Source organism: Kitasatospora sp. NPDC018619 (assembly GCF_044391605.1).
Lineage (GTDB): Bacteria > Actinomycetota > Actinomycetes > Streptomycetales > Streptomycetaceae > Kitasatospora.
In genome coordinates this window covers 1-55,275 of the sequence record NZ_JBISAI010000016.1, presented here as the reverse complement: position 1 = coordinate 55,275, position 55,275 = coordinate 1, and the positions used below count along the sequence as shown (strand labels likewise).

Annotated in this window: 50 protein-coding genes (1 of these 50 only partly in view); 29 read left to right on the top strand and 21 right to left on the bottom strand. The window is 73.6% G+C overall.

Annotated features, from left to right (window positions below; translation table 11 throughout):
• From ilvA to ACH5AR_RS24660, 3 genes are all read left to right on the top strand, one after another.
• Window positions 1-557, top strand: the 3' end of a protein-coding gene (gene ilvA, locus ACH5AR_RS24670) for a threonine ammonia-lyase (protein WP_396303667.1). The gene continues 655 nt to the left of window position 1, outside the view; 557 of the gene's 1,212 nt are visible here — the last part of the coding sequence; the start codon falls outside the window, past its left edge; the stop codon is at window positions 555-557.
• Between the two features lie 151 nt (window positions 558-708).
• Window positions 709-1,803 carry an ATP-binding cassette domain-containing protein gene (locus tag ACH5AR_RS24665; RefSeq protein WP_396303666.1) on the top strand — a complete coding sequence of 365 codons (1,095 nt, stop codon included), beginning with the start codon at window positions 709-711 and terminating at the stop codon, window positions 1,801-1,803.
• Between the two features lies 1 nt (window position 1,804).
• Complete coding sequence (locus ACH5AR_RS24660; protein ID WP_396303665.1) at window positions 1,805-2,662, top strand: ABC transporter permease; 858 nt, start codon at window positions 1,805-1,807, stop codon at window positions 2,660-2,662.
• Between the two features lie 158 nt (window positions 2,663-2,820).
• Here the strand turns inward: ACH5AR_RS24660 and greA are convergent, their stop codons facing one another.
• A complete protein-coding gene (gene greA, locus ACH5AR_RS24655; RefSeq protein WP_030286600.1) occupies window positions 2,821-3,321 on the bottom strand; it encodes a transcription elongation factor GreA in 501 nt (166 codons plus the stop codon).
• Window positions 3,322-3,725: 404 nt separating this feature from the next.
• Window positions 3,726-4,139 (bottom strand): DUF4307 domain-containing protein, encoded by a 414-nt coding sequence (locus ACH5AR_RS24650; protein WP_396303664.1) that lies wholly within the window; start codon window positions 4,137-4,139, stop codon window positions 3,726-3,728.
• Between the two features lie 242 nt (window positions 4,140-4,381).
• On the opposite strand from ACH5AR_RS24650, the gene mca reads away from it, so the two are divergent.
• From mca to ACH5AR_RS24635, 3 genes are all read left to right on the top strand, one after another.
• On the top strand, window positions 4,382-5,287 hold the full coding sequence (gene mca, locus ACH5AR_RS24645) for a mycothiol conjugate amidase Mca (protein ID WP_396303663.1): 906 nt from the start codon (window positions 4,382-4,384) through the stop codon (window positions 5,285-5,287).
• 49 nt (window positions 5,288-5,336) lie between these two features.
• Window positions 5,337-5,528: a hypothetical protein gene (locus tag ACH5AR_RS24640; protein ID WP_188297641.1), complete on the top strand. Its 192-nt coding sequence runs from the start codon at window positions 5,337-5,339 to the stop codon at window positions 5,526-5,528.
• Window positions 5,529-5,856: 328 nt separating this feature from the next.
• Window positions 5,857-6,888, top strand: coding sequence for a hypothetical protein (locus ACH5AR_RS24635; RefSeq protein ID WP_396303662.1), 1,032 nt, complete (start codon window positions 5,857-5,859; stop codon window positions 6,886-6,888).
• Here the strand turns inward: ACH5AR_RS24635 and ACH5AR_RS24630 are convergent.
• Window positions 6,788-7,435, bottom strand: coding sequence for a response regulator (locus ACH5AR_RS24630; RefSeq protein ID WP_396303661.1), 648 nt, complete (start codon window positions 7,433-7,435; stop codon window positions 6,788-6,790). The genes ACH5AR_RS24635 and ACH5AR_RS24630 overlap by 101 nt on opposite strands.
• A gap of 269 nt (window positions 7,436-7,704) precedes the next feature.
• Between ACH5AR_RS24630 and ACH5AR_RS24625 the strand changes: the two genes are divergently transcribed.
• Both ACH5AR_RS24625 and ACH5AR_RS24620 read left to right on the top strand, forming a co-directional pair.
• On the top strand, window positions 7,705-9,771 hold the full coding sequence (locus tag ACH5AR_RS24625; RefSeq protein WP_396303660.1) for a thioredoxin domain-containing protein: 2,067 nt from the start codon (window positions 7,705-7,707) through the stop codon (window positions 9,769-9,771).
• 70 nt (window positions 9,772-9,841) lie between these two features.
• Window positions 9,842-10,708: a GNAT family N-acetyltransferase gene (locus tag ACH5AR_RS24620; RefSeq protein WP_396303659.1), complete on the top strand. Its 867-nt coding sequence runs from the start codon at window positions 9,842-9,844 to the stop codon at window positions 10,706-10,708.
• 105 nt (window positions 10,709-10,813) lie between these two features.
• Here ACH5AR_RS24620 and ACH5AR_RS24615 read toward each other — a convergent pair whose 3' ends face one another.
• A complete protein-coding gene (locus ACH5AR_RS24615) occupies window positions 10,814-11,746 on the bottom strand; it encodes a hypothetical protein (RefSeq protein WP_396303777.1) in 933 nt (310 codons plus the stop codon).
• A 284-nt stretch (window positions 11,747-12,030) separates the two neighbouring features.
• Here ACH5AR_RS24615 and ACH5AR_RS24610 point away from each other — a divergent pair, with 284 nt between their 5' ends.
• The 3 genes from ACH5AR_RS24610 (at window position 12,031) to ACH5AR_RS24600 (ending at window position 14,699) form a co-directional block, all read left to right on the top strand.
• The gene (locus tag ACH5AR_RS24610; protein ID WP_396303658.1) at window positions 12,031-12,774 is read left to right on the top strand and encodes a papain-like cysteine protease family protein; all 744 of its coding nucleotides are present in this window, start codon (window positions 12,031-12,033) and stop codon (window positions 12,772-12,774) included.
• Window positions 12,775-12,782: 8 nt separating this feature from the next.
• Window positions 12,783-13,742, top strand: a complete 960-nt coding sequence (locus tag ACH5AR_RS24605) for a hypothetical protein (protein ID WP_396303657.1) — start codon at window positions 12,783-12,785, stop codon at window positions 13,740-13,742.
• Window positions 13,743-14,024: 282 nt separating this feature from the next.
• On the top strand, window positions 14,025-14,699 hold the full coding sequence (locus tag ACH5AR_RS24600) for a hypothetical protein (protein ID WP_396303656.1): 675 nt from the start codon (window positions 14,025-14,027) through the stop codon (window positions 14,697-14,699).
• Here ACH5AR_RS24600 and ACH5AR_RS24595 read toward each other — a convergent pair.
• Window positions 14,670-15,344 carry a hemolysin III family protein gene (locus tag ACH5AR_RS24595; protein WP_396303655.1) on the bottom strand — a complete coding sequence of 225 codons (675 nt, stop codon included), beginning with the start codon at window positions 15,342-15,344 and terminating at the stop codon, window positions 14,670-14,672. The genes ACH5AR_RS24600 and ACH5AR_RS24595 overlap by 30 nt on opposite strands.
• A 284-nt stretch (window positions 15,345-15,628) precedes the next feature.
• On the opposite strand from ACH5AR_RS24595, the gene ACH5AR_RS24590 reads away from it, so the two are divergent.
• The gene (locus ACH5AR_RS24590; protein ID WP_396303654.1) at window positions 15,629-17,455 is read left to right on the top strand and encodes a phosphoenolpyruvate carboxykinase (GTP); all 1,827 of its coding nucleotides are present in this window, start codon (window positions 15,629-15,631) and stop codon (window positions 17,453-17,455) included.
• A 156-nt stretch (window positions 17,456-17,611) separates the two neighbouring features.
• Here ACH5AR_RS24590 and ACH5AR_RS24585 read toward each other — a convergent pair whose 3' ends face one another.
• Complete coding sequence (locus ACH5AR_RS24585; protein WP_396303653.1) at window positions 17,612-18,826, bottom strand: pyridoxal phosphate-dependent aminotransferase; 1,215 nt, start codon at window positions 18,824-18,826, stop codon at window positions 17,612-17,614.
• A gap of 269 nt (window positions 18,827-19,095) precedes the next feature.
• Here ACH5AR_RS24585 and ACH5AR_RS24580 point away from each other — a divergent pair, with 269 nt between their 5' ends.
• Window positions 19,096-19,815 (top strand): prepilin peptidase, encoded by a 720-nt coding sequence (locus tag ACH5AR_RS24580; protein ID WP_396303652.1) that lies wholly within the window; start codon window positions 19,096-19,098, stop codon window positions 19,813-19,815.
• Between the two features lie 249 nt (window positions 19,816-20,064).
• Here the strand turns inward: ACH5AR_RS24580 and ACH5AR_RS24575 are convergent, their stop codons facing one another.
• Window positions 20,065-21,672 carry a chitinase gene (locus ACH5AR_RS24575; protein WP_396303651.1) on the bottom strand — a complete coding sequence of 536 codons (1,608 nt, stop codon included), beginning with the start codon at window positions 21,670-21,672 and terminating at the stop codon, window positions 20,065-20,067.
• Between the two features lie 398 nt (window positions 21,673-22,070).
• On the opposite strand from ACH5AR_RS24575, the gene ACH5AR_RS24570 reads away from it, so the two are divergent.
• The 4 genes from ACH5AR_RS24570 to ACH5AR_RS24555 all read left to right on the top strand — a co-directional run bounded on the left by ACH5AR_RS24570 (window position 22,071) and on the right by ACH5AR_RS24555 (window position 27,618).
• A complete protein-coding gene (locus ACH5AR_RS24570; protein ID WP_396303650.1) occupies window positions 22,071-22,865 on the top strand; it encodes an isoprenyl transferase in 795 nt (264 codons plus the stop codon).
• Between the two features lie 249 nt (window positions 22,866-23,114).
• Window positions 23,115-24,449, top strand: coding sequence for a PhoH family protein (locus ACH5AR_RS24565; protein WP_396303649.1), 1,335 nt, complete (start codon window positions 23,115-23,117; stop codon window positions 24,447-24,449).
• A 431-nt stretch (window positions 24,450-24,880) separates the two neighbouring features.
• Complete coding sequence (locus ACH5AR_RS24560) at window positions 24,881-25,639, top strand: transglycosylase SLT domain-containing protein (protein ID WP_396303648.1); 759 nt, start codon at window positions 24,881-24,883, stop codon at window positions 25,637-25,639.
• Window positions 25,640-26,103: 464 nt separating this feature from the next.
• Complete coding sequence (locus tag ACH5AR_RS24555) at window positions 26,104-27,618, top strand: AI-2E family transporter (protein ID WP_396303647.1); 1,515 nt, start codon at window positions 26,104-26,106, stop codon at window positions 27,616-27,618.
• 113 nt (window positions 27,619-27,731) lie between these two features.
• Here the strand turns inward: ACH5AR_RS24555 and ACH5AR_RS24550 are convergent, their stop codons facing one another.
• Together ACH5AR_RS24550 and ACH5AR_RS24545 are read right to left on the bottom strand one after the other, a co-directional pair.
• Entirely contained in the window at window positions 27,732-28,274 is a 543-nt protein-coding gene (locus ACH5AR_RS24550) for an alkyl hydroperoxide reductase (RefSeq protein ID WP_396303646.1), read from the bottom strand.
• A gap of 3 nt (window positions 28,275-28,277) precedes the next feature.
• The gene (locus ACH5AR_RS24545; RefSeq protein WP_360354131.1) at window positions 28,278-28,829 is read right to left on the bottom strand and encodes a peroxiredoxin; all 552 of its coding nucleotides are present in this window, start codon (window positions 28,827-28,829) and stop codon (window positions 28,278-28,280) included.
• Window positions 28,830-29,020: 191 nt separating this feature from the next.
• Here ACH5AR_RS24545 and ACH5AR_RS24540 point away from each other — a divergent pair, with 191 nt between their 5' ends.
• Window positions 29,021-29,971, top strand: coding sequence for a LysR substrate-binding domain-containing protein (locus tag ACH5AR_RS24540; RefSeq protein ID WP_396303645.1), 951 nt, complete (start codon window positions 29,021-29,023; stop codon window positions 29,969-29,971).
• Between the two features lie 32 nt (window positions 29,972-30,003).
• Here the strand turns inward: ACH5AR_RS24540 and ACH5AR_RS24535 are convergent, their stop codons facing one another.
• Entirely contained in the window at window positions 30,004-30,642 is a 639-nt protein-coding gene (locus ACH5AR_RS24535) for a TetR/AcrR family transcriptional regulator (protein WP_396303644.1), read from the bottom strand.
• A 123-nt stretch (window positions 30,643-30,765) separates the two neighbouring features.
• Between ACH5AR_RS24535 and ACH5AR_RS24530 the strand changes: the two genes are divergently transcribed.
• The gene (locus ACH5AR_RS24530) at window positions 30,766-32,961 is read left to right on the top strand and encodes an MMPL family transporter (RefSeq protein ID WP_396303643.1); all 2,196 of its coding nucleotides are present in this window, start codon (window positions 30,766-30,768) and stop codon (window positions 32,959-32,961) included.
• Window positions 32,962-33,005: 44 nt separating this feature from the next.
• Here the strand turns inward: ACH5AR_RS24530 and ACH5AR_RS24525 are convergent, their stop codons facing one another.
• The 3 genes from ACH5AR_RS24525 to ACH5AR_RS24515 all read right to left on the bottom strand — a co-directional run bounded on the left by ACH5AR_RS24525 (window position 33,006) and on the right by ACH5AR_RS24515 (window position 39,163).
• Window positions 33,006-34,874: a SpoIIE family protein phosphatase gene (locus ACH5AR_RS24525; protein WP_396303642.1), complete on the bottom strand. Its 1,869-nt coding sequence runs from the start codon at window positions 34,872-34,874 to the stop codon at window positions 33,006-33,008.
• Between the two features lie 83 nt (window positions 34,875-34,957).
• Window positions 34,958-35,722, bottom strand: coding sequence for a class I SAM-dependent methyltransferase (locus tag ACH5AR_RS24520; protein WP_396303641.1), 765 nt, complete (start codon window positions 35,720-35,722; stop codon window positions 34,958-34,960).
• Window positions 35,723-36,202: 480 nt separating this feature from the next.
• Window positions 36,203-39,163 (bottom strand): BTAD domain-containing putative transcriptional regulator, encoded by a 2,961-nt coding sequence (locus ACH5AR_RS24515; protein ID WP_396303640.1) that lies wholly within the window; start codon window positions 39,161-39,163, stop codon window positions 36,203-36,205.
• A gap of 214 nt (window positions 39,164-39,377) precedes the next feature.
• On the opposite strand from ACH5AR_RS24515, the gene ACH5AR_RS24510 reads away from it, so the two are divergent.
• Entirely contained in the window at window positions 39,378-39,665 is a 288-nt protein-coding gene (locus ACH5AR_RS24510) for a hypothetical protein (protein WP_396303639.1), read from the top strand.
• Window positions 39,666-39,919: 254 nt separating this feature from the next.
• Here the strand turns inward: ACH5AR_RS24510 and ACH5AR_RS24505 are convergent, their stop codons facing one another.
• Complete coding sequence (locus tag ACH5AR_RS24505; RefSeq protein WP_396303638.1) at window positions 39,920-40,123, bottom strand: hypothetical protein; 204 nt, start codon at window positions 40,121-40,123, stop codon at window positions 39,920-39,922.
• Window positions 40,124-40,261: 138 nt separating this feature from the next.
• On the opposite strand from ACH5AR_RS24505, the gene ACH5AR_RS24500 reads away from it, so the two are divergent.
• A complete protein-coding gene (locus tag ACH5AR_RS24500) occupies window positions 40,262-41,020 on the top strand; it encodes a GntR family transcriptional regulator (RefSeq protein ID WP_396303637.1) in 759 nt (252 codons plus the stop codon).
• A gap of 86 nt (window positions 41,021-41,106) precedes the next feature.
• Here the strand turns inward: ACH5AR_RS24500 and ACH5AR_RS24495 are convergent, their stop codons facing one another.
• Entirely contained in the window at window positions 41,107-42,774 is a 1,668-nt protein-coding gene (locus ACH5AR_RS24495) for a fumarate hydratase (RefSeq protein ID WP_396303636.1), read from the bottom strand.
• A 147-nt stretch (window positions 42,775-42,921) separates the two neighbouring features.
• Here ACH5AR_RS24495 and ACH5AR_RS24490 point away from each other — a divergent pair, with 147 nt between their 5' ends.
• Window positions 42,922-43,677 (top strand): DUF1707 domain-containing protein, encoded by a 756-nt coding sequence (locus ACH5AR_RS24490; protein WP_396303635.1) that lies wholly within the window; start codon window positions 42,922-42,924, stop codon window positions 43,675-43,677.
• Window positions 43,678-43,938: 261 nt separating this feature from the next.
• Entirely contained in the window at window positions 43,939-44,370 is a 432-nt protein-coding gene (locus ACH5AR_RS24485) for a WhiB family transcriptional regulator (protein WP_396303634.1), read from the top strand.
• 88 nt (window positions 44,371-44,458) lie between these two features.
• Here the strand turns inward: ACH5AR_RS24485 and glpX are convergent, their stop codons facing one another.
• Window positions 44,459-45,499 carry a class II fructose-bisphosphatase gene (gene glpX, locus ACH5AR_RS24480; protein WP_396303633.1) on the bottom strand — a complete coding sequence of 347 codons (1,041 nt, stop codon included), beginning with the start codon at window positions 45,497-45,499 and terminating at the stop codon, window positions 44,459-44,461.
• 215 nt (window positions 45,500-45,714) lie between these two features.
• Between glpX and ACH5AR_RS24475 the strand changes: the two genes are divergently transcribed.
• On the top strand, window positions 45,715-46,251 hold the full coding sequence (locus tag ACH5AR_RS24475) for a DUF4245 domain-containing protein (RefSeq protein ID WP_396303632.1): 537 nt from the start codon (window positions 45,715-45,717) through the stop codon (window positions 46,249-46,251).
• 91 nt (window positions 46,252-46,342) lie between these two features.
• Here ACH5AR_RS24475 and ACH5AR_RS24470 read toward each other — a convergent pair whose 3' ends face one another.
• Window positions 46,343-46,945, bottom strand: a complete 603-nt coding sequence (locus ACH5AR_RS24470; protein ID WP_396303631.1) for a malonic semialdehyde reductase — start codon at window positions 46,943-46,945, stop codon at window positions 46,343-46,345.
• A gap of 110 nt (window positions 46,946-47,055) precedes the next feature.
• Window positions 47,056-47,319: an exodeoxyribonuclease VII small subunit gene (locus ACH5AR_RS24465; protein ID WP_396303630.1), complete on the bottom strand. Its 264-nt coding sequence runs from the start codon at window positions 47,317-47,319 to the stop codon at window positions 47,056-47,058.
• A 94-nt stretch (window positions 47,320-47,413) separates the two neighbouring features.
• Here ACH5AR_RS24465 and ACH5AR_RS24460 point away from each other — a divergent pair, with 94 nt between their 5' ends.
• Window positions 47,414-47,902: a GNAT family N-acetyltransferase gene (locus ACH5AR_RS24460; RefSeq protein WP_396303629.1), complete on the top strand. Its 489-nt coding sequence runs from the start codon at window positions 47,414-47,416 to the stop codon at window positions 47,900-47,902.
• Window positions 47,903-48,020: 118 nt separating this feature from the next.
• On the opposite strand, the gene xseA is transcribed toward ACH5AR_RS24460, so the two are convergent.
• Complete coding sequence (gene xseA / locus ACH5AR_RS24455) at window positions 48,021-49,232, bottom strand: exodeoxyribonuclease VII large subunit (protein ID WP_396303628.1); 1,212 nt, start codon at window positions 49,230-49,232, stop codon at window positions 48,021-48,023.
• A gap of 10 nt (window positions 49,233-49,242) precedes the next feature.
• Window positions 49,243-50,610, bottom strand: coding sequence for an APC family permease (locus ACH5AR_RS24450; protein ID WP_396303627.1), 1,368 nt, complete (start codon window positions 50,608-50,610; stop codon window positions 49,243-49,245).
• Between the two features lie 120 nt (window positions 50,611-50,730).
• Here ACH5AR_RS24450 and ACH5AR_RS24445 point away from each other — a divergent pair, with 120 nt between their 5' ends.
• Together ACH5AR_RS24445 and ppgK are read left to right on the top strand one after the other, a co-directional pair.
• Window positions 50,731-51,705 (top strand): 4-hydroxy-3-methylbut-2-enyl diphosphate reductase, encoded by a 975-nt coding sequence (locus ACH5AR_RS24445; RefSeq protein ID WP_396303626.1) that lies wholly within the window; start codon window positions 50,731-50,733, stop codon window positions 51,703-51,705.
• 182 nt (window positions 51,706-51,887) lie between these two features.
• The gene (ppgK, locus tag ACH5AR_RS24440) at window positions 51,888-52,637 is read left to right on the top strand and encodes a polyphosphate--glucose phosphotransferase (RefSeq protein WP_396303625.1); all 750 of its coding nucleotides are present in this window, start codon (window positions 51,888-51,890) and stop codon (window positions 52,635-52,637) included.
• A 74-nt stretch (window positions 52,638-52,711) separates the two neighbouring features.
• Here the strand turns inward: ppgK and ACH5AR_RS24435 are convergent, their stop codons facing one another.
• The gene (locus ACH5AR_RS24435; protein WP_396303624.1) at window positions 52,712-53,197 is read right to left on the bottom strand and encodes a DUF6542 domain-containing protein; all 486 of its coding nucleotides are present in this window, start codon (window positions 53,195-53,197) and stop codon (window positions 52,712-52,714) included.
• 317 nt (window positions 53,198-53,514) lie between these two features.
• On the opposite strand from ACH5AR_RS24435, the gene ACH5AR_RS24430 reads away from it, so the two are divergent.
• Both ACH5AR_RS24430 and ychF read left to right on the top strand, forming a co-directional pair.
• The gene (locus tag ACH5AR_RS24430) at window positions 53,515-53,904 is read left to right on the top strand and encodes a glyoxalase (RefSeq protein ID WP_396303623.1); all 390 of its coding nucleotides are present in this window, start codon (window positions 53,515-53,517) and stop codon (window positions 53,902-53,904) included.
• A gap of 84 nt (window positions 53,905-53,988) precedes the next feature.
• Complete coding sequence (gene ychF, locus ACH5AR_RS24425) at window positions 53,989-55,062, top strand: redox-regulated ATPase YchF (RefSeq protein WP_396303622.1); 1,074 nt, start codon at window positions 53,989-53,991, stop codon at window positions 55,060-55,062.
• Window positions 55,063-55,275 lie beyond the last annotated feature (213 nt).

Genomic DNA, 55,275 nt, shown 5'->3' with positions numbered 1-55,275 from the left:
CGGGGCGCCCGCTGTCGCTGGAGCACGTCGCCACCATGGCGGACGGGATCATGGTCGGGCGCCCCGGCGACATCCCGTTCGAGGTGGTCAGCACGCTGGCGGACGGCATCCGTACGGTCTCCGAGGACGCGCTGTCGCGGGCGCTGCTGCTCGGGCTGGAGCGGCTGAAGCTGGTCGTCGAGCCGGCCGGGGCGGCCCCGATCGCGGCCCTGCTGGAGCAGCCGGACTCCTTCGAGGGGCCGGTGGTGGCGGTGCTGTCCGGCGGCAACATCGACCCCCAGCTGATGCAGCGGGTGCTGCGGCACGGGCTGGCGGCGGCCGGGCGCTACCTGTCGCTGCGGGTGCGGCTGGCCGACAAGCCGGGCGCGCTGGCGGACCTGCTGGGGGTGCTGACCGGGGTGGACGCCAACGTGCTGGACGTGGCGCACGTGCGGACCGACCCGCGGCTGGGGCTGACCGAGGTCGAGGTGGACCTGCATCTGGAGACCAAGGGGCCGGAGCACTGCGCCCTGGTGGTCGGGGAGTTGAGGGACGCGGGGTACGTGGTCGCGAGCTGATCCCGCCCTTGACGCGATATATCGCGTACTGGGAGACTCGCGATACATCGCGTTCGAGTCCCGCGGGTCGAGAATCGAGTCGCCCGTGCGCCCGAAATCGGGGCAGAGTGGGACAGATCGCCCCATACGTCCGAGGAGATGAGGCAAGGCCATGGCGCCAGCCATCCAAGCCGAGAACCTGGTGAAGACCTTCGGCGACGTACGAGCCCTCGACGGCGTCAGCCTCGACGTCCCGGAGGGCACGGTGCTCGGGCTGCTCGGCCCGAACGGCGCCGGGAAGACCACCACCGTGCGGGTCCTCACCACCCTGCTCCGCCCCGACTCCGGCCGCGCGGTGGTCGCCGGGGTCGACGTGCTCAAGCACCCCAACCGGGTCCGCAGCCTGATCGGCCTGTCCGGCCAGTACGCGGCGGTCGACGAGTACCTGACCGGCTTCGAGAACCTCACCATGGTCGGCGAGCTCTACCAGATGAGCAACCGCGCCGCGAAGGCACGCGCGCTGGAGCTGCTGGAGTGGTTCAACCTCAGCGAGGCCAAGGACCGCACCGCCAAGACCTACTCCGGGGGCATGCGCCGCCGCCTGGACCTCGCCGCCGCGCTGGTCGTCCGCCCGCCGGTGATGTTCCTGGACGAGCCGACCACCGGCCTCGACCCGCGCAACCGGCTCGCGCTCTGGGAGGTCATCGAGACGCTGGTCGAGCAGGGCACCACGCTGCTGCTGACCACCCAGTACCTGGAGGAGGCCGACCGGCTCGCCCACGACATCGCGGTGGTCGACCACGGCCGGGTGATCGCACGCGGCACCGCCGACCAGCTCAAGGCGCAGATCGGCGGCGAGCGGATCGAGGTCGTGGTGCACGAGCCCGGCCTGGTCGGCGACGCGGTCGCCGCGCTCTCCGGCTACGCGCTGAACGAGCCGACGGTCGAGCGGAACACCCGCCGGATCACCGTGCCGGTCAGCGGCGGCGCCCGGGTGCTGGCCGACGCGATCCGCGAACTCGACTCCCGCGGGATCGAGATAGACGACATCGGGCTGCGCCGCCCGACCCTGGACGACGTCTTCCTCACCCTCACCGGCCACGTCGCCGAGGGCGGGCCCGAGGAGGAGGACGGCGCCGCCGCCTCGGCGCGCGGCCGGGGGAAGGGCAGGGGCGGCCAGGGCGGCCCCGACGGCCGAGGCGGCCAGGGCGGCTCCGACGGCCGAGGACCGGACGAGCGGGCCGTCGCGGCCGGGAAGGAGAACTGAGATGACGACCGCCACCGAGCACGCCATCGGCCCGGCGATGCCCCGGCAGCGCCGGGGGGCCGCCGCCGCCCTGCACGACTCCTGGGTGGTCGCCAAGCGCAACCTGCGCCGGATGACCCGCATCCCGGAGATCGTGGTCTTCGGGCTGATGCAGCCGGTCATGTTCGTGCTGCTGTTCTCGTACGTGATGGGCGGGGCGATCAAGATCCCCGGCACGAACTCCAGCTCGGACACGTACATCCAGTTCCTGATGGCCGGCATCTTCGCCCAGACCGTCACCTTCGCCGTCGCCGGCGCCTCGGCGGGCATCGCGGAGGACATGAGCAAGGGGCTGGTGGACCGGTTCCGCTCGCTGCCGATGGCCCGCTCGGCGGTGCTGGTCGGCCGGACCCTCGCCGACCTGTGCCAGACCGCGTTCACCCTGGTCGTGCTGGCGGTGGTCGCGCTGCTGGTCGGCTGGCGGATCCACGACGGCGTGCTCAAGGCGCTCGGCGCCTTCGCCCTGCTGCTCCTGCTCGGCTACGCCTTCTCCTGGATCGGTGCGCTGATCGGACTGTCGGTGCGCAGCCCGGAGGCGGCCACCTCGGCCGGGCTGATCTGGCTGTTCCCGCTGACGTTCGTGTCCAACGCCTTCGTGCCCGTCACCTCGATGCCGGGCTGGCTCCAGGGGGTCGCGTACTGGAACCCGTTCAGCGCCACCGTGCAGGCCTGCCGGGTGCTGTTCGGCAACCAGGTCGGGCCGGTGGACAGCGCCTGGCCGATGCAGCACGCGGCGCTGGTGTCGGTGCTGTGGTCGGTCGTGATCACCGCGGTGTTCTCCTGGCTGGCGGTGCGCAAGTACCGCTCCTCCACGGGCTGACCGGGGGCGGCGCTGCGGCGTTGTGGTGCTGCGGCGTTGTGGCGGGGACGCCGGAGGGCGGCCGCGGAGGTCAGGGACCTCCGCGGCCGCCCTCGCGGCGCGGTGCGTGCGTGCGCCCGCCGTGTCGTGCGACCCGCCGCGCGTGTCGTGCGGCCGGATCAGCCGGCGTGCGGCACGACCTTGACGATCTTCACCATGGCCGGCTTGCCGTTCGGCAGCTCGTAGGTGGCCTCGTCGCCGATCTTCTTGCCGTCGATCGCGCGGCCCAGCGGGGACTGCGGCGAGTAGACGTCCAGGTCGTCGGCGCCCGCGACCTCGCGGGAGGCGAGCAGGAACTCCATGAGGTCGTCCTCGTCGCCGTCGAAGGCGACCGTGACGACCATGCCGGGAGCCACCACGCCGGAGTCGGCCGGGGCCTCGCCGACCTTGGCGCGCTCCAGCAGCTGGGTCAGCTGGCGGATGCGCAGCTCGTACTTGCCCTGCTCCTCCTTCGCCGCGTGGTAGCCGGCGTTCTCCTTGAGGTCCCCCTCCTCGCGCGCCGCCTCGATCTTCTGGGCGATCTCGATGCGCCAGGGCCCGGTCAGGTGGTCCAGCTCGGCCTTGAGCTGGTCGTAGCCGGCCTGAGTGAGCCAGGTCACGTTCTCACTGGTCTGGGTCACGGGTGCTCCTCGTAGGTGCTGGGGCTGTGCTGAGGGTGTGAGTCGTCAGCAGGGGTCGGTGGTGATATCGGTCTCAACTACAAAGCAACGCCCGCTCCCGTACCATCCGGTGCGGAAGGGGCGAAACCACGAGCCTAACAAGTCCCGCTGACAAGCGGGAGGGGCGTTTGCGCCCCGTTGACGGCGGCGTTACGCCGGGGTGTACGGCAACGGAGTGCGGGACCCTCTACGGATGCCCGCTCTCCGGATCGAATATGCGCGCTAGCGGGGGCGGGTGGGCCGCTCGGGGCGCGCGCCGCCCGGGGAGCGCGCTGTGCGGCGCCCTCCGCGCTCCGCGGTGCCTGCTGTGCTGAGCCCGTCCGTGCCGTGCCCGCTTGTGCCGTGCCCGCGTGTCCCGCGGCGGCTCACTTGGCCGGGGTGCAGCCCAGCAGCTCGGCGGTGGTGCCGCGGGAGGCGGTGCGCAGGGTGACCACCGCGTCATAGCTGGAGCCGGCCGCCGGGACGGGGAAGTCGGCCACCCCGACCACCCCGTGGTCCTCGCCCTGCGAGCGGACCGTGCAGGTGCCGGCCTGCCCGTTGCTCTTGCGCACGGTGAGGTGCAGCTGGACCTCGGAGTCGGAGAGCACCTGGAAGGTCGGCACCGAGCCGTTGATCTTCGTCTCGCGCAGCAGGTAGGAGCCGCCCAGCCAGGCGATCAGGCCCAGGCCGAGCACCCCGCAGACCGCGCCGACCACCTTCAGGCGGCGGTCCGAGTCGCGGTCGCCGCCGCGCCCGTAGCGCCCCTCGGGCAGAGCGGGGGCGGTGGTGTCTGCACTCATCGGACTCCGTCCTCTCCTGGGGAGGGGCCGCGCGGGGTGGTGCGGGGGGAATGCGACGCTCCTCCAGTCCGTCACTATAGGAGGGGCACGCCCGCGGCCGGTCCGGCGGGGGCAGGGCTCGGCCGCGTCGTCGACGTTCAGCGGCCGGCCCCGCGGCGACGCGGTCCCCCAGTGAGCGGTTCGAACGGTGGGCAGACCCGGCTTCGCGGAACGCCCGACGATTGTGGAAGGAACGCAAGGCGTTGACTGAGCAGTTGCGACTGATGGCGGTGCACGCCCACCCGGACGACGAGTCCAGCAAGGGCGCGGCCACCATGGCCATGTACGTCGAGCAGGGCGTGGACGTGCTGGTGGCCACCTGCACGGGGGGCGAGCGCGGGTCGGTCCTCAACCCCAAGCTCCAGGGGGACCCGTACATCGAGGAGAACATCCACGAGGTGCGCCGCAAGGAGATGGACGAGGCGCGGGCGATCCTCGGCGTCAAGCAGGCCTGGCTGGGCTTCGTGGACTCCGGCCTGCCCGAGGGGGACCCGCTGCCCCCGCTGCCCGAGGGCTGCTTCGCGCTCCAGGACGTCAAGGAGGCGGCGGAGCCGCTGGTCCGGCTGATCCGCGAGTTCAGGCCGCAGGTCATCACGACCTACGACGAGAACGGCGGCTACCCGCACCCGGACCACATCATGACCCACAAGATCACCATGCTGGCCTTCGACGCCGCCGGCGACCCGGACGCCTACCCGGAGGCCGGCGAGCCCTGGCAGCCGCTCAAGCTGTACTACAACCACGGCTTCCCGATGGGCCGCATCCGGGCCCTGCACGAGTACCTCACCGAGCACGGCCACGAGTCGCCGTACGGCGAGTGGATCGCGGGCTGGGAGAAGAGCGGCCGCAAGGAGCGCGAGATCACCACCCGGGTCCGCTGCGGCGACTGGTTCGAGACCCGCGACCGCGCGCTGATCGCCCACGCGACCCAGATCGACCCGGACGGCCCGTGGTTCCGCGTCCCGCTGGAGGTCCAGCGCGAGGTCTGGCCCACCGAGGACTACGAGCTCGCCCGTACCCTGGTCGACGTGGACCTGCCGGAGGACGACCTGTTCGCCGGCCTGCGCACCCCCACCCTGGTGGCCGAGGCCGCCGACACGCGCGACTGAACCACCCCCCGACGGCCCGGCTCCCCGTGAGCCGGGCCACCATAGAGATATGAGTGCCTCCGTGAACCTCGTCCACCTCGCCGCTGACCTCGCCGTCGACGACGCCAAGGTCACCCCCGGCCTCCTCGGCTTCGTCGTCTTCGCCGCCCTGGGCGTCGCGACCTGGTTCCTGGCCAAGTCGATGAACCGGCAGTTCAAGAAGGTCGACTTCGTCGAGGAGCCGGAGGCCCCGAAGGAGTGAGCCGTCGGCCGGCCCCCGGTGGGGCCGGCCTTCGACGGGGGGCGGGCCTTCGACGGCGCCGCGGGGCTGACTCGCCGGTCGGCCCGGTGGTCGGCCCGGCGGCTGTTTCGCGCCTGCCGACCGGTCCGTCCAGGCCGTTCGGCACATCCGGCGGCGGTCGGATCGGGCCGGACCGGTGCCTCGAACGATCAAATGGGCCGATCGGCCGATGGCGACGCGCCTTGTCCGCGGGCAAGGATGTCGGTGCGGCGATCAGGGCGCGGGGTTCCCCTGAGCCGTCACGACCGAAGAATCCCGGGTGGGGGTTCGGCCTGTGATTCGCGTTGCCATGTCCGCCGAGGATCTGACTCGGGTCCGCATTGCCGACAGCGCCGACCAGGAGACGGAGGCGGCGCTGGCGCTGGAGGCCTGGCGCAGCGGCGGGGAGCGGTTCCGCCCCTGGCAGCGGGCCGTGCGCGGGCAGCTGGCGCGGCAGCCGGTGCTGGCCGAGCGGCTGCGGCGCCTCGCGGGGCCCGACGGCGGGTCCGGGGACGTCCTGCGGGTCTGGGGGAACGGGCGGATCGTGCCCTCCGGCCGTGGCGCCGAGTCGGCGGTGCGGCGGGCCGACGTCGCCGCGGCGGTCCGCGAGTTCCACCGGGTGGTCGTGCGGCCCTGCTGGGCGGAGGCCCGGGCACGGCTGGAGGCGGAGCGGGACGTCCGTCGGCAGATCGCCGGCCGCGGCGGGGTGGAGGCGCTGCTCGGCACGCTGCACCCGCGGATCCGCTGGTCGACCCCGGTGCTGGAGCTCCCCTCCGACCACGACGTCGAACTCACCCCCGGCGGGCGGGGGTTGCGGCTGGTGCCGTCGCTCTTCGTGCAGGGCGCCGGGGTGCTGCTCCGGCCCCGGTGCGGGGATCCGGAGGAGGCCCCGACGCTGCTCTTCGCGATGCGGCCCGACCGGCTGGCGCTGCCCGTGCCGGTGGGCGCCCCGGTGGCGGAGCCCGCGAGCCCCGGCAGCTGGGTGCCCCCGGCCGCCCTGGTCGCCCTGTTCGGCCCGGGCAAGGCCGCGCTGCTGCACGCCGCGCTGGACGGCTGCACCACCGCGGAGCTGGCGGGCCGGCTCGGCGTGGCCGCTCCGGAGGTCGGCCGGCACGCCGCCGTGCTGAGGGCGGCCGGGCTGATCGACACCCGGCCCTGCGGCGCGGGCGTGCTGCACACCGCCACGGCCCTGGGGCGGGCGCTGCTGTGCGGCGGGGTCCCGTCGGGCGGGGAGGGCCGGATCAGCCGCGCCCGGCCAGGCCCGATTCCCAGGCCCAGGCGGCGATGCCGACCCGGTTGCGAGCCCTCAACTTGCGCTGGAGATTGCCCAGATGGGACTTGACGGTGCTCGGTGAGATGAACAGCTCGGCGCCGATGTCGGCGTTGGTCAGCCCCTCGGCGACCAGGACGGCGACTTCCTTCTCGCGGCTGGTCAGCGGCTCGGCGAGGGCGCGGTCCGCCCGGCCCCGGCCGGTGAAGTGGTGCAGCAGACGGGTGGTGATCCGCGGGCTGATCAACGAGTCGCCGACGACCGCGGACCGCACGGCCTCGGTCAGCAGCGTCGGCCCCGCCTGCTTGAGCAGGAAGCCGCTGGCCCCGTTGCGCAGCGCGGCGTGCACGTACTCGTCGAGGTCGAAGGTGGTCACCACCACGACCTTCACCTCCGGCGCCGTCTCGGCCAGCCGGCGGGTGACCTCCAGCCCGTCCAGCTCCGGCATCCGGATGTCGACCAGCAGCACGTCGGGCTGCAGCGCCCGGACGGTCTCCAGCGCGGCCAGCCCGTTCGCGGCCTCCGCCACGACCTCCATGTCGGGCTGCGCCGACAGGATGTGGCGAAACCCCTGGCGGACGCCTGCCTGGTCGTCGGCGATCACGACACGCGTCTTCATGGCGTCATGATCGCACGCACCCGCGCAGGCCCCCGGCCCGAGCCCGGAACTCCCCCGGAACGGTTCCGGTCGGAACAGCCCGCCGCCGCTCCCGAAAGTTCCGGTAGGAACCACAATTCACCCCGCCCCACCGTCCACCGGCCTCCGGCCGCGACACCGCGGTCGGCGCCCCGCCCGTACGCCGACCGGCCGCCTCCGGCGTGGAGCGGCACTCCCGGTTCGGCCCCGGGAGCTGGGCCGGACGGTCCGGATCGTGCGACGATGCCGCTATGAACCGCTTGGCCCGCGCCACGTCCCCCTACCTCCAGCAGCATGCCGACAACCCGGTGGACTGGTGGGAGTGGAGCCCCGAGGCGTTCGAGGAGGCGCGGCGGCGGGGGGTGCCGGTGCTGCTGAGCGTCGGGTATGCGGCGTGCCACTGGTGTCATGTGATGGCGCACGAGAGCTTCGAGGACGCCGGGCTCGCCGAGTACGTCAACGAGCGGTTCGTCGCGGTGAAGGTGGACCGGGAGGAGCGGCCGGACGTCGACGCGGTGTACATGGAGGCGGTGCAGGCCGCGACGGGGCAGGGCGGGTGGCCGATGACGGTGTTCCTCACCCCCGACAAGGAGCCGTTCTACTTCGGCACCTACTTCCCGCCCCAGCCCAGGCACGGGATGCCGTCCTTCCGGCAGGTGCTGGAGGGCGTGGACGCCGCCTGGCGGGAGCGGCGGCAGGAGGTCGGGGAGGTCGCCGGGCGGATCCGGGCCGAGCTGGCCGAGCGGGCCGCCGTGTACTCGGCCGGCGCCCACAACCCGCCCGGCGAGGCCGACCTGCACCAGGCGCTGGTGACGCTCAGCCGGGACTTCGACCAGAGCCGCGGCGGCTTCGGTGGCGCGCCCAAGTTCCCGCCGGCCATGGTGCTGGAGTTCCTGCTGCGCCACCACGCCCGGACCGGCTCGGAGGCGGCCCTGGAGATGGCCGTCCGCACCGGTGAGGCGATGGCCCGCGGCGGCATCCACGACCAGCTCGCCGGCGGCTTCGCCCGGTACGCGGTGGACGCCGGCTGGGTGGTGCCGCACTTCGAGAAGATGCTGTACGACAACGCCCTGCTGCTGCGCGTCTACCTGCACCTGTGGCGCTCCACCGGCTCGGAGCTGGCCCGCCGGGTCGCGCTGTCCACCGCCGACTTCCTGCTGCGCGACCTCCGCACGCCCGAGGGCGCGTTCGCGTCCGCGCTGGACGCCGACAGCCTGGACGAGGAGACCGGGCAGACGGCCGAGGGCGCCTACTACGTGTGGGAGCCGGGCCAGCTGGTCGACCTGCTCGGCCCCGCCGACGCGGCCACCGCCGCCCGGCTGTTCACCGTCACCGCCGAGGGCACCTTCGAGCACGGCACCTCGGTGCTCCAACTCCTCGCCGATCCGGAGGACTTCGCCGAGTACGAGGCGATCCGGGCGCGGATGGCCGAGGCCCGCACGGCCCGCCCCGCCCCGGCCCGGGACGACAAGGTGGTCGCCGCCTGGAACGGTCTGGCCATCGCCGCGCTCGCCGAGACCGGCGCGCTGCTGGACCGCCCCGACCTGGTCGAGGCCGCCGAACGCGCCGCCGACCTGCTGCTCGCCGTCCACCTCACCCCCGACGGCCGGCTGCTGCGCACCTCCCGGGACGGCCGGCCCGGGGCCAACGCCGGCGTGCTGGAGGACTACGCGGACACCGCCGAGGGCTTCCTCGCGCTGTTCGCCGTCACCGGCGAGGCCTCCTGGCTCCAGCTGGCGGGCGGCCTGCTCGACACCGTGCTCAAGCACTTCACCGACGAGGCCTCCGGCGCGCTCTACGACACCGCGGACGACGCCGAGGAGCTGATCCGCCGCCCGCAGGACCCGACCGACAACGCCACCCCGTCCGGCTGGACGGCCGCTGCCGGCGCCCTGCTCGGCTACGCCGCGTACACCGGCTCCGACCGGCACCGCACGGCCGCCGAGCGCGCCCTCGGCGTGGTCGGCGCGCTCGCCGGCCGGGCGCCGCGGTTCATCGGCTGGGGGCTCGCCGTCGCCGAGGCGCTGCTCGACGGGCCGCGCGAGATCGCCGTCGTCGGCCCGGACGGCGACCCGGCCACCGCGGCGCTGCGACGGGCCGCGCTGCTCGGGACGGCGCCGGGAGCGGTGGTCGCGGTCGGCGCGCCCAGGCAGCCCGGGGAGCCGGAGGCGGCCGGGGAGCCCGAGGTGCCGCTGCTGGCCGACCGGCCGCTGGTCGGCGGGGCGCCCGCGGCGTACGTCTGCCGGCACTTCGCCTGCGACGCCCCGACCACCGACCCGGCGGTACTGGCGGAGAAGCTGGGCGTGACCGTCGAGTAGCGGGTGCACCGCCCGCCCGGCGGGGCGGAAAAGCGTTGGCGAGCCTCCCGGGGCCGGGCCACCATGGGCCATGGCCTGGACCTTCAGCACCTCCCTCGACGAGTTCCGCGACCAGGCGGGGGCCTTCCTGGCCGCCCGCCCCGCCGAGAACACCGTCCTGCTCACCATCGCGCACCGGCTGGCCCGTTCCGGCCTGACGGTGTTCGGCGAGCCGCCGGTCTTCGGCTGGTGGCGGGCCGGGGACGGCGCTGCGGTCGCGGGGGCGTTCCTCCGGACGCCGCCGTTCGTCCCCCGGCTCTCCGCCATGCCGCCGGTCGCGGCCGCCGGGCTGGCGACCGCCCTGGCCGCCGCCGGGAGCGCCTTCACCACGGTGACCGGGGTCGGCGGCGGTGCCGAGGCGGTCCGCGCCTTCGCCGCCGCCTGGACGGCGGCCACCGGCGCCGAACAGTCCGTCCGCCGCGACGAACGGCTCTACCGGCTCGGCGAGTTGACGGCCCCGCCGCGCCCGCCCGCAGGCCGCCACCGACTCGCCGAACCGGCCGACCGCGACCTGGCGGTCCGCTGGTACGGGGAGTTCCTGGCCGAGGCCGGGGTGGAACTCCCCGATGTCCCGCGCGCGGTGGACGAGCGGACGGCCGTCGGCGGGCTGCACCTGTGGGAGGACGGCGAGGGCCGGCCGGTCGCCCTGGCCGGCAGCAGCCCGATCCTGGCCGGCATGGCCCGCATCGGCCCGGTCTACACCCCCGCCGCAAGCCGCGGCCGCGGTTACGGCACCGCCGTCACCGCCGCCGCCTCGGCCCACCTCCTCGCCCGCGGCGCCACCGAGGTCCTGCTCTACACCGACCTCGCCAACCCCACCAGCAACTCCATCTACCAGCAGATCGGCTACCTGCCGGTGGAGGACTCGCTGATCATGGACTTCCACCGGCCGCGGTAGGGGCGGAGGGGTGCGGTGGTGGTGGGAGGGCAAGCCGCTCCGTTCGTCGAGGCGTCCCTGAGCACCCCCCCCGCGCCCCCGCACCCCCTCACCCCCGCACCCCCCTCACTCCCAGTCCCACCGGATCCCCAGCAGGCACGGCCGCAGCGCCGTCGCCACCAGGTGGACGCAGTGGTGCCCGTCGAGGGTGAGCTCCTCGGTCTCGTACGGGGCGGCGCCGGGGGAGTGGAGGGCGAAGCGGTGGCAGCGGACGGGAAGGGCGGCGGGGTGGAAGGTGACCTGGAGGACGTACTGGCCGGCGCCGGAGTTGAAGCCGCGGACGTACTCGCAGCTGGGGTCGGGGGAGGGCGCGTCGTCGAAGCCGTAGCCGAGCAGGTGGGTGTCCCCGGCGCGCAGGCGGCGGTCGAGGAGGAGTTCGGCGGCCAGCAGGTGGTGGGCCTGATCGCGGCGGACACGGCCGGGGCGGCAGTTCTCCTCGGCGCGGACGCCCACGCGGGTGATGTCGCTGCCCGGGTCGCCCTGGTAGAGGGCGAGGTAGCGGTCGATGCCGTCGCGGTGGGCGCGCAGGGCGTGCTGGGAGTCGCGGCGGATGAGCTGGCGGTCGGGGCCGACCCGGATGCGTTCGATGTGGGTGATGGTGTGCAGCCCGGTGTCGCGCGGGCCGGCGAGGGTGGCCAGCAGGCCGTCGACGGCGACGGCCGGGGAGATGAGGTCGCGGTAGGGGCGGACGGGCGGGCCGGCGGGGGCGGGGCCGGCCGCACGGCGGGGGCCGAGCAGCCGGGTGAGGGAGTGCTCGGGCAGGTCGAGGACCTCCTCCAGGGCGGCGACGGCGCGCAGTGACTCGGCGCGTTCGGGGCGGCGGCGCCCCTGCTGCCAGTAGCTGAGGCTGGTGAGGCCGACGGTGACGCCGCGCAGCGCGAGGTGGCGGCGGATGCGGTGCAGGGCGAGGCCCCGGGCGGAGATCGCGGTGCGCAGGGCGAGGTGGAAGGGGCCGGTGCGCAGGGCGGCGGCGAGGTCGGCTGGGTCGCTCTTGTGGATGGCGGCCTCCTGGGGGCGGGCGGACCGGCGCGGGGCGGCTCCGGGCGGACCGGGGTGTGACCGTGAATATTCACATCGGTGCGGTGGTTTGTCACCGGTCCTGGCCTGCTGCGCGGGGGTTCCCCGGGCGCCGTTCACAGCCGCGTCCGCGCGTTCACACCCCGGCGCGGGCCTCTCCGGGAGCTGTTGACCTGTCCCTGACGAGGCGCGATGCTCGGGGCCCGCGATCCGGACCGCGCCCCCCACAGCACTTCGCTCCACTCGCGCAAGGAGGCACCACCGCCATGCCAGTTCCACGGATACGGCTGCGCCGCGCGGTCTCGCTGCTCGCCCTCGGCGTGCTGGGCCCGGCGCTCACCGCCGCGGTCGCCGCGCCCGCGGTCGCCGCCCCGGCCGGGCAGCCGGCCCGGTACCAGGCCCAGGGCGAGCCCCGCGCCTACGAACCCCGGGTCCAGGACCAGCCCCAGTCGCAGCCGCAGGCCCAGGACCGGGCCGCGCACCAGGTCCGCCAGGCCGCCGCGCCCGGCAGCACGGCCGACCTGGCCGGCTCGTACAAGAAGCTCAACATCACCATGCAGCAGCAACAGCAGACCAACTGGTGCTGGGCGGCGAGCGGGAACACCATCGCCACCTGGTTCGGCTACAACTACAGCCAGAACCAGTTCTGCAACGCCGCGTTCGGCCGCTCCGCCAACTCCAGCTGCCCCAACAGCCAGGCCACGCTGGGCGACGTGCAGAACGGGCTGAGCCGGATCGGCATCAGCCCGGGCTCGTACGTCAACGGGTACCTGAACTACGGCACCGTGCAGTCCGAGGTGAACGCCGACCGCCCGATCGAGACGCGCATCCAGTGGAGTTCCGGCGGCGGCCACATGCACGTCCTCTACGGCTACGACACCGGCAGCAACTGGGTCTACTGGGGCGACCCGTGGCCCTCCAACTACCGCTACAACTGGGCGGACTACGGGTACTACGTGAACAACGGCACGTTCTCCTGGACCCACTCCCTGTACCGGATCGGCGCGTGAGGGCGACCATGACCGAGACCACGGGCCGCCGTCGGGCCGCCACCACCACCGCCACCGTCCTGTTCGCCGCCGGCCTCGCGCTGGCGCTCGCCCCGGCCGCGCACGCGGACTCCCCGTCCGCTCCGGCGCCGGTGCCCGCCGCCGAGCTGGCGGGGGCCCGCGGGGCGGTCCAGGACCCGGCCGTCCTCGACAGGGTCGGCCACTTCTTCGCCCGCAAGGGCGTCCCGCCGACGCAGCAGCTGACCATCGGCGCCGCCGAGGAGGCCAGGGCGGCGAGCGCGGCCGCGCCGCGGCTGGTCGGCGACACCGTCCCGGTGTACCTCCTCGACCCGGGCTTCGTGGCCGGCACCCCCGGGGCACCGGTGGCGACGGCGCAGTTCACCGCCAGCAAGGTGGTCGCGGCGGACGGGCAGAGCGCCTCGGTCTGGACCGTCCGGCAGGACGGCGGCTGGCGGGTGGTCAACATCGCCTCGGGCGGTGACGAGAGCGACTACGCGGCGAAGGCGGCGGGCAGCGGCGGCGGTACCGCGTTCCGCGAGCCGCAGGTCAACGCCTGGTACGTGGTGCGCGACGGCCGGGTGCTGCCGCTGGACGACGAGGCCCGGCGCTCGGTGGGCGCGGGCGGGGTGACGCTGGCCGCGTACCAGCAGCTGGTGCACCAGCGGTACGGCGACAAGCTGCCCGGTTCGGCGTACGACCGGGCGGGCGAGGGCGGCGGCTACGAGGTGGACGCCGCGCACCAGTCCGGGGCGGCGACGCAGTCCGGCCCGGCCTCGCAGTCCGGCCCGGCGTCGCAGTCCGTGGCCGCGCCGGACCGCGCGGCGGCGCCGGAGCTCGCGGCCGAGGCGCGGCCCGGGGGCGGCGGCTCGGTGCTGCCGGCCGTGACGGCGGTCGCCGCCCTGGGCGCCACCGCCCTGGTGGGCGCGGGCGCCGCGGTGCGGCGCAGGGCGGCCGTCCGCCGGGGCTGACGGCGGGCGGGGCCGAGAGGGGCCACGCAGGTGCCCGGCCGGGGTTTCCCGGCCGGGCACCTCGTTTTGGCTACGCTCCGTGATGTGTCCTGGAAGTGCTGCTTCCGCACAAGGAATTGACGCAACGTTGATCTGGCGTTCGCCGCCCTGAGGCGGTAGGCCATGACTGTCGGTAGATACGATGTGGCAATCGGTCAGTGCTGGCCGACGCGTGCCGAGAGCGGAGAAGAGGTGGGGCGGCGGGAGCCGACCACGAGCCCGGCACCGGGAAAGGGGACCGAAGTGGCCGACGCGGACGACAGGCAGATGGGCGCCCAGGTGTGGGGCGCGGCGGTGGTGGTGGGCTCGGCGCTGGCCGTGGTCGCGGCCTATCTGATCAACGGCGCCCTGCTGGTCCTGGGGGTCGCCGGGGCCGAGACCCTGCTGCTCATGGTCTACGTCGCCCGCCGCTGGCGCGCGCTGCACGGCGGGCCGGCCGCGGTCCGGCACCGTCCGCGCCGCGGCATTCCGGACGCGGCACACTGCGAGCGCTGCCGCCGGGCCCGCGAGGCGCTGGACGCCCGGCAGGCCCGGGCCGGCGGGGCGCGGTGGGGCGAGGCCGGGGCGAGGTGGCCCGGTTTCGAGCGGCGCCGGCCCGGTGTCGGCGCGCTCCCGGCCCCGGCTCCCGGCTCGTCGGGCGGGTCGTACCGGCCGTCGTCCGCGCCCCACCACCCCGGGCACGGCGACCAGCAACCCGGGCACGGCGAGCAGCACCACGCCCACGGGCTGCTGCAGGAACCCGGCCCGCAGCCGGAGTCCGGCGGGGGCGACCACCCGGCCTACCCGCGCCGCCCGCAGCTCCGGGCCCCGTACGAGCGGCCCTGGACGGCGGAGCGGGCGGCCGCCCGGCCCGTGGACCGTTCGACCGCCCGCCGGGGTGCGCCGGGCTCAGCCGGCCGTGCTGTACGCCACCAGTGAGACGCCGACGTACTGGACGATGAACGCCCCGAGGGTGAGGGCGTGGAACACCTCGTGGAACCCGAACCAGCGCGGTGAGGGGTTGGGCCGCTTGAGCCCGTACACCACGCCGCCGATGCTGTAGAGCACCCCGCCGACGATCATCAGGACCAGGACGGCGACCCCGCCGGTGCGCAGGAAGTCCGGCAGGAAGAAGGCGGCGGCCCAGCCCAGCGCGATGTACACCGGTGTGTACAGCCAGCGCGGCGCGCCGACCCAGAACACCCGGAACGCGATCCCGGCCAGCGCGCCGCCCCAGACCGCCCAGAGCAGCACCTGCTGGGCGGCGCCCTTGAGCAGCAGCATGGTGAACGGCGTGTAGGTGCCCGCGATGATCAGGAAGATGTTCGCGTGGTCCAGCCGGCGCAGCACGGCGTCCCCGCGCGGGCCCCAGTCGAAGCGGTGGTACACCGCGCTGACCCCGAACAGCAGCCACGCGCTGACCGAGTAGACCGCACACGCGATCTTGGCGGGCGTGGAGTCGGCCAGGCAGATCAGCACGATGCCGGCGGCCACCGTGGCGGGGAACATCCCGGCGTGCAGCCAGCCGCGCCACTTCGGCTTGTTCTCCGTGAGTGCACTCTCCGCGAGCGCAGCAGCAGTCATGCGCAGCATGCTACCCGCTACCTACGGCTCCGTAGGTTACTGCCGCGTAGGAAGTGGTGATCGTCACTGTTGGACGTTTTGGAGTATTTGGAGTGTGGCCCCGCACACTCCGTCATGGACTCGCCCGGCGAGTTACTCGCCAGTAATCATACTGGCTGGAGTAAAGGCTGCGTCAATTTCGACGCTTCGCCGCGTTCGGGCCTTGAGTGCGGAGCTACGCTGCAAGAACCCTCAGACCCCCGCGACGCCGTCTCCTCGCCGAGATGGCGTGAAACGGAGCGATCGTGTCGTACGAGATCTCTGCTCTCAGCGCATCCGCGCCCACCCGCCACAAGCAGCTGCTCGCTTGGGTGAGCGAGATCGCCGAGCTCACCCAGCCGGACCGTATCGAGTGGTGCGACGGTTCCGACGAGGAGTACCAGCGTCTCGCGGACCTGCTGGTGGCTCAGGGCACCTTCAAGAAGCTCAACGAGGAGAAGCGCCCCAACTCCTACTACGCCGCCTCGGACCCGTCCGACGTGGCGCGGGTGGAGGACCGCACCTTCATCTGCTCCGAGCAGGAGAAGGACGCCGGACCGACCAACCACTGGAAGGCCCCCGCCGAGATGCGGGCCGTCTTCCAGGGCGAGCAGGGGCTGTTCCGCGGCGCGATGAAGGGCCGCACGATGTACGTCGTGCCCTTCTCGATGGGCCCGGTCGGCTCCCCGCTGGCCGCGTACGGCGTCGAGATCACCGACTCCGCCTACGTCGCCGTCTCCATGCGCGTGATGACCCGCATGGGCCAGGCCGTGCTGGACCAGCTCGGCGAGGACGGTGACTTCGTCCGGGCCGTGCACACCGTCGGCGCCCCGCTGGCCGAGGGCCAGGCGGACGTGCCGTGGCCGTGCAACAGCACCAAGTACATCTCGCACTTCCCGGAGACCAGGGAGATCTGGTCCTACGGCTCGGGCTACGGCGGCAACGCCCTGCTCGGCAAGAAGTGCTACGCGCTGCGCATCGCCTCGACCATGGCCCGCGACGAGGGCTGGCTGGCCGAGCACATGCTCATCCTGAAGCTCACCCCGCCGAACGGCGAGTCCAAGTACGTCGCCGCCGCCTTCCCCTCGGCCTGCGGCAAGACCAACCTGGCCATGCTCCAGCCGACCGTCCCGGGCTGGAAGGTCGAGACGATCGGCGACGACATCGCCTGGATGCGCTTCGGCGCCGACGGCCGCCTCCACGCGATCAACCCCGAGGCCGGCTTCTTCGGCGTCGCCCCCGGCACCGGCGTGGACACCAACGCCAACGCCATCGACACCCTCTGGGGCAACACCGTCTTCACCAACGTCGCCCTCACCGACGACGGCGACGTGTGGTGGGAGGGCCTCACCGAGGAGCCCCCGGCGCACCTCGTCGACTGGCGCGGCAACGACTGGACCCCCGAGTCGGGCACCCCGGCCGCGCACCCGAACGCCCGCTTCGCCGTCCCGGCCGCGCAGTGCCCGACCATCGCCCCGGAGTGGGAGGACCCGGCGGGCGTGCCGATCTCGGCGATCCTGTTCGGTGGCCGCCGTGCCACCGCCGTCCCGCTGGTGACCGAGTCCTTCGACTGGCAGCACGGCGTCTTCCTGGGTGCCAACATCGCCTCCGAGAAGACCGCCGCCGCCGAGGGCACCGTCGGCGAGCTGCGCCGCGACCCGTTCGCGATGCTGCCGTTCTGCGGCTACAACATGGGCGACTACTTCGCCCACTGGCTGAAGGTCGGGGCCCAGGCGGACGCCGCCAAGCTGCCGAAGATCTACTACGTCAACTGGTTCCGCAAGGACGCCGAGGGCAAGTTCGTCTGGCCCGGCTACGGCGAGAACAGCCGTGTGCTCAAGTGGGTCGTCGAGCGCCTGGAGGGGACCGGCGAGGGCGTCGAGACCCCGATCGGCGTGCTGCCGACCGTCGAGGGCTTCGACCTCGACGGCCTGGACCTGTCCAAGGAGGACCTCGACCTGCTCTTCACCGTGGACGCCGACATCTGGCGCCAGGAGGCCGCGCTCGTGCCGGCCCACCTGGAGACCTTCGGCGACCACACCCCGAAGGAGCTGTGGGACGAGTACCGGAACCTCGTCGCGCGCCTCGGCTGAGCCTGAGCCTCAACCGGGACAGAGGCGGGCGCGCGGCACGAACCGCGCGCCCCGCCGAGCGACAGGACGGCCGGAGTTCCGCCGGGCGATCTTCCCCCGACCAAGGAGATCGCCCGGGGCGGGGCTCCGGCCGTAGTGTTCTCCCGAGCGTCCCGGCTACGGCTGGACGTAACCGCCGAGGAAGTCGCCGATCCGGGTCACCGCGTCGGTGATCTCCTCCGCCCGGGGCAGCGTGACCAGCCGGAAGTGGTCCGGCTCGGGCCAGTTGAAGCCGGTGCCCTGGACCAGCAGGATGCGCTGCGAGCGCAGCAGGTCGAGCACCATCCGGGCGTCGTCCCTGATCTTGTGGACCTTGGGGTCGAGCCGGGGGAAGGCGTACAGCGCGCCCTTGGGCTTGACGCAGCTGACCCCCGGGATCCGGTTGAGCAGCTCGTGGGCCGCGTCGCGCGAGGCGTGCAGCCGCCCGCCGGGCAGCACCAGGTCGCGGATCGACTGCCGCCCGCCGAGCGCGGCGGCCACCGCGTGCTGCGCGGGCATGTTGGCGCACAGCCGCATCGAGGCGAGCACCGTCAGGCCCTCGATGTAGCTGCGGGCCCGCTGCCGGTCGCCGGACAGCACCATCCAGCCGGAGCGGAAGCCCGCGACCCGGTACGCCTTGGACAGTCCGTTGAAGGTGACGCAGAAGAGGTCCGGGGCCAGGGTGGCCAGCGGGACGTGCTCGACGCCGTCGTAGAGGATCTTGTCGTAGATCTCGTCCGCGTAGACCACCAGGTCGTGCCGGCGGGCGATCTCCGTGATGCCCTCCAGCACCTCGCGGGGGTAGACCGCGCCGGTGGGGTTGTTCGGGTTGATCACCACGATGGCCCTGGTCCGGTCGGTGACCTTGGCCTCGATGTCGGCGAGGTCCGGGTACCACTCGGACTGCTCGTCGCAGCGGTAGTGCACGGCGGTGCCGCCGGCCAGCGAGACCGAGGCGGTCCACAGCGGGTAGTCCGGGGCCGGGACGAGCACCTCGTCGCCGTCGTCCAGCAGCGCGGTCATGGCCAGCTGGATCAGTTCGGAGACGCCGTTGCCGAGGAAGACGTCGTCGACGGAGAGGCCGTGCAGCCCGCGGTCCTCGTAGTGCATCACCACCGCGCGGCGGGCGGCGAGCAACCCCTTGGAGTCGCCGTAGCCGTGCGCGGTGGCGAGGTTGCGCAGGACGTCCTGGAGGATCTCCGGAGGCGCCTCGAATCCGAAGGCGGCCGGGTTGCCGGTGTTGAGCTTGAGGATGCGGTGGCCCTGTTCCTCCAGCCGCATCGCCTCGTCGAGGACCGGGCCGCGGATGTCGTAGCAGACATGGGCGAGCTTGCTGGACTGGATGACCTGCATGTCCGCCTACTTTAGGGGTACGGAGGGGGCGTGCGGCGGGTCTCCGCGGGGGTGCTTCCGAGGCCCCGGAGCGTCCCCTTGGATCGGCAGGCGGGGGTAGCGGGCGGCCTTCCGAACCGGCGGTCGGGTGTCCGGAATGCTCCCGTATGCGAGGAGCGTCGTCGCGCTGCCGGATGGAACGAGACGGACGGCACACGCCCGGCGCGGGAGGATGGAGCCGGTCGCGTCGGGGGCGCGTCGGTCGCGTCGGTCGAGGAGGGGGTGCGCCGGTGGTGGCGGTCGTGGTCGCGGCGGTGCTGGTCGGTCTTCTGGCGGCTCCGCCGCTGCGCGGGCGGATCGCCCGGTTCGCGGTGCCGGAGGGCGAGCCCTGGTGCGTCGGCTGTCCGTCCTGCGGGCGGGCGGTGGGGCTGCTGCCGCCGACCGGGCGCTGCCCGGGCTGCCGGGAGCGGCTGGGCGCCGGCCCCTGGACGGTGGAGGCGGTCGCGGTGGCGGCCGCCGTCGCGGTGGCGTACGCGGCGGGCCGCCCGGTGGTGGTGACGGCGGCGCTGGCCTGGGCGGCGGCGCTCGGCGTGGTGCTCGGCTTCGTCGACGCGCGGGTGCGCCGGCTGCCGTACCCGCTGACCGTGCCGCTGCTCGGCGGGGTGGCCGGGCTGCTGCTGGTGGCGGGGCTGGTCGAGCGGGACGCGGGGGCGCTGCTGCGCTGCCTGCTCGCCGCGCTCGTGGTCGGGGGTGCGCTCGAACTGGCGGTCTGGCTCGGGGCGTTGGGCCCGGGGGACTCCCCGCTCGGACTGGCCCTGGGCGGGCTGCTCGGCTGGTTCGGCTGGTCGGTGGCGCTCGGCGGGCTGTTCGCGGCGATGGTGCTCGCCGGGCTGTGGGGCACCCTGCGGGCCGGCGCGGCGCTGGTCCGGCGCCGCCCGGTGCGCGGACTCGACCTGCCGGTCGGCCCGTTCCTGCTGCTGGGCGCGCTCACCGCGGTCCTGGCGCGCTGAGCCCCCGCAGGAAGCCCGAGCCCCCACAGGAAGTCCGAGCGCCCGCGAGAAGCCCGGGCCCCACAAGAAGCCCGGGCCCCGCGAGAAGCCCGGGCCCCTGCAAGTCCTGTAAGAGGGGACGGCAGACGGAAGGGCCCGTCGCACCGGACGGTGCGACGGGCCCCGCCGCCGACGCGCAGGCCCCACCCTCAAGGAGCGGCGCGCCGGGGGAGTTGGGCTTCTGGCGGATGCGGCCTCAGCCGTCCGCGGCTACGGCATCCGGTGGACGAACGGGCCGACCGTGTTGGAGAACGCGTTGCCGTTGTTGGCGTCCCAGTTGGTCGACCAGGTCATCGCGCCGCGGATGGTCGGCCACTTGGCCGGCGGCACGAAGCTGCCGCAGTTGTTCCCGGTGGCCAGGCAGTCCAGCGCGTTGTTCACCACCGTCGGCGAGACGTAGCCGCCGCCGGCCGCCCTGGTGGAGGCCGGGACGCCGATGCCCACCTGGTCGGGCCGCAGGCCGCCCTGGATCTGGGTGCAGACCTGCGAGGTGATGAAGTCGATGGTGCCCTGGGTGTAGACCTTGCCGTCGCAGCCGTTCATGCCACCCGAGTTGTAGAACTGGGTGTTGACGACGGTGAGGATGTCCTTGGTCTTCAGCGCCAGCTGGAAGTAGGCGCCGGAGGTGTTGTACATCCCGATGGTCTCGGGGGCCATGGTGAGGACGAAGCCCGGGCCGACCTTGGCCTGGAGGGCGTGCAGCGCGTCGCCGAGCGGACCGGCCTGGACGCCGTTCTCCAGGTCGACGTCGATGCCGTCGAAGCCGTAGTCCTTGATGATCGCGTAGGCGCTGTTGACGAAGTTGGCGCCGGCGGTGGCGTCCCCGACGGTGATCGCGCCGTTCTGGCCGCCGATGGAGAGGACGACCTTCTTGCCGGCCGCCTGCTTGGCCTTGAGGTCGGCGCGGAACTGGGCGTCGGTGTAGCCGCCGAGCGCCTTGGACAGGCCCGGGTCCAGGGTGAAGCTGATCGCGCCGGTCTTGGTCGGCACGGCGTCGGCGAAGGACACCGCGATGATGTCGTACGCGCTCTGGACGTCGCCCAGCCGCTGCACGGTCGAGTTGTTGTCGAAGTTCTGCCAGTAGCCGGTGACGGCGTGGGCGGGCAGGCCGGTGGCCGGCGGGTTGGTGCTGGTCGGCGTGGCGGTGGGGGTCGGGGTGGGGGTCGCGGTCGCCGTCGGCGTCCGGGTGGGCGTCGCGGTGGCGGTGGGCGTCGCGGTGGCCGTGGGGGAGGCGGTGGCGGTCGGCGTCTGAGTGGGCGTCGCGGTCGGCGACGGGGTGCCGGTGCCGCCGGGGCCCACCAGCGCGACGTCGTCGGCGAGGTAGGCGCTCTGGCCGTACCAGCCGTGCAGGTAGACGGTGACGCTGGTGGCGTTCGCCCCGGTGGTGAAGGTGGTGGACAGCTGGTTCCAGCCGTTCTGGTTCGACCAGGCGGACGGGTCGGTGCCGCCGGTGCCGCGCGCACCGAGGTAGACGTACGGGCCCTGGACCCACGCGCTCAGCGTGTAGCTGGTGTTGGGCAGCACGCTGACGGTCTGGGTGCACTCGGCGGTGTCGCCGGCGCTCGGGGTGGCCTGGAGCGCGCCGGTGCCGGAGTGGACCGGGGAGGACACCGTGGTCGCGGCGCCGGCGCAGACCCAGCCTCCGAGCCCGCCGTCGAAGCCGCCGTTGGTGACCAGGTTGCCGACCGCCGCGCTGGCGCCGCCGGCGAAGAGGGCGAGGCCGCCGCCGGCCAGGGCGAGGGCGGTGGCACCGGCCGCGACGGCCGGGAGGGGGCTGCGCCGGCGCTTGTGCGCGGGCTGGTTCAGCGTACGGGCCATGGGGGTGACGCTCCTGGGGGAGGAGCGGCCGCCGCGGTGGGGGGCGCGGCGGCCGCGTGTGGGGGAGGGGAGGTCCGGGTGAGCCTGCGGGGCGGAGCGGGTGGATCGTTCCGTCCCGGATCAAAAGCTGGACTAGACCATTGCTGGTCGTCAAGCATCGGACGGACGGCTTACGGTTCCGTTAAGGATTCGGAGACCGTTCCGTGTCCGCGCCCCGGGGGCCGTGCGGCGGCCCCGCCACCCGTCCGCAGGGCCCCCGACACGCCCGTCGGGACGGACTTCGTACAGGACCGTGACCAGACCGCTACCTGGGGCTTTACCGTGCACCTCCGGGCCGGAGTAGGCTGCGCCGGGGCGGTGACGCACCAGTTGCAACGAGTACGGAGGGGCCGGGAAACATGGGTCTGCGCGATGTCGTCGAGAGGACGCCGGGACTGCGCACCCTGCTCGGCGGGATGTACGGGCTCTACGGCCGCCGGGTCGAGGTCCACCTGGAGAGCACCCCGCGCCACATCGGCGTGATCCTGGACGGCAACCGCCGCTGGGCCAAGGCGGCCGGCGGCTCCACCGCGTACGGCCACCAGCGCGGCGCCGACAAGATCAGCGAGTTCCTCGGCTGGTGCGACGAGACCCACGTCAAGGTCGTCACCCTGTGGATGCTCTCCACCGACAACCTGGACCGCCCGGCCGACGAGCTCGTCCCGCTGCTCGGCATCATCGAGGACGCCGTCACCGGCCTGGCCGCCGCCCGCCGCTGGCGGATCCACCCGGTGGGCGCGCTGGACCTGCTGCCGCAGCACACCGCCGACGTGCTCAAGCGGGCCGCCGAGCGGACCGCCGACATCGACGGGATAACGGTCAACGTCGCGGTCGGCTACGGCGGCCGCCACGAGATCGCCGACGCCGTCCGCTCGCTGCTCCAGGAGCAGGCCGGGCGCGGCACCTCGATCGAGGAGCTGGCCGAGGTCCTGACCGTCGAACACATCGCCGAGCACCTGTACACCCGCAACCAGCCCGACCCGGACCTGATCATCCGTACCTCGGGCGAGCAGCGGCTGTCCGGTTTCCTGCTCTGGCAGAGCGCGCACAGCGAGTTCTACTTCTGCGAGGCGTACTGGCCGGCCTTCCGCAAGGTCGACTTCCTGCGCGCGCTGCGCGCGTACGAGCAGCGCCACCGCCGCCTGGGGCTGTAACCCCGGGGCGCCCCGCCCGGAGCAGGCGGACGGGTGCGGCCGTCCGGGGGAAGTGACCGCCGTAGGCCTGGCGTACCCGGCGCCCGCGCGAGGCCAAACGTTCACCGGCAATGATCCGTCAGTTCGCCGGGGGCGCGAATGCACCGCTCCCCGCCTGGGAATACTCGAGTCAGTCCGGCCCCGAGGCCACCGGGGCAGCGGGGGCCGGCTTGCCGCGGGTGACGCAGGGTCATCCGCTCTGGAGGCCTAGTGGTCAGTTCCAAGAGCCGCCGGACACCAGACCGGCGCACGTACGTTCTCGACACCAGCGTGCTGCTGGCGGACCCGCTCGCCATGACCCGCTTCGAGGAGCACGAGGTCGTCCTCCCGGTGGTGGTCGTCACCGAGCTGGAGGCCAAGCGGCACCACCCGGAGCTGGGCTACTTCGCCCGTCAGGCGCTGCGGCTGCTGGACGACTACCGCATCCGGCACGGCCGGCTCGACGAGCCGATCCCGGTCGGCGAGCTCGGCGGCACCATCAGGGTCGAGCTCAACCACTCCGACGTGTCGATACTGCCGGCCGGCTACCGGGCCGGCGGCGGCGAGGCGGACACCCGGATCCTCGCGGTCGCCCGCAACCTCCAGGCCGAGGGCTACGACGTCACCGTCGTGTCCAAGGACCTGCCGCTGCGGATCAAGGCCAGTTCGGTGGGCCTGCTCGCCGAGGAGTACCGGGCCGAGCTGGCGATCACCTCGGGCTGGACGGGCATGACCGAGCTGCACGTCCCGGCCGACCAGGTGGACGCGCTCTTCTCGGGCGGCCACGAGGCCGGGGTGGACGTCGACGGGGCCGCCGAGCTGCCCGTCCACACCGGACTGGTGCTGACCTCGGAGCGCGGCCGCGCGCTCGGCCGGGTCACCGGCGACGGCCGGGTGCGGCTGGTGCGCGGCGAGCGCGAGGCGTTCGGGCTGCGCGGGCGCAGTGCCGAGCAGCGGGTGGCGCTGGACCTGCTGCTCGACCAGGAGATCGGGATCGTCTCGATGGGCGGCCGGGCCGGGACGGGCAAGTCGGCGCTGGCACTGTGCGCGGGGCTGGAGGCGGTGCTGGAGCGGAGGCAGCACCGCAAGGTGATGGTCTTCCGGCCGCTGTACGCGGTCGGCGGGCAGGAGCTGGGCTACCTGCCGGGCTCCGAGGCGGAGAAGATGGGCCCCTGGGCGCAGGCGGTCTTCGACACGCTGTCCGCCGTCACCACCCCGGACGTGATCGAGGAGGTCATCTCCCGCGGGATGCTGGAGGTGCTGCCGCTGACCCACATCCGGGGGCGCTCGCTGCACGACGCCTTCGTGATCGTGGACGAGGCGCAGTCGCTGGAGCGGAACGTCCTGCTGACGGTGCTGTCCCGGATCGGCCAGGGCTCGCGGGTGGTGCTCACCCACGACGTGGCGCAGCGGGACAACCTCCGGGTGGGCCGCTACGACGGGGTGGTGGCGGTGGTGGAGAAGCTGAAGGGCCATCCGCTCTTCGCCCACATCACGCTCACCCGCTCGGAGCGTTCGCCGATCGCGGCGCTGGTCACGGAGATGTTGGAGGACATCCACCCGTGATCCGCCCCCGAGGGGCATAGTCGGACAATACGGTCAACCCATGGCCAGGGGCCCGTTCCTGACGGAGCGGGCCCCGCCCGTTTTCCCGCGTCCCGCGCCTTCTGTCCCGGGAACTGTCGGACGGGGGATGTGACATGCGCCACGCGGGTGGGAATTGCGTCGACACTGCCCGGTGCGGCATGGTGAGGGTTCTGTCAGGCCCCGCGTACGGCGCGGCAGGGCTCCCGGCTCCGGGGGTCAGGCCCCGGAAGGTCCGCCAACTCCGGTCGGTGGACGCACAATTGAAGACCGTTGAGCCGTACGCCGCCCGAATTCCAACGACCGGTCGCCTCACCTCGGCCGGACGCCGGGCCAGCACCTCCCGTGACCAGAGCACCGTGCGGAGGTCCGTGCCAAGGGGCATGTTGCGCCCGTACGGTCACGCGTGGGCGATGCTGGAAGGAATCCATGTGACTCGGATCTCGGTCCGGGGAGTTGCTGTGGCCTCCGCCACCGCCGTCACCGCTGTCGGTGCCGTCGTCGGCATGGCCTCGGGCAGCGAGGGCAAGACCACGCAGACGGTCGACGTCGCCGGCGCGACCCTGCTTGCCGAAGTCCCCTCTGGCGCCCAGGCGCAGACCATCAGTGACAACATCGGCCAGCAGGCATCCGCCCAGCAGGCCTCCGCCGAAGCCGCCGCCAAGGCCGCCGCGGAGCAGAAGGCCGCCGAGGAGGCCGCGCGCCAGCAGGCCGCCGCGGATGCCCAGGCCAAGGCCGACGCCCAGGCCAAGGCCGACGCGGACAAGGCCGCCAAGGCCGCGGACGACAAGCGCAAGGCCGACGAGGCCGCCGCGAACCGCTCCAAGTCGCGGTCCGCGATGGCCGCGGTGGACGACAGCGCGCCGGCCGTCTCGGTCAGCCCCGGCTCGGTCCAGGACCTCGCCCGGCAGATCGTCGGCAACGACGCGCAGTTCCAGTGCTTCAGCCAGATCGTGAAGCGCGAGAGCGGCTGGGACTACACCGCGACCAACAAGAGCTCCGGCGCGTACGGCCTGGTGCAGGCGCTGCCCGGCACCAAGATGGCCTCGGCCGGTGCCGACTGGCGCACCAACCCGGCGACCCAGATCAAGTGGGGCCTCGGCTACATGAACTCCCGCTACGGCAGCCCCTGCGGCGCGTGGTCGTTCTGGCAGGCCCACAACTGGTACTGAGACGTGTCCGCACGGCCCCCGGTGCCCGTCCTCCCCGGACGGGCACCGGGGGCCGTGCGCGTTCCGGGCCCGGCGCCGCGCGCGGGCGGCGGGGGCGGGCCGCGCCGCCCGGGCTGCGCTGACCAGTGCGCCCCTCGGGCGGTGCGGCCCCGGTTGCGGACGCGGGGCGCGGGAAGGGGTCCTGGATGCCTCCCGCGCCGGCCGGTCCGCCGGCGGATGGCCGTGGGGCGACCTCGGCGGCTCGACTCCGGGGTCTCGCCCGACTCCTCCCCGGCTGCTCCTGTCCGAAACCGGATGGAAGGCGGTGTTTTGTCCGGTTCATCGGGATGGGAGGTCCGAGTCGAACGGACCGGCGGCCGGACCGGCCGGACCACCGCCCGGTAGCGTCATCCCTGACGGCCGCGGCAGGACCCGCGGCGTACCGCCGGCTCGGCGGGCTCGGCAGGGGAGTGGTGGTAGCGAGGATGGCGCGGGGCGGAAAGGCCTTCAAGGCCGTGGCCAAGGGCATGGCCGTGGTGGCGAGCGCGGCCGCCGTGATCGAACGGCGCCGGCGCGCCGCGATGGCGGCCGACCCGCACGAGCCGGTCTTCCCGGCGCCGGCCGACGGGCCGGTGCCGGCGCTGGTGGACGGGCACCCGGCGCTGGTGGACGGGCACCCGGCGGCCCTCGTCGAGGCGCCGGTCCCGCCGCCGCTGCCCAGGGCCGATCCGGTCCCGTCGGTCGAGGCGGCCCCGCCGGCCCCGGCGGCGGCCCCGGCGGCCGCCCCCGCGCCGGCCGGGTACGCCGGGCTCGGACGGGAGCACCACCCCGGCCGCCCGGCCACGCCCACCGAGGCGGTGCCGTGGGGCCTGCGGGTGGCCGCCGAGTCGACCTGGCGGCTGCTGCTGCTGGGCGCCGCGCTCTACGTCGTCTTCTACGTGGTCGACATGCTGCGGCTGGTCGCCTTCTCGGTGCTGGCCTCACTGCTGATCACCGCGCTGCTGGAGCCCTCGGTCTCCTGGCTGCGCCGGCGCGGGGTGCCGCGCTCGCTGGCGGCGGGCGGGGTGTTCCTCAGTGGTCTGGCCGGGATCGGACTGGTCGGCTGGTTCGTGGTCTGGCAGGTGTCGACCAACCTCTCGGACGTCACCACCCAGGTGAAGACCGGCGTCAACCAGCTGCGGGACTGGATGGTCACCGGCCCGCTGCACCTGACCCAGCAGCAGATCACCGACTTCGCCAACCAGATCACCAAGGCCATCACCACCAACACCGACCAGCTCACCTCGGCCTCGATCACCGGCGCGCAGATCGCCGTCGAGGTGCTGACCGCGCTGCTGATGACCTTCTTCACCACCTTCTTCTTCCTGTACGACGGCGCGAAGATCTGGAACTGGGCGCTGCGCGGCCTGCCCCGGCACTCCCGCTTCGCGATGGCCGGGGCGGGCCCGAAGGCCTGGGCGACGCTCACCGCGTACGTCCGGGGCACGGTCTGCGTGGCCTTCATCGACGCGCTCTGCATCGGCATCGGCGTCGACCTGCTGGGCGTGCCGCTGGCCCTGCCGCTGGCCGTGATCATCTTCCTGGGTGCCTTCGTCCCGCTGGTCGGCGCGCTGGTCACCGGCACCGTCGCGGTGCTGATCGCGCTGGTCACCCAGGGGCCGTGGACGGCGCTGATGGTGCTGGTGGTGCTGGTGGTGGTGATGCAGGTGGAGAGCCACATCCTGCAGCCGCTGATCCTCGGCCGGGCCGTCCGGGTCCATCCGCTCGGGGTGGTGCTCGGCGTCGCGGCCGGCGGCATCATCGGCGGCATCGGCGGCGCGGTGGTCGCCGTCCCGCTGATCGCCGTCACCAACACCGTGGTCTCCCACCTGCGCCGGCGCAACGAGGCCGGGCAGGCCGTCTTCACCGCGCTGGAGGCCGCCCGCGAGGCCGCCGAGCGGACGGCCGGGCGCACCGCGGCCGCCCGTCCGGCGCCGTCGGCCGCACCCGCCACCGACTGAACCGGGGCCGCCCGCCCGGGGCCGCCCGCCCGGGGAACGCCCGGCCGGGAAACGACGACGGGCCCCTCGCGGACAGCGTGTCCGGGAGGGGCCCGTCGGGGTGCCGGGGTGCGTCAGGCGGTGGCGCCGGCGAGGGCGGCCTCGGAGTCGAGGACGCCGGCCACGGCCTGGAGGACGGCGGCGATCTTCATCGAGGCCTGGACGACCTCGCGCTCGACGCCGGCCTTGCGCAGCACGGCCTCGTGCGAGTCGAGGCACTGGCCGCAGCCGTTGATGGCCGAGACCGCGAAGCACCAGAGCTCGAAGTCGACCTTCTCGACGCCGGGGGTGCCGATGATGTTCATCCGCAGACCGGCCCGCATCGTGCTGTACTCCTTGTCGGAGAGCAGGTGCAGCGTCCGGTAGTAGACGTTGTTCATCCCCATGATCGCGGCCGCGCCCTTGGCGGCGTCGTACGCCTCCGGGGAGAGGTTGGCCTTGGCCTCGGGCTCCAGCTCGCGCAGCAGGCCGGGGCTGCGGGTGGCCATCGCGCAGGACAGCACGGTGCCCCAGAGCTGCTGGGCGGGGAGGTCGGAGTTGCCGATGACCGAGCCCAGGTTGAGCTTGAGGTCCTTGGCGTAGTCCGGGAGGGCGGCCTTCAGGTCGTCGAGAGCCATGGGTCAGCCCGCCAGCAGGGCCTGGGCGTCGAGGGTGTCCTCGCCCTTGTTCCAGTTGCACGGGCACAGCTCGTCGGTCTGCAGGGCGTCCAGCACCCGCAGGACCTCCTTGGGGTTACGGCCGACGGAGCCGGCGGTGACCATGACGAACTGGATCTCGTTGTTCGGGTCCACGATGAAGACGGCGCGCTGGGCGGTGCCGTCCTCGCCCTCGACGCCGCAGGCGCGCATCAGGTCGTGCTTGATGTCGGCCAGCATCGGGAAGGGCAGGTCGCGCAGGTCCTTGTGGTCCTTGCGCCAGGCGTGGTGGACGAACTCGGAGTCGCCGGAGACGCCGAGGATCTGGGCGTCGCGGTCGGCGAACTCGTCGTTCAGCTTGCCGAACGCGGCGATCTCGGTCGGGCAGACGAAGGTGAAGTCCATCGGCCAGAAGAAGACGATCTTCCACTTGCCCTCGTAGGACTTGTGGTTGATGTCGGCGAAGGCGCTCGCGGCATCCAGGTCCACGCAGGCCTTGAGGTCGAACTCGGGGAACTTGTCACCGATCGTGAGCACGTTCACATCTCCTGACATGAGGGGAGGGGAGCTTTGTCCGGAATCCGGACAAGAGCCACAGTTCCACATCGTGGACTGATCAGGGAAATAGCTACACTGGATGTGTTTGATCGGAGATTGCTATCAGTAATGATTCCCCCACGTCACGACCGGGTCCCCGCAGGAACGGCGGGGCCAAAGCCGACCCGACTGTGGCGAGCGCCACAGTCCGCACTCCGCGCACCCCGACCGTCGCCCAGCTGCGGGCTTTCGTCGCGGTGGCCGAGCACCGGCACTTCCGGGAGGCCGCCGCCGCCACCGGCACGAGCCAGCCCGCGCTCTCCGGGGCGGTCGCGGCGCTGGAGGAGTCGCTCGGGGTGCAGCTCGTCGAGCGTACGACGCGCAAGGTGATCGTCACCCCCCTGGGGGAGCGCGTGCACCGGCACGCCCGCCGGGTGCTCGCCTCGCTCCAGGCCCTGACCGAGGAGGTCGAGGCCGCCCGCCGCCCGTTCACCGGGCCGCTGCACCTGGGCGTCATCCCGACCGTCGCGCCCTATCTGCTGCCCACCGTGCTGCGGCTGGTCCGCGACCGCTTCCCCGAGCTGGAGCTGCACGTCCACGAGGAGCGCACCCCCTCGCTGCTGGAGGGCCTGGCCGCCGGGCGGCTGGACGTCCTGCTGCTCGCGCTGCCCGCCGGCGGGGCCTCGCCGACCAGGGACATCCCGCTGTTCGACGAGGACTTCGTCCTGCTCACCCCGCCCGGCCACCCGCTCGCCGGCCGGATCGACGTGCCGCGCGACGTGCTGCTCGACCTGGACGTGCTGCTGCTGGAGGAGGGCCACTGCCTGCGCGACCAGGCGCTGGACATCTGCCGCGAGGTCGGCGCCGACCCGGCGGGCTCGACCACCCGCGCGGCCGGCCTGTCCACCCTGGTCCAGCTGGTCGCCGGCGGCCTCGGGGTGACCCTGCTGCCCGCCACCGCGCTGGACGTCGAGGCCGGGCGCACCGACCGGCTGGCCGCCGTCCGCTTCGCCGCCCCGGCGCCCGGCCGCCGGATCGGGCTGGCCGTCCGGCCGGGCTCGGCCCGCAGCGCCGAGTACGAGCGCTTCGCGGCGGCGCTGCGCGAGGTGCTGGTCGAACTGCCGGTCCGGATCGTCTCCTGAGCCGCCGGGTGCGCCCCTGAGGGGGCGGTGGCCTAGGCCGGCGGTGCCGGGACCGCCGCCGGGGCGCCCAGGCAGAGCCCGACCGCCGTCGAGACCAGCAGCTCCAGTGCGTCCAGGGTGTCCGGGTCGGGCCGCTCGGCGGGGTGGCTGCGGGCGAGGCGGCGGGCCGTCAGGCCGTCGAAGCCGCTGAGGAAGTGGACGGCGACCCGCCGTGCGGGCGTCGCCAGGGTGAGGCCGTGGGCGGCCGCGAGGGCGGCGATCATCTCGGCGGCGGTGCCCTCGATGTCGTGCTGGAGCCCGAGCATGATCTCCTGCATGTCCGGGTCGCGCAGGGCCAGCGCCCCGAACTCGCTGAGCAGCACGCAGCGGCCCTGCTCGCCGGTGGCGGCCTCCCAGAGCGCGTGCACCAGGGTGCGGACCTGCTCGCCGAAGGTGCCGTCGCCGGGGGAGGCGGCGCGCACCTGGCCGACGAAGTCGGACTTCAGCTGCTCGACGACGGCGCGGTAGAGGTCCTTCTTGGTGCCGAAGGTGTAGTGCACCGTGGCCTGCGCCACGCCCAGCTCGGCCGCGATCGCGCGGGTGCTGCCGGCCGCGATTCCTTCCCTGGTCATCAGGTCGATCGCGGCCTGGACCAGTTGCGGTCGGCGCTCGGAGGCGGGGACGTGTGCCATCCAGCCAGGGTAGCGCCATGGTCGGGTAACTGCGTCGATCGATCATGTCAACCAACTTTGTCACTCGACAAAGTTGGGTTTACGGTGGACGTGTCCTGCACTGAACGACCCGAGGAACCGCCGATGGCCACGTACCTGTACCGACTGGGCCGCTTCTGCTTCCGGCGACGGCGGGCCGTCGTCGCCGTCTGGATCGCCCTGCTCCTGGCCGTCGGCGGGGCCGCGGGCGCCTTCGCCGGCAAGACCACCGACGAGTTCAAGGTCCCGGGAACCGAGGCGCAGGCCACCCTGGACCGGATCAAGGACACCTTCCCGGCGCAGGGGCACGGCTCCGCCCAGGTCGTCTTCGCCGCCACGGCCCCCGGCGGCCTCGGCACGCCCGAGGCGGCCCGGGCGGTCGGCGAGTCCGTCGCCCGGATCGCCCAGGTGCCGGGCGTGGCCGCGGTGCCCGACCCGTACGCCACCGGCGCGCTCTCACCGGACGGGAAGGCCGCGATCGCGCTGGTCTCCTTCGACCACAAGCTCGCCGACGTCACCGACGGGCAGCGCGCGGCGGTGAAGGCCGCCGCCGAGCCGGCCCGCGCGGCCGGGCTGGAGGTGGCCTTCGGCGGCGACGCCTACAACACGATGGCCAAGATCGAGGGCGGCAGCGAGGCGACCGGCCTGGTGGTGGCCGGCGTGGTGCTGGTGATCACCCTCGGCACCCTGGTCGCCGCCGGGCTGCCGCTGCTGACCGCGCTGGTCGGCGTCGGCGTGACGATGGCCGGCCTGCTGGCGCTCACCGGCTCCTTCGAGGTCATCACCACCGCGCCGGTGCTGGCGCTGATGGTCGGCCTCGCGGTCGGCATCGACTACGCCCTGTTCATCCTCTTCCGGTACCGCCGCCACCTGGCGGAGGGCCTGGAACCGGAGGAGTCCGCCGCCCGGGCCACCGCGACGGCCGGCAGCGCCGTCGTCTTCGCCGGGCTCACCGTGGTCGTCGCGCTCGCCGGGCTCGCCGTCGCGGGCGTCCCCTTCCTCACCGTGATGGGCCTGGCCGCCTCCGGGGCCGTGGTGGTGGCCGTCCTGGTCGCGATCACGCTGCTGCCCGCCGTGCTGGGCTTCACCGGCCGGGCGATCGACCGGCTGCCGGTCTGGAGGCGGGCCCTGGCCACCGACGGCCGCACCACCCTGGGCGAGCGCTGGGGCCGCTTCGTGGTCCGCCGCCCGCTGCCGGTGCTGCTGGTCGGCCTGACCGGGCTGGGCGCCCTGGCGGTGCCCGCCGCGAGCCTGGAGCTCGGCCTGCCGGGCGGCGGTTCGCAGGCCGCCGGGACGGACGCGCGCACGGCGTACGACCGGGTGAGCGAGAGCTTCGGCCCGGGCTTCAACGCGCCGCTGGTGGTCGTGGTGGACGCCCACGGCGCGCCGCAGCCCGAGCAGGCGGTGCAGGGCGTGGCCGCCAGGCTCCAGACCCTCGACGGCGTCGGGACGCTGCTGCCGCCGACCGTCGACGAGGCGAGCCGCACCGCGCTGGTGACCGTCATCCCGCGCACCGGCCCGGACCACGAGGACACCAGGGCGCTGGTCAACGAGATCCGCGGCCAGAAGGCGGAGCTCAGGGCGGCGACCGGCGCGGACATCGCCGTCACCGGCACCACGGCCGCCAACATCGACGTCTCCACCAAGCTCGGCCAGGCGCTGCCGCCGTTCCTCGCGGTGATCGTCGGGATCGCCGTGGTGCTGCTGGGGCTGGCGTTCCGCTCGGTGCTCGTCCCGCTCAAGGCGGTGGCCGGCTTCCTGCTCAGCATCACCGCCTCGCTCGGCGCGGTGGTCGCGGTCTACCAGTGGGGCTGGCTGGACGGGCTGATCGACGTGCCCAAGGTCGGGCCGGTGGTGAGCTTCGTGCCGATCCTGCTGATCGGCGTGCTGTTCGGGCTGGCGATGGACTACGAGCTGTTCCTGGTCTCCGGGATGAAGGAGCGGTACGTCCACGGCTCGGCGCCGCGCGAGGCCGTGGTGGCCGGGGTGCGCAACGGGGCCCGGGTGGTCACGGCGGCCGCGCTGATCATGGCGGCGGTCTTCGGTTCGTTCGTCTTCGGCCACGACCCGATCGTCCAGCCGATCGGCTTCGCCCTCGCGGTGGGCGTGCTGGTGGACGCCTTCGTGGTGCGGATGGCGCTGGTGCCGGCCGCGATGGCGCTGTTCGGCCGGGCCGCCTGGTGGTTCCCGAAGCGGCTGGAGAAGGTCGTGCCGCGGGTGGACATGGAGGGCGAGCGGCTGGTCGCCGAACTGGAGCAGCGGCCGGCGGAGCAGCCGGCCAGGGAGGCCGCCGGCGTCTGAGGCCGGCCCGGGTGCCCGGCGGGATCCGCTCCCGCCGGGCACCGTCACGTCCGCAGCGGCAGCCGCTGCTCGAACCAGACCACCTTGCCGGTGCCCAGCCTGGTCGCGCCCCAGCGGTCCGCGCACCGGGCGACTATCTGCAGCCCGCGGCCGCGCTCGTCCTCCGGCCCGGTGCGGCGCGGGCGGGGCAGCAGCGGGCTGTCGTCGCCGACCTCGCAGCGCAGCCGGGTGGTGCGCACCAGGCTCAGGGTGACCGGCCGGGTCGCGTGCTGGACGGCGTTGGTCACCAGCTCGCTGACCATCAGTTCGGTCGCCTCGCTGAGCTCGCCCAGCCCCCAGCGGCGCAGCGTGTGCGCGGCCAGCCGCCGGGCCCGGCCCGGCGTCTCGTTGCGCGGCTGGAGGTACCAGTGGGCGACGTCCCCGGCCGGGATGCCGTCGAAGCAGGCGGCGAGCAGCGCGATGTCGTCGCCGCGGTCGCCGGGCGGCAGGATCCGCAGCGCCTCCTGGCAGAGCTGCTCGGGGGACTGCCGGCGGGCGGCGGCGATCCGGGCGCGCAGCACCTCCAGGCCGTCGCTGATCGGGCGGGTGCGGGTCTCCACCAGGCCGTCGGTGAACAGCAGCAGCGCCGAGCCGGGCGGCGCGGGCAGCTCGACGGAGTTGAAGTCCACCCCGCCGACGCCGATCGGCGCCCCGGAGTCCAGTTCGACCAGCTCGGCGGTGCCGTCCGGGCCGACCAGCACCGGCGGGACGTGCCCGGCGTTGGCCATCACCACCCGGTTGGCGATCGGGTCGTACACGGCGTAGACGCAGGTGGCCAGGTGCTGTTCGCGGCCGAGCCGTTGGGCCTGCTCGTCCAGGTGGTAGAGCACCTCGTGCGGCGGCAGGTCGAGGGCGGCCAGGGTCTGGGCGCTGGTGCGCAGCTGGCCCATGATGGCGGCCGAGGTGAGCGAGTGGCCCATCACGTCGCCGACGATCAGGGCGACCCGGTTGCCGGGCAGCGGGACGGCGTCGTACCAGTCCCCGCCGACCTGCGCGCCGCGTTCGCCGGGCAGGTAGCGCTGGGCGATCCGGACGCCGTGCGGCTGCGGCAGGCGCAGCGGCAGCATGCTGCGCTGGAGCTCGTTGGCGATCTCCCACTCGCGGGCGTAGCGCAGCGCGGTGTCCACGGCCAGCCCGGCCTGGGTGGCGAGGTGTGCCGCGGTGGCGGTGTCCGCGGCGTCGAAGACCGGGCGGCCGGTGCGTTCGGGAGGGCGGCGGATCAGTATCAGCAGCCCGAGCACGGCCTTGCGGCCGCGCAGCGGCAGGGCGAGGACGGAGGTGCCGGCGGCCAGCCGGGCCACCCCGCGGGTGCCGTACAGCTCGCGCAGCAGCGTCTCGGCGCGCTCGGCGGAGGGGGTGCCGAGGACGGCGGGCTCGGCGGGGCGGCGGCTCAGCAGGGCGTGGGCGAGCGCCCCGCCCCGGGTCACCGGGGTGGCCGGGCCGCCGTCGGCGGTCGAGCGGGCGCCGTAGCGGGAGCGGCGCCGGTCGTCCAGCCCGCTCGGCCGGCCGCGGCGGCCGATCCGGGTGCCGGTGCTGTGGTGTATCCGCAGCTCCTCGGGGAAGCCGGGCTCGCGCTCCACGTTGGGCAGCGGGTCGCGCAGGTGGACGACGGCGGCGTCGGCGAGCGTCGGGACCAGCACCCGGCCGATGTTGCGCAGCGTCGCGGCGAGGTCGAGGGCGCTGTTGATCCGCCGGGTCGCCGAGTCGAGGTACGCCAGGCGGTCCGCCATCTCGGTGCGCTCCGGTCGGGCGCCCGGGCGGCGTGACGGGGCCGGGGGCAGGGCCGGGTTCGGGGCCGGCGCGGCCGGGTCCTGGCGGCGCTGGCCCGGGACGGCGGGCGGCTGCTCCGCCTCGGTCTTGAGCTGGTCGCGCACGGCTGCCTGTCCTGGATTCGGTGTGGTCGGTGAGCTGTTCTGTTGCGTCGGCCGCACGGACGGCCGGTCCTGTCCCGGTTCGATCAGCCGACGCGTCGACAGCACAGGAACAGCTGTTCCTCCGGCGGCAGCGAGGTACTGGCCGGTGCGTACGGATGCCCCGAGCACTCCTCGACGGCGAAGCCGGCCGCGACCAGAACCCGCTCCAGATCCTCCCTCAGATACCCACTGATCCGCAGCTCTCTGCCAAGGAACGGAAGCGGAACGTGATCCAGGTCCGCCTCGACCATACCGAGCGCCAGCAGCCCGCCCGGCCGCAGGAGTTCGCGCAGCTGCCGCAGCACGGTCGGGACCTCGTCCTGCGGGAGCAGGATCAGCGAGAAGAACGCGGTGACCGCGGCGAAGCGGCCCCGGCCGTCCGGCCCCAGCCCGGGGGCGTTCCAGACCCGGGCGGCGCGCTCGGTGGCCAGATCGTACAGGTCGATCCGGTGGAAGAGCGGCGCGAAGACGCCCGGGAAGGCCGTCCGCCGGGCCAGGGCGAGCATCCCGTCGGAGAGGTCCGCGCCGGTGACCCGCAGGCCGGCCGCGGTCAGCTGGCGGACGGTCGGCTCGCCGGTGCCGCAGCCCGCGTCCAGCACCCGGGCGCCGGGTTCGAGCTCGGCGAGCAGCCGCCGGCCGCAGGCCAGCTGTCCGTCCTTGGCCGGGAAGGCCTCGCCGTACCCGGCGCCGATGGTGTCGAAGGCGACCGCCTGCAGGGCCCGGGCCGCCCGCCGCCGCCGGACCTCGGGCTCGTCGTCGCCGGCGTCCTCGCCGACGGGGAACGGGTCGGATATCCGTCCGGTCGTCACGTTGTGAGGCACCCTTCCACCCGTGGCCTCCGGTGGCTCGTCCGCGCCCCGAGGGCCGCTGCCGGTGGCGGTACGTCACGCTCTGCGCACCACACGGACGGGCTGCGCCGCGATGCGTCTTCGGCAGCCACTCGTGTGCGTACTGGCATCTGAGAATATGCGTGATCACTGCGCCATGGGGTCCGTTTCCGGCCAACTCGCCGTGCTTGGGCCGATGTGGCCCGGGTTGCGGAAGCACGAGGGTGCGGGCGGGGTTGCGCGTACGGCCCCGCACGCCGGACGGCGCGCCCGGGCAAGGTCGATGACCTGCGGCTTCGCCGCTCGACGGGCCGACTATCCGGCGTTTATCGAACGTCAATCGGCCCGGTGCACAGTGGAGTCCAGCGCCGGGGAAGCGTTGAGGGCGTTCCCGCAGCCGGGGGGCTGCGGGAACGCCGACGCGCGGATCGGGGGAGGGCGTCCGTCGGGGGAGTGGAGGTCCTATGGCGCGGGGGGAGAGAGGGGCTCGGTGTGCTGTCGGGAGATGAGGTCCGCCACGGGGGAGGCCTCTGGCACACCGAGCCGTGTGAAGGTCGCGTGGGCCTCCTGGAGGCAGGCGAGGCCGCGGGCGGGCTGGGCGAGCGCCAGCAGGGCCTCGCCCAGGGCGGCGTTGGCCAGGCCCTGGCAGTAGGCGGAGCCCATCTCCTGGCCGATCGCCAGCGATTCGTCGGCCGCCTCGGCGGCTTCGGCGGGCTGGCCGGCGGTGAGGAGTGCGGAGGCCAGGCGGGCGAGGGTGTAGCCCTCCCAGAGCGGGTTGCGCTGGGACCGGTAGAGCCGGTGCGCCTCCCGCAGGTGCGGGACGGCCTCGATGCCGGAGAGCACCACGCCCAGCTGGTAGAGGGTCTGGGCGAGCAGCGGGCCGTTCCTGGACGCCCGGGCGGCGGCGACGCCGTCCTGCGCCGAGCGGATCGCCGTCTCGGCCATGCCGAGGCGGTGCTGCACCCGGGCCATGTTGCTGACGATCCGGGCCTCGGACTTGGGGGCGCCGACGGCCTGGCTGGTGGCCCGGGCCTGCTCCAGGAACGGCAGCGCCTCGGCGGGGCGGTTGGCCATGCTCAGCATCACGCCGAGCATGTTGGCGGTGGCCAGCAGCAGGAAGGTCGGCTCGTCCGGCGACTGGTGGACCAGCCCCTGGCGGAAGGACTGCTCGGCCCCCTGGAAGTCGCTGGTGACGGACTGCAGGGTGCCGCGGGCGAAGTACACCCGGGCGAGCGCGGCCGCGTCGTCACGGCGCTGCGCGTCCTCGCGGACGGCCTCCAGGGTCCGCAGCGCCCGGGGGCCGCGGGTCGGGTCCGGGTCGATGCTGATCAGGTAGTTCAGCAGGTCGACGGCGGCGCGCTGCAACGAGCCGGGGCCGCTCGCGGCGGCCTCGACGGCGCTGAGCAGCAGGCCGCCCTCGGTGCGCAGCCAGTCCTGGGCGGCGTGGCTGGTGGGCAGGCCGAGGCCCGGGGCGGCGAGCGCGGTGAGCTGCTCGATCACGTGCTCGTCCGGCTCGATGACCTGGGCCGCGTTGCGCACGGTCGGGATCAGCAGCTCCAGCAGCCGCAGGACGGCCCGCTGCTGCTCCTCGGTGTCCCCGATCCGTTCGTTCTGCCGCTGGGCGTAGAGCCGGAGCAGGTCGTGGTAGCGGTAGCGGCCGGGGGTGAAGCACTCCAGCATGTTCGCCTCGACCAGGGCCTCGGCGAGGTCCTCGGCGGTGTACTCGTCCACGCCGAGCAGCGCCGCGGCGGCCGCCAGCGGGATGTCGGGGGAGTCGATCAGGGCGAGCAGCCGAAAGGCGCGGGCCTCGGGGGCGGACAGCTGCCCGTACCCGAGGCCGATGGTGGTCTCCACGGCCAGGTTGCCGAGCTGGAGCTCGTCCAGGCGGCGGCGCTGGTCGGCTAACCGACTGGCCAGGTCGGAGACGCTCCAGCGCGGGCGGCTGGCCAGCCGGGCGGCGGCGATGCGGACGGCCAGCGGCAGGAAGCCGCAGGCGGAGACGACCTTCATGGCCGCCTCCGGCTCGTTGGCGACGCGCTGCTCGCCGACGATGGCCGAGAACAGCGCCAGCGCCTCGTCCGGGGTCAGCTCCTCGACGTCGAACAGGTGGGCGCCCGGGATGCCGGCCAGCCGGGAGCGGCTGGTGGCCAGCACGGCGCAGCCGGAGACCCCGGGGATGAGCGGCTGGATCTGTTCGGCGTCGCGCGCGTTGTCGAGGAGGATGAGCATCCGGCGGCTGGCGAGCAGCGAGCGGTAGAGCGCGGCGCGCTGTTCCAGCGAGTCGGGGCTCTCGGGGACGCCGAGCGCGTGCAGGAAGTCGCCCAGCACGACCGCCGGGTCGGCCGGCGAGGTGCCGGCTCCGCGCAGGTCGACGTAGAGCTGTCCGTCCGGGAACTCGGCGCGGACGCGGTGGGCGACGTGCACGGCGAGGGTGGTCTTGCCGACGCCGCCGATGCCCGCCAGCGAGGTGACCACCACGGCCTGCCCGGTGGCGTTCATCAGCACCGTGGACAGCTCCCCCACCAGCTCGGACCGACCGCTGAAGTCCGAGACGTCGGCCGGGAGTTGGGCCGGTGCGGGCGGGGCGGCCGGGCTTTCCTCCGGGGGCGTCGGGGCGGGGGCGGTCGGGACGGCGAGCGCGGGGTCGGCGGCGAGGATGCGGGTGTGCATCGCGGACAGCCCGGCGCCCGGCTCGACGCCGAGCTCCTCGATCAGGATCTTCCGGGTGTCGGTGTAGACGCCGAGCGCCTCGGCCTGGCGGCCGCAGCGGTACAGGGCCAGCATCAGCAGCTCGCGCAGGCGCTCGCGCAGCGGGTGCTCGGTCGTCAGGTTGTTGAGCTCGGTGACGATCTCGGCGTGTAGGCCGATGTCGAGGGCGGCGGCGCACAGCTCCTCGGCAGCGGCCACCTGGCGCTCGGCCAGCCGCTGCCGCTGGGTGTCGGCGTAGGGGCCGGGGATGCCGGTGAGCGGGCGGCCGCTGAACAGGTCCAGGGCCTGCCCCAGCAGCCGGTGCGCCTCCCGCTTGTCGCCGGCGGCCCGGGCGGCCGCCGCCTCGGCGGCGAGGCGTTCGAAGACGGCCAGGTCGAGGGCCTCGCCCGGGATGCGCAGCGCGTAGCCGTCGGCGACCGAGACCAGGAGTTCGGCGGGCCGGCGGACCTCGCGCCGGGGCTCGATGACGGAGCGCAGCCGGGACACGTAGGTGCGCAGCGCCGCCACGGCCTGGGTCGGGGGCCGTTCGCCCCAGAGCGCGTCCACCAGGTCCTGGGTGGTGACGGGGCGTCCGGAGTGCAGCAGGAGGGTGGTCAGGACCGCCTGCTGCTGGGGGGAGCCGAGCGAGAGGGGTTTGCCGTCGAGCCAGGCCTGGACCGGACCGAGGACTTGGAAGCGCAGCGCAGGGGTCTGCGGCGTCTCCCGAAACTCCATGAAGTCCCCCGATGGCCTGTGGTGTCGATTCCGTGATAGGGCGCTCGGCGGTCCGCCGTGGTGGTTCAGCTTAGGCGGACGCCCGACTCTGCCGGACGGCGCCGCAAGCCACACGATGTTTATCGGACATTTAATCAACCCTACGATACTGTCCGCGCGCCCGCGCCACGGAGGTCGGGCGGGACACATTTGATGACTGAAAGGCGGCCGCCCCATGGCCAACGACCAGAGCGCGACCCCGGTGGCACCGGCGCCCGAGAACGAGGCGAAGACGGAGGCCCCGGCCGCCGCTGTGGAAGCGGGCAAGGCTGTCGAGGGCGCGGTGGCCGTGTCCTCGGACCCGGCGGAGTACACCGCGCCGACGGACGAGCAGAAGGCGCTGATAGACAACGGCTTCGCCGGTGACGAGGGCGACTACGTGGTGGAGCCCACCACGCCCGCCACCGGTGAGCCGGGCCGGCGGAAGTACGAGCAGGAGAACGCCGTCGGCGGCCACCCGTAAGGGTCGGCGCCCCCGTGCCCCCGTGCCCCCGTCCGGGCGCGGGGGCACTGTCGGTTATGCGCGGGCCAATTCGTGTGCCGGTGCATCGCGGTGGCTGATTCCCGACCGCGGTGCACGCATGGTGACCGGTGCTATCCGTAACGTGCCCGGCGGTGGGTGTCGGGCGTTCCGGAATTCCTGATTCACCAAGGGTATTGTTCGGGCTGGATTGTTGTGGCTTGCGTGGATTTTTCCGCAAATTCCCGGCACTGATCTCAATCAGCCGAATCGCGGGGCTCGGGGGCGGGGGCGACGTGGTGGGGTTCGGCGGCCCATTCCAGGCCGCCGCCCTCGGGGCGCAGGTAGTGCTCGCCGCCGATGGTGTCCATGTAGATGCCGGTGCGTCCGGTCCTCCGGTCGAGGACGAGTTCACCCACGTGGGGCCGGTAGGCCGGGGCCTTGCGCTGTCGGGTGCTCACCGTGCTGCTCCTCGCTCGGGGTCGGCGACTGGCCAGCATCTCTAGAGAAGCTAATATCTCTAGAGATGTCAACGGTCGTATCTCCTTACCGGAGGCCGCGGGCACGCCTACGATTTCTCCGAGGCAGAGGGAGCGGCGATGACCGGCAGCAGTGGCGACAAGCAGCCCAAGTACCAGCGGATCGCCGAAGCGCTGAAGGCGGCCATCGACGCCGGCCGGTACCGGGCGGGGGACCGCCTGCCCGGCGAGAACGACCTCATGGACGAGTACGGCGTGGCCCGCATGACCGCCCGTCAGGCGTTGGGCGTGCTGAAGAGCGAGGGCATCGCCGAGGCCCGCCGCGGCGCGGGGGTGTTCGTCCGGGACTTCCGGCCGCTGCGCCGGCGTGGCATCCAGCGGCTGGCGCAGGGCCAGTGGGGCTCCGGGCGGTCGATATGGTCGGCGGACATCGACAACCGCGACCTGGTGGTCGACCAGGTGTCCGTCACCGAGCGGGGCGCGCCCGAGCACGTGGCCCGGGTGCTCGGGGTGGACCCGGGCACCCCGATGTGCGTGCGGCACCGCCGCTTCGTGCTGGACGGCAAGCCCGTGCTGCTGTCCACCTCGTACCTGCCGGCCGTCCTGGTCTCCGGCACCGCCATCACCCGCGAGGACACCGGCCCCGGCGGCACCTACGCGCGGCTGGCCGAGATCGGCGCCAAGCCCGTGCACTTCCGCGAGGAGGTCCGCTCCCGGATGCCCAGCGGCGAGGAGGCCGCCCGGCTGGAGCTGTCCGCGGGCACCCCGGTCATCCTGATCTGCCGCACCGCCTTCGCCGACGAGGGCCAGGTCGTCGAGCTCAACGAGATGATCCTGGACGCCGCCTCCTACGTCCTGGAGTACGACTTCGACGCCTGACCGGGCGTGCCGGGGGCCGGGCGGCGGGGCGGGAACGACGGCGCCCCGGCCGCGCGGGCGGCCGGGGCGGAGCGGGGGTGCGGGGGCTACTCCTTGGAGCGCACCCGCAGGTTGGTGATCAGCGGGCCCTCGGTGGTCTCGCGGAAGAAGTCGTTGCCCTTGTCGTCGACGACGATGAAGGCCGGGAAGTCCTCGACCTCGATGCGCCAGACGGCCTCCATGCCGAGCTCGGCGTACTCCAGCACCTCGACCTTCTTGATGCAGTCCTGGGCGAGGCGGGCGGCCGGGCCGCCGATGGAGCCGAGGTAGAAGCCGCCGTGGGCGGCGCAGGCGTCGGTGACCTGCTTGCTGCGGTTGCCCTTGGCGAGCATGACCATCGAGCCGCCGGCCGCCTGGAACTGGTCGACGTAGGAGTCCATCCGGCCGGCCGTGGTGGGGCCGAAGGAGCCGGAGGCGTAGCCCTCGGGGGTCTTGGCCGGGCCCGCGTAGTAGACCGGGTGGTCCTGGAGGTACTTGGGCATGCCCTCGCCGGCGTCCAGGCGCTCCTTGATCTTGGCGTGGGCGATGTCGCGGGCGACGACCAGCGTGCCGGTGAGCGAGAGGCGGGTCTTCACCGGGTACTTGGAGAGCTCGGCGCGGATCGCGGACATCGGCTGGTCGAGGTCGATGCGCACCACGTCGTCGTCGAGGTGCTCGTCCGTGGTGTCCGGCAGGTACTTCGCCGGGTCGGTCTCCAGCTGCTCCAGGAAGACGCCCTCGGCGGTGATCTTGCCGAGCGCCTGGCGGTCGGCGGAGCAGGAGACGGCCATGGCGACCGGCAGCGAGGCGCCGTGCCGAGGCAGGCGCACCACGCGCACGTCGTGGCAGAAGTACTTGCCGCCGAACTGGGCGCCGATACCGATCTTCTGGGTCAGCTCGGTGACCCTGGCCTCCAGCTCCAGGTCGCGGAAGCCGTGGCCGGTCTTCGCGTTGCCGGAGGTCGGCAGGTTGTCCAGGTAGTGCGCCGAGGCGTACTTGGCGGTCTTCAGCGCGAACTCGGCGCTGGTGCCGCCGATCACGATGGCGAGGTGGTACGGCGGGCAGGCCGCGGTACCCAGCGAGCGGATCTTCTGCTCCAGGAACGAGAGCATGCTCGCCTCGTTCAGGATCGCCTTGGTCTCCTGGTACAGGTACGACTTGTTGGCGGAGCCGCCGCCCTTGGCCATGAACAGGAACTTGTACGCGTCGCCGTCGGTGGCGTACAGCTCGATCTGGGCCGGCAGGTTGTTGCCGGTGTTCTTCTCGTCCCACATGGTCACCGGGGCCATCTGGGAGTAGCGCAGGTTGAGCTTGGTGTACGCGTCGTACACGCCCCGCGCGATGGCGGCCTCGTCGGCGCCGGAGGTGAGCACCTGCTGGCCGCGCTTGCCCATGACGATCGCGGTGCCGGTGTCCTGGCACATCGGCAGGATGCCGCCGGCCGAGATGTTGACGTTCTTCAGCAGGTCGAGCGCCACGAAGCGGTCGTTCGGGCTGGCCTCCGGGTCGTCCAGGATGCGGCGCAGCTGGGCGAGGTGGGCGGGGCGCAGGTAGTGCGAGATGTCGTGCATCGCCTCGGCCGTCAGCAGCCGCAGCGCCTCGGGCTCCACCTGGAGGAAGGTGCGACCGCCGGCCTCGAAGGTCGAGACACCCTCGGAGGTGAGCTTGCGGTACGGGGTCGGGTCAGCGCCCAGGGGGAGCAGGTCGCTGTACTCGAAGTCTGGCGTGGGAGCCATGGGGGCGGTCCTTAGCTGTCCAGTTGGTCCGGCTGCGTCGGCGAAGCAGCATCCAGGGTAGGACCCGGCGGAAGCCGACCCGCGGACAGGGCAGCCTTGCGTGACCGGGCTCACTCGCGCGGGAGTGCGAGCGACTAGGCTGACCCCGTGGACAACTCGCCGTCGCAGGACGACCCGGGGCAGCCGCCGGTGCCGGTGCCCGTACCGATGACCAAACCCGAACGCGCGCCCGAACCCGGGCCCAGGCCGGAGGCCGCGCCGCGGCCGCACGCGCCGGCCGCGGAGGCGGAGCTGCGCGTCTCCGACGCCGACCGCGAGAAGGTCGCGGAACTGCTGCGGGACGCCTACGCCGAGGGGCGGCTGGACGCGGACGAGCACGCGGAGCGGATCGAGGCCGCGTACGCCGCGAAGACCTTCGGCGACCTCGCGCCGCTGACCCGTGACCTGCCGGCCCGCCCGCTCTCCTTCGAGAAGCAGCCGCTGGGCGCCCCGCAGGGGCCGCCGCAGCCGCCCGCGCGCCAGGAGTCGCCGACGCTGGTGGCGGTCTTCGGCGGCGCGTCCCGCAAGGGCCGCTGGCGGGTGGGCTCGCACCTGAGCGCCTTCGCCGCGTTCGGCGGGGTGGAGATCGACCTGACCGACGCCGTGTTCGAGTCCCCCGAGGTGGAGATCACCGTCACGGCGATCTTCGGCGGGATCGAGGTGCGGGTGCCGGAGAACGTGACGCTGCAGGGGTCCGGCGTCGGCATCTTCGGCGGGTTCGACGTCCGGGAGCAGACCGCGGCGGACCCGTACGCTCCGGTTGTCCGGGTCAAGGGCCTTGCGCTGTTCGGCGGTTGTGAGGCCAAGCCGCGCCGGGGCAAGAAGCTCAAGGACTGGGTGCGCCGTCAACTCGGCACCGACTGACCACCGTTGACCTGCGAAGTGCCCGCCCGGGAGCCAACTCCCGGGCGGGCACTCGGTGTTGCATCCGGTGCTCTGTGTAGTCGATTGCGTGCAGTGTGCATGAATCGCGGCCGGGCGGGGTAGTTCCTTCCGCACATCGCTTCTTGGACGGCTGCGTACCGGAGGCGGCCGTGCGGCCGCGCCGGGGGTTGGAGCGGGGGCTCGCAGCCGGCGGGGGAGCGAGGGGTCCCCGTGTCCGAGAGCCTCGTCAGGAGTACGGCCGTGCTGCATCCGATCGAGTCCCGCACCACCTCGCCAGTCGCCGCTGCGCCGGTCCTGGAGCGCCGTGCCGGCGTCCGTCCGCAGCCGCAGCCCCCGGGCGGCCCGGCCGGGTCCCCCGCGGGCGAGGACAACCCCTGGCACACCGGCGCCGCGTGTCGGCGGGACGAGGTGGGGCTGTTCTTCGCGCCCTCCAAGGAGCCGACGGCGGCCCGGCTCTCGCGCGAGGAGCAGGCCAAGCAGGTGTGCGCCCGCTGCCCGGTGCTGCTGGAGTGCCGCGAGCACGCGCTGGCCCAGCCGGAGCCGTACGGGGTCTGGGGCGGGCTGACGGCCGCCGAGCGGCGGGTGGTGCTGGCCCGGCGCCGGCGCCGGGACGCGGAGCTGCGCGAGTCGGCCCTGGTGGCGGCGTCCGCGCGGCGCCGGATAGCCGGGTGAGGGCGGGCCCGAGAGCGGGCGGGCGACGCACGGCGGCCCCGGCGGAGGGGGATTCCGCCGGGGCCGTACGAGCGCGTCCGCGCCGGGCTCAGTTGGCGCGGTCGAAGTCGATCGCGCTGTAGGCCCGCAGCTTCGCGAGCTTGTGGGTGGAGTTGATCTCGCGGATGGTGCCGCTCTTGGAGCGCATCACCAGCGAGCTGGTGGTGGCGGTCTCCGAGCGGTAGTGCACCCCGCGCAGCAGCTCGCCGTCGGTGATGCCGGTGGCGACGAAGAACACGTTCTCGCCGCTGACCAGGTCGTCCGTGGTGAGCACCCGGTCCAGGTCGTGCCCGGCGTCCAGCGCCTTCTGGCGCTCGGCGTCGTCCTTGGGCCACAGCCGGCCCTGGATCACGCCGCCCATGCACTTCATCGCGCAGGCCGCGATGATGCCCTCCGGGGTGCCGCCGACGCCCATCAGCAGGTCGACGCCGGTGCCCTCGCGGGCGGCCATGATGGCGCCGGCCACGTCGCCGTCCGAGATGAACTTGATCCGGGCGCCCGCCTCGCGGACCTCCCGGACCAGCCCGTCGTGGCGCGGGCGGTCGAGCACCACGACGGTGACGTCCTCGACGGCGCTGCCCTTGGCCTTGGCGACCCGGCGGATGTTGACGGCCGCCGGGGCGGTGATGTCGACGAACTCGGCGGCCTCGGGGCCGGCCACCAGCTTGTCCATGTAGAACACGGCGCTGGGGTCGAACATGGTCCCGCGGTCGGCGACGGCCAGGACGGCAACCGCGTTGTTCATGCCCTTGGCGGTCAGCGTGGTGCCGTCCACCGGGTCGACCGCGACGTCGCACTCGGCGCCGGTGCCGTCGCCGACCCGCTCGCCGTTGTAGAGCATCGGGGCTTCGTCCTTCTCGCCCTCGCCGATGACGACGACGCCGTTCATCGACACGGTCGAGACGAGCGTGCGCATCGCCTTCACGGCGGCGCCGTCCGCGCCGTTCTTGTCACCCCGGCCGACCCACCGGCCGGCGGCCATCGCGGCCGCCTCGGTGACCCGGACGAGCTCGAGCGCGAGGTTCCGGTCCGGAGCCTCGGGCGCGACCTCCAGGGCACTGGGAAGCTGGTGCGGGTACTGCGTGGACATCGTCGTTACCTCTCTGTACGCGACGACCAGTGAGCGCCCGACTACTGCCAGGTCGAACGCCGTGGTGAGGGTAGTGCGATCGTATCTGCCCATGAGATGACTGTCTGTGGCGCGGGTCGCTGCTCTGTGACGGAAACCAGCGGTTCGTCCCTTTTCACCCGTCCGTGGACACCCCTGCTTCCCGTTCCCGGATGTGGATGAGTCACCATGTGGGGGTGGCAGCAGACAGCAAGGGCATGAGGGGTCGGCAGACCGTGCGGGACATGGTCCTGTCGATGGTGGCGGTCGGCTTCGTGGTCTGGATCGGGTACCTGTTCCTCCCGCACGACGCCAACGGCGACCCGGTGCACGTGGTCGAGTACCGGGTGGCGGCGGCCTCCGCCAAGCGCGCCGCGCCGTACCCGCTGCTCGCCCCGGAGGGGCTGCCGGAGAAGTGGCGGGCCACCTCGGTCGGCTACCGGCCGGCCGACCAGAACAACGGCAAGGGCAACGCCTGGCACCTGGGCTTCGTGACCCCCTCCGGCCAGTACGCGGCGGTGGAGCAGAGCGACGTGCCGCGCGACACCCTGCTGGCCGACTACGTGACCGGCGCCAAGCCGGACGGCACCGCCGACGTGGCCGGCCGCGCCTGGGACCGGGTGCAGGGCGACAAGGCCCGCGCGCTGGTCGCGCAGGGCGGCTCCGGGGCCACCGTGCTCACCGGCACCGCCTCCTACGAGGAGCTGGCCGAGCTGGCGCAGGCGCTCCGGTAGCCCCGGCCCCGCCCGCGCACGCCGAAGGGCCCCGCACCGGGACGAACCGGTGAGGGGCCCTTCGACGTGCGCGGGCGCGGATCGGACGGGATCAGACGGTGGTGACGACCTCGTCGTAGGCCAGGCGCGGCGAACGCGGGAACCAGGCGTCCTCGCCCGGCTTGCCGATGTTGACCACGGCCAGCACCGAGTGCTCGCCGTCGCCGAAGAACTCCTTGTTGAGGCCGGCGGCGTCGTAGCCGGTCATCGGGCCGGCGGCCAGGCCGGCGGCACGCACACCGATGATGAAGTAGGCGGCCTGGAGGGCGCCGTTCAGCGTGGCGGACTGCTCACGGACGCTGCGCTCCGAGAAGAACAGGTCCTTGGCCTGCGGGAAGTGCGGGAGCTGGGTCGGCAGCTCCTCGTGGAACTCGTTGTCCGCGGCGAGGATGGCGACCAGCGGGGCGGCGGCGGTCTTGGCCTTGTTGCCGTCCGCCATGTGGCGGACGAGGCGCTCGCGGCCCTCGGCCGAGCGGACCAGGACGACGCGCAGCGGCTGCTGGTTGAAGGCGGTGGGGCCGAACTTGACCAGGTCGTAGATGGCCTGGACCTGCTCCTCGGTGACCGGCTCGTCGGTGAAGGTGTTCGCGGTGCGGGCCTCGCGGAACAGCAGGTCCTGGGCGGCGGCGTCGAGTACCAGGGCGTCGGTGGTCATGCTTCTGCACCTCATGCGGATGGGGTTTCGTCGGTGTGATCGGCCGCAGCCGGTCACTCCCCCCAACATAGGTGAAGATTCAACGATTCCCCAAGCGGATGTGACCTGCCTCACTCCCCGGCCGGGGGTGCGCCCTCCTCGGCGGCCAGCGCCGCGTCCAGCCGGGCCCGGGCACCGTCCAGCCAGCGCTGGCACACCTTCGCCAGCTGTTCGCCGCGCTCCCACAGGGCCAGCGACTCCTCCAGCGACGTCCCGCCGTTCTCCAGCTGCCGGACGACCTCCAGCAGCGCGTCCCGGGCGTGCTCGTAGCCCAGCGCGTCGTCCGGGGTCGGCGCCGCTGCCACCGCGTCCTGCTGTTCCTGCTGCTCTGCCATGCGTGCCAGCGTAGGGGCTGGCGCCGACAGCGGCGGCACCGACGGGCGGAAACCCGGGTGCGCCCGGCCGGGCGACGGGGCTAGCCTCCGCCGCATGATCGAGGTACGACCCGCCGTCCCGGCCGACGCGCCCGAGCTCGTGCGGCTGCGCAACCTGATGTTCGAGGCGATGCCCAGCATGGCCGCACTGGCCGGCCCCGGGCCCTGGCAGGCCACCGCCGAGCAGGTGCTGCGCGAGCGCCTGGCCGTCCCGGCCGAGGAGCTGACCATGCCCACCTTCGTGGTCGACGACCCGGACCGGCCCGGCCGGCTCGCCGCCTGCGCCGTCGGCACCCTGGAGCAGCGGCTGCCCTCGCCCGGCAACCCGGACGGCCTGTTCGGCTTCGTCTTCAACATCTGCACCGACCCCGGCCACCGGCTGCGCGGCTACGCCCGGGCCTGCACCGAGGCGCTGCTCGACTGGTTCGACGACCGCCGGACCGGCCGGATCGACCTCCACGCCAGCAGCGACGGCGCGGCGCTGTACCGCAGCCTCGGCTTCGGCGAGCACTCCACCGCGCTCTTCCGGCAGCGCTCCTACTGAGGCTCCGTCGGGCGGCGCCTGTCTCCGGGCCCGTGTCTCCGGGCCTGTGCCTCCGAGTCCCTGTCTCCGAGTCCCGGTCTCCGAGTTCCTGCCCCGGGGGCGCCGGCGCGCCGCCGGACTACCGGGGAGCCACCGTGACGTCGAAGCCGCCGCCCGCCACCCGGGCGTGCAGCCCGTCCCCGGGCGCGACCAGCGCCGGGTCCGTCACCACCGTGCCGTCCGCCCGCTGGAGCACCGCGTAGCCGCGCTCCAGGGTGGCGGCCGGGGAGAGCGCCACCACCCGGGCCAGGGTGTGCCCGAGGTCGCTCTGCGCGTGGTCCAGCCGGTGCCGCAGGGTGCGCCGGGCCCGCTCCAGCAGGCCGTCCACCTCCTGCCCGCGCCCGTCCAGCATCCGGTGCGGGGCGGCCAGCGCCGGACGGCTGCGCACGCCCTCCAGCCCGTGCTGCTCGCGCTCGACCCGGGCGAGCACGTGCCGGCGGGCGCGGTCGCGCAGCTGGCGGACCCTGGCGAGCTCCTCGCCGACGTCCGGAACCACCCGTTTGGCCGCATCGGTGGGGGTGGAGGCGCGCAGGTCGGCGACGAAGTCCAGCAGCGGCTGGTCCGGCTCGTGGCCGATCGCGCTCACCACCGGCGTGCGGGCGGCCGCGACCAGCCGCACCAGCCCCTCGTCCGAGAACGGCAGCAGGTCCTCCACGCTGCCGCCGCCGCGGGCCACGACGATCACGTCCACCTCGGGGTGCTCGTCCAGCTCGCGCACGGCCGCGCTCACCCGCTCCACCGCGCTGACCCCCTGCACCGGGACGTTGCGCACCTCGAAGCGGACGGCCGGCCAGCGCCGCCGGGCGTTCTCCAGGACGTCCCGCTCGGCCGCCGAGCCGCGCCCGGTGACCAGCCCGACGCACTGCGGCAGGAACGGCAGCGGCTTCTTGCGCTCGGCCGCGAACAGGCCCTCGCCGGCCAGCCGCCGCTTCAGCTGCTCCAGCCGGGCCAGCAGCTCGCCGAGGCCCACCGGGCGGATCTCCGCGGCGCGCAGCGACAGCTGCCCGCGCGCCGCGTACCACTCCGGCTTGGCGTGCACGACGACCCGCGCGCCCTCCTGCACCACGTCCGCGACCTGGTCGAACACCGAGCGGAAGCAGGTCACCGTGAGCGAGACGTCGGCCTGCGGGTCGCGCAGGGTCAGGAAGACCACGCCCGCGCCGGGGCGCCGGCTGAGCTGGGTGATCTGGCCCTCCACCCAGACCGCGCCGAGCCGGTCGATCCAGCCGCCGATCAGCGCGGAGACCTTGCCGACCGGGAGCGGTGCTTCGGGGGAGCTGGTGTTGGCCATGCGTACGAGGCTAGCGGCGCCGACCGACAGGGCCCAGGCCGCCGCGGGCGCCGCCCTGCACGGCCAGCACCACCAGGCCGACCGCCAGCCAGACCAGCCCGACGAGCTGCGCGGTGGTCGAGGCCTCGTACACCACCGCCGCGATCACCGCGATCCCCAGCACCGGCACGACCACGTGCCGCAGCCACCGGCGCGAGCCGTGCCGCACCGCGTACCAGCCGATCACCGAGGCGTGCAGCAGCGCGAAGGCGGTCAGCGCGCCGACGTTCACCACCGAGGTGAGCTGGTCCAGCCCGTCGTCCCGGTCGGCCGCCCAGACCGCCGCCGCCATGGTGATCACCGCGGCCGCCAGCAGGGCCCGGCGGGGCACCGCGCTGGCCGGGTCGACCGTGCCGAGCAGCCGCGGCAGCCGGCCCTCCCGGCCCATCGCGAAGACCAGCCGCCCGGCCGCGGCCTGCCCGGCCAGGGCCGCGAAGGCCGCGCCGACCGCCTTGCTGGCCGCCACCAGCACGTGCAGCCAGTGCCCGACGCCGCTCTCCACGGTGTCGTAGAAGGCCGAGCCCTGCGCGGCCGGGTCGGCGGCCAGCTGCTGCGGTCCGGCCGGCTCCAGCAGGGCCGCGAGGTAGGTCTGGGCGACGAACAGCACCCCGGCCAGCGCCAGGCACCAGAGCACCGCCCGGGCGACCGCCGCCGAGGCGCCGACCGCCTCCTCCACGAAGGTGGCGATCGCGTCGAAGCCCAGGTAGGAGAGCACCGCGACGGACACCGCCGAGACCACCGCGGCGAGCGAGAAGTCCCCCACGGCGGTGAACGGGGTGTCCCAGCCGCGCCGGGCGCCGTCCTGGGCCAGTGCCACCACGGCCGCGACCACGAACACCGCCAGCACCGCGATCTCCATCGCGAGCACCGCGAAGCCGACCACCGCCGCCGTCCGCACCCCGGTCAGGTTGAGCGCGGTGGTCACCACGACCGCGAGTGCCGTCCAGACCCAGCGCGAGACGTCCGGCACCAGGGAGTTCAGCGCGATCCCGGAGAACAGGTAGGCCACCGCCGGGATCAGCAGGTAGTCGAGCATCGCCATCCACCCGGCGACGAAGCCGGCGCCCTCGCCCAGCCCGGCCCGGGCGTAGGCGAACACCGAGCCGGTCCGCGGCACCGCGCGCACCATCTGGGCGTACGAGACGGCGGTGAAGCCCATCGCCACCGTCGCGGCCAGGTACACCGTGGCGACGGCGCCGTGGCTCTTGGCGTCCAGCACGCCGAAGACGCCGACCGGGGCCATCGGGGCGATGAACAGCAGTCCGTAGACCATCAGATCGCGGACGCCCAGGGTGCGGCGCAGGCCGCTCGGCGTCGCCTGCTCGCGCACAGAGCTCATAGACACCGTATTTTGAGCTTCTTTGATCAGATTTGCACGCAATGCGCCCACTGTCGGCGCGGCCCTGCGCCGCGGGCCGGCACGGCGGGCGCGGCTCGCGACCGCCCGTACGATGGAGGCATGTCCAAGACCGCGCAGCGCCGTGTCCTGCTCGCCGCCCCCCGGGGCTACTGCGCGGGAGTCGACCGCGCCGTGATCGCCGTGGAGAAGGCCCTGGAGCAGTACGGGGCGCCCATCTACGTCCGCAAGCAGATCGTCCACAACAAGTACGTGGTGCAGACCCTGGAGAAGAAGGGCGCGATCTTCGTCGACGAGACGGAGGAGGTGCCCGAGGGCTCGATCGTGGTGTTCTCCGCGCACGGCGTCGCCCCGTCCGTCCACGACGAGGCGCGGGCCGGGAAGCTCGCCACCGTCGACGCGACCTGCCCGCTGGTCACCAAGGTGCACAAGGAGGCCGTGCGCTTCGCCGACGAGGGATTCGACATCCTGCTGGTGGGCCACGAGGGCCACGAGGAGGTCATCGGCACCATGGGCGAGGCCCCGGACCGGATCCACCTGGTGGACGGGGCCGAGGACGTCGCCAACGTGCGGGTCCGGGACGAGTCCAAGGTGGTCTGGCTGTCCCAGACCACCCTGTCCGTGGACGAGACCATGGCCACCGTCGGCGAGCTGAAGAAGCGCTTCCCGGCGCTGGTCAGCCCGCCCAGCGACGACATCTGCTACGCCACCCAGAACCGTCAGGTCGCGGTCAAGCAGCTGGCCCCGGAGACCGACCTGCTGATCGTGGTCGGCTCCAGGAACTCCTCCAACTCCGTGCGCCTGGTCGAGGTCGGCCTGGAGTACGGCGCCAAGGCCGCCCACCTGGTGGACTTCGCCGAGGAGATCCGCGAGGAGTGGCTGGAGGGCGTCACCACGGTCGGTCTGACCAGCGGCGCCTCGGTGCCGGAGGTCCTGGTCGACGGCGTGCTGGAGTTCCTGGCGGCGCGCGGTTACGACACGGTCGAGACGGTCAAGACCGCCGAGGAGCACCTGATCTTCTCGCTGCCCAAGGAGCTGCGCCGCGACCTGCGGGCCGAGGCGGCGGGCAAGCTCTGAGCTCCCGGAAGGCCCGGCCCCACCGCACGGCGGTTCCCGGGGGCCGGGCCTTCCGCTTTCCGCAGGCCGGGCCCTTCGCTGTGCGCGGCCCGGCCTGCTCTCGTAGTTTTGTGCACAGGCTGTGGACGACTCACCGGCCGCGGACCGTCCCGGCCCGCGGCCTACGGCGGAGGGTGGACGTGATGACGGCGGTTCTCGGCGTGGACATCGGCGGCTCGGGGATCAAGGGCGCGCCCGTCGACCTCGCCCGGGGTGCGCTCGCCGAGGAGCGCCACAAGCTGCTCACCCCGCAGCCGTCCGCCCCCGGGGCCGTGGTCGCCGCCGTCCGCGAGGTGGTCCGCCACTTCGACCACCGGGGCCCGGTCGGGCTCACCTTCCCAGGGGTGGTGGTCGACGGCCGCACCCGGACGGCGGCCAACGTGGACAAGGGCTGGATCGGCCTGGACGCGGCGAGCCTCTTCAGCGCGGAGCTGGGGGTGCCCGCGACCGTCCTGAACGACGCGGACGCGGCCGGGCTGGCCGAGCTGACGCACGGCGCCGGGCGGGGGCAGTCGGGCGTGGTCCTGGTGCTCACCTTCGGCACCGGCATCGGCAGCGCCCTGTTCGTGGACGGCACGCTGGTGCCCAACACCGAGCTCGGCCACCTGGAGATGCGCGGCAAGGACGCCGAGCGCCGGGCCTCCTCGGCCGCCAAGGAGCGGCACGGGCTGGACTGGGAGGAGTGGGCCGGGCGGGTCGACGAGTACCTGGACCTGGTGGAGCGGCTGTTCTCGCCGGCGCTGGTCGTGATCGGCGGCGGGGTGAGCCGCAAGCACGAGAAGTTCCTGCCGCTGCTGAGGGAGCGCGAGGCGCGGGTGGTGCCGGCGGAGCTGCGCAACGACGCGGGCATCGTCGGGGCCGCCATGGCGGCGGCGGCCCGGGCGCAGGGCTAGAGGGCCGGGCGGTCGGGGGTTCGGCGGTCTGGGCTCGGAAGCCGGACTCGGCGGTCTGGGCTCGGAGGCCGGTCTCAGCGGGAGCGCTGGATCCGGCGCTGGGCGACGAACCGGGCGAGCACGATCAGCGCGGCCAGCCCGGTGCCGGAGAACAGCCAGCCCGCCCGCAGCGCGAGCCCGGTGGCCAGCGACACCACCTGGGCGGTGACGCCCGGGGAGTCCACCGGTTCGAGCAGCAGCAGCGCGAGGGCGAAGGCGATCGGCCCGCTGATCGGCGCGGCCAGCAGGTCCACGGAGCGCACCCGGACGGCCAGCTGGAAGCAGACCACCAGGTAGCCGAGGCCGAACAGCCAGCCCAGGCCGTCGAACAGCAGCCGGTCCACGCCCGCCACCGCGAGCGTCGCCAGCACGGCGGCCAGCCCGGTGCCGACGGCCGTCAGCCGGGTCGGCCGGCCGGTGCGGCGCCGCCCGTACGGCTGTCCGTCGCCGCGTCCGCGCAGCGGCAGCCGCAGCCGCAGCCGGGGGCCGGCCGGGCGGCCGGCGGGGGAGGGGCCGGTCACCGGGCGCAGCCGGGAGGAGGGCCCACCGGGGGCTCCGGCGGTCTCGCGGGGCCGGCCCGGACCGGGGACGGCGGCTGCGGCCGCGCCGGTCGGCGGACGGCGTCTGGGCCCTGGCGTCTGGGTACGGATGCTCTGCTCCACCCGCCCAACGTACGGTCCGATCATCGCCACACTGTGTAATGGACCGTTCAGGTCTTGCCCCGTGTCTCCTGAAGGAGTACTGATGTGATCGTCATTCAGGCTGGCTGACCTGCACGGTCGAGCCGGAACACGACGGTCACCGGATCCGTCCGAGGGTCCGGAGCACGGGGGAGAGCATGACCGATTTCACCTTCGAACGGCTCGATCACGTCCAGCTGGACATCCCGGCCGGGGCCGAGGACGGGTGCCGCGCGTTCTGGTCCGGCGTGCTCGGCATGACCGAGCTGGCGAAGCCGCCGGTGCTGGCGGCCCGCGGCGGCTGCTGGTTCCGGGGCGGCGGGGTCGAGGTGCACCTGGGGGTGACGCCGGACTTCCGCCCGTCCCGCAAGGGGCACCCGGGCATCCTGGTCCGCTCGCTGGACGCGCTCGCCGACCGCCTGACCGCGCACGGCCACCCGGTGACCTGGGACGACAACCTGCCCGGCCACCGGCGCTGCTACGCCGACGACAGCGTGGGCAACCGGCTGGAGTTCCTGGAGCCCCGGGCGGCGGCGACCGAGGAGTGAGGCGCGGCGGGGGCTGCCCGTAGACTTGGGGGTCGGCCCGTACGGTGCCGACCCAACTCCTCCAAGCCCACGGGACTGCGCTTCATGTCGCTCACGATCGGAATCGTCGGCCTGCCGAACGTCGGCAAGTCGACCCTGTTCAACGCCCTGACCAAGAACGACGTGCTGGCGGCCAACTACCCGTTCGCCACCATCGAGCCGAACGTCGGCGTGGTGGGCGTCCCGGACGAGCGGCTGGCCAAGCTCGCCGAGATCTTCGGCTCCCAGCGGATCCTCCCGGCCACCGTCGACTTCGTCGACATCGCCGGCATCGTGCGCGGTGCCAGCGAGGGGGAGGGCCTGGGCAACAAGTTCCTCGCCAACATCCGCGAGTCGGACGCGATCTGCCAGGTGGTGCGCGCCTTCACCGACCCGGACGTGGTGCACGTGGACGGCAAGGTGTCGCCCAAGGACGACATCGAGACCATCCACACCGAGCTGATCCTGGCCGACCTCCAGACCATCGAGAAGGTCCTGCCGCGGCTCCAGAAGGAGGCGCGCCTCAAGAAGGACACCGCCCCCGTGCTGGCCGCCGCCGAGGCCGCGCAGGCGATCCTGGAGACCGGCAAGACCCTCTTCGAGGCCGGCTTCGACACCACCCCGATCCGCGAGCTGCACCTGCTGACCGCCAAGCCCTTCCTCTACGTCTTCAACGTGGACGAGGACGAGCTGGCCGACGAGGACTTCAAGCAGGCCCAGCGCGAGCTGGTCGCCCCGGCCGAGGCGATCTTCCTGAACGCCAAGATCGAGTCCGAGCTGATCGAGCTGGACGACGCCGAGGCGCTCGAGCTGCTCCAGTCGATGGGCCAGGAGGAGCCCGGTCTGGCCACCCTGGCCCGGGTCGGCTTCGACACCCTCGGCCTCCAGACCTACCTGACGGCCGGCCCCAAGGAAACCCGCGCCTGGACCATCAAGAAGGGCGCCACCGCCCCCGAGGCCGCCGGAGTCATCCACACCGACTTCCAGAAGGGCTTCATCAAGGCCGAGGTGATCGCCTTCGCCGACCTGGTCGAGGCCGGCTCCACCGCCGAGGCCCGCGCCAAGGGCAAGGCCCGCATCGAGGGCAAGGACTACGTCATGCAGGACGGCGACGTGGTGGAGTTCCGCTTCAACGTGTGAGCGGTTCACGCCCCCCCCGCGTCGAACAGCCGCAACGCGCGCAGCCCGGTGAGGTCGCCGCCGTCCTCGGCCTCCCGGGCCGGCTCGGCCGCCGACCGGGCGAGCTCGGGGCGCCCGCTCAGAAAGTGTTGGGTAAGTGATCAACTCCGTGGCGTGATGCACCGGCGGTGATCTTCGCGATCGGGGCATCCGAGAAGATCACTGTCATGTGTG

What these genes read in the sequence shown, in the direction of transcription:
- glpX (WP_396303633.1), bottom strand. Translation starts at nt 45,499, where the DNA reads ATGTCCACGCAGTACCCGCACCAGCTTCCCAGTGCCCTGGAGGTCGCG.
- xseA (WP_396303628.1), bottom strand. Translation starts at nt 49,232, where the DNA reads ATGGCCAACACCAGCTCCCCCGAAGCACCGCTCCCGGTCGGCAAGGTC.
- ACH5AR_RS24470 (WP_396303631.1), bottom strand. Translation starts at nt 46,945, where the DNA reads ATGACCACCGACGCCCTGGTACTCGACGCCGCCGCCCAGGACCTGCTG.
- ACH5AR_RS24465 (WP_396303630.1), bottom strand. Translation starts at nt 47,319, where the DNA reads ATGGCAGAGCAGCAGGAACAGCAGGACGCGGTGGCAGCGGCGCCGACC.
- ACH5AR_RS24570 (WP_396303650.1), top strand. Translation starts at nt 22,071, where the DNA reads ATGGGTCTGCGCGATGTCGTCGAGAGGACGCCGGGACTGCGCACCCTG.
- ACH5AR_RS24595 (WP_396303655.1), bottom strand. Translation starts at nt 15,344, where the DNA reads ATGACTGCTGCTGCGCTCGCGGAGAGTGCACTCACGGAGAACAAGCCG.
- ACH5AR_RS24650 (WP_396303664.1), bottom strand. Translation starts at nt 4,139, where the DNA reads ATGAGTGCAGACACCACCGCCCCCGCTCTGCCCGAGGGGCGCTACGGG.
- ACH5AR_RS24660 (WP_396303665.1), top strand. Translation starts at nt 1,805, where the DNA reads ATGACGACCGCCACCGAGCACGCCATCGGCCCGGCGATGCCCCGGCAG.
- ACH5AR_RS24515 (WP_396303640.1), bottom strand. Translation starts at nt 39,163, where the DNA reads ATGGAGTTTCGGGAGACGCCGCAGACCCCTGCGCTGCGCTTCCAAGTC.
- ACH5AR_RS24640 (WP_188297641.1), top strand. Translation starts at nt 5,337, where the DNA reads ATGAGTGCCTCCGTGAACCTCGTCCACCTCGCCGCTGACCTCGCCGTC.
- ACH5AR_RS24445 (WP_396303626.1), top strand. Translation starts at nt 50,731, where the DNA reads ATGTCCAAGACCGCGCAGCGCCGTGTCCTGCTCGCCGCCCCCCGGGGC.
- ACH5AR_RS24620 (WP_396303659.1), top strand. Translation starts at nt 9,842, where the DNA reads ATGGCCTGGACCTTCAGCACCTCCCTCGACGAGTTCCGCGACCAGGCG.
- ACH5AR_RS24605 (WP_396303657.1), top strand. Translation starts at nt 12,783, where the DNA reads ATGACCGAGACCACGGGCCGCCGTCGGGCCGCCACCACCACCGCCACC.
- ACH5AR_RS24625 (WP_396303660.1), top strand. Translation starts at nt 7,705, where the DNA reads ATGAACCGCTTGGCCCGCGCCACGTCCCCCTACCTCCAGCAGCATGCC.
- ACH5AR_RS24430 (WP_396303623.1), top strand. Translation starts at nt 53,515, where the DNA reads ATGACCGATTTCACCTTCGAACGGCTCGATCACGTCCAGCTGGACATC.
- ACH5AR_RS24610 (WP_396303658.1), top strand. Translation starts at nt 12,031, where the DNA reads ATGCCAGTTCCACGGATACGGCTGCGCCGCGCGGTCTCGCTGCTCGCC.
- ACH5AR_RS24560 (WP_396303648.1), top strand. Translation starts at nt 24,881, where the DNA reads ATGCTGGAAGGAATCCATGTGACTCGGATCTCGGTCCGGGGAGTTGCT.
- ACH5AR_RS24450 (WP_396303627.1), bottom strand. Translation starts at nt 50,610, where the DNA reads ATGAGCTCTGTGCGCGAGCAGGCGACGCCGAGCGGCCTGCGCCGCACC.
- ACH5AR_RS24630 (WP_396303661.1), bottom strand. Translation starts at nt 7,435, where the DNA reads ATGAAGACGCGTGTCGTGATCGCCGACGACCAGGCAGGCGTCCGCCAG.
- ACH5AR_RS24635 (WP_396303662.1), top strand. Translation starts at nt 5,857, where the DNA reads ATGTCCGCCGAGGATCTGACTCGGGTCCGCATTGCCGACAGCGCCGAC.
- ACH5AR_RS24550 (WP_396303646.1), bottom strand. Translation starts at nt 28,274, where the DNA reads ATGGCTCTCGACGACCTGAAGGCCGCCCTCCCGGACTACGCCAAGGAC.
- ACH5AR_RS24510 (WP_396303639.1), top strand. Translation starts at nt 39,378, where the DNA reads ATGGCCAACGACCAGAGCGCGACCCCGGTGGCACCGGCGCCCGAGAAC.
- ACH5AR_RS24535 (WP_396303644.1), bottom strand. Translation starts at nt 30,642, where the DNA reads ATGGCACACGTCCCCGCCTCCGAGCGCCGACCGCAACTGGTCCAGGCC.
- ACH5AR_RS24495 (WP_396303636.1), bottom strand. Translation starts at nt 42,774, where the DNA reads ATGGCTCCCACGCCAGACTTCGAGTACAGCGACCTGCTCCCCCTGGGC.
- ACH5AR_RS24585 (WP_396303653.1), bottom strand. Translation starts at nt 18,826, where the DNA reads ATGCAGGTCATCCAGTCCAGCAAGCTCGCCCATGTCTGCTACGACATC.
- ACH5AR_RS24665 (WP_396303666.1), top strand. Translation starts at nt 709, where the DNA reads ATGGCGCCAGCCATCCAAGCCGAGAACCTGGTGAAGACCTTCGGCGAC.
- ACH5AR_RS24530 (WP_396303643.1), top strand. Translation starts at nt 30,766, where the DNA reads ATGGCCACGTACCTGTACCGACTGGGCCGCTTCTGCTTCCGGCGACGG.
- ppgK (WP_396303625.1), top strand. Translation starts at nt 51,888, where the DNA reads ATGACGGCGGTTCTCGGCGTGGACATCGGCGGCTCGGGGATCAAGGGC.
- ACH5AR_RS24500 (WP_396303637.1), top strand. Translation starts at nt 40,262, where the DNA reads ATGACCGGCAGCAGTGGCGACAAGCAGCCCAAGTACCAGCGGATCGCC.
- ychF (WP_396303622.1), top strand. Translation starts at nt 53,989, where the DNA reads ATGTCGCTCACGATCGGAATCGTCGGCCTGCCGAACGTCGGCAAGTCG.
- ACH5AR_RS24460 (WP_396303629.1), top strand. Translation starts at nt 47,414, where the DNA reads ATGATCGAGGTACGACCCGCCGTCCCGGCCGACGCGCCCGAGCTCGTG.
- ACH5AR_RS24555 (WP_396303647.1), top strand. Translation starts at nt 26,104, where the DNA reads ATGGCGCGGGGCGGAAAGGCCTTCAAGGCCGTGGCCAAGGGCATGGCC.
- ACH5AR_RS24575 (WP_396303651.1), bottom strand. Translation starts at nt 21,672, where the DNA reads ATGGCCCGTACGCTGAACCAGCCCGCGCACAAGCGCCGGCGCAGCCCC.